Source organism: Catenovulum agarivorans YM01, assembly GCF_000281085.1.
In the GTDB taxonomy this organism is placed as follows: domain Bacteria; phylum Pseudomonadota; class Gammaproteobacteria; order Enterobacterales; family Alteromonadaceae; genus Catenovulum; species Catenovulum agarivorans.
In genome coordinates, this window is record NZ_JH767523.1 from 210,771 (window position 1) to 268,441 (window position 57,671).

The 57,671-nt window shown below is 39.7% G+C and carries 50 protein-coding genes (1 of these 50 only partly in view); 36 read left to right on the top strand and 14 right to left on the bottom strand.

The annotated features are described in order from the left end of the window. Positions 1-122: 122 nt before the first annotated feature. Together WSC_RS0105585 and gltA are read right to left on the bottom strand one after the other, a co-directional pair. A complete protein-coding gene (locus tag WSC_RS0105585) occupies positions 123-1,472 on the bottom strand; it encodes an MATE family efflux transporter (RefSeq protein WP_157447200.1) in 1,350 nt (449 codons plus the stop codon). Positions 1,473-1,554: 82 nt separating this feature from the next. After that, entirely contained in the window at positions 1,555-2,838 is a 1,284-nt protein-coding gene (gene gltA, locus WSC_RS0105590) for a citrate synthase (RefSeq protein ID WP_016954930.1), read from the bottom strand. Positions 2,839-3,362: 524 nt separating this feature from the next. On the opposite strand from gltA, the gene sdhC reads away from it, so the two are divergent. The 8 genes from sdhC (at position 3,363) to sucD (ending at position 13,162) form a co-directional block, all read left to right on the top strand. Continuing rightward, the gene (gene sdhC, locus WSC_RS0105595) at positions 3,363-3,737 is read left to right on the top strand and encodes a succinate dehydrogenase, cytochrome b556 subunit (RefSeq protein ID WP_026016691.1); all 375 of its coding nucleotides are present in this window, start codon (positions 3,363-3,365) and stop codon (positions 3,735-3,737) included. After that, the gene (gene sdhD, locus WSC_RS0105600) at positions 3,731-4,078 is read left to right on the top strand and encodes a succinate dehydrogenase, hydrophobic membrane anchor protein (protein ID WP_016954932.1); all 348 of its coding nucleotides are present in this window, start codon (positions 3,731-3,733) and stop codon (positions 4,076-4,078) included. The genes sdhC and sdhD overlap by 7 nt, the downstream gene beginning before the upstream one ends. Beyond that, positions 4,079-5,842, top strand: a complete 1,764-nt coding sequence (gene sdhA, locus WSC_RS0105605; RefSeq protein ID WP_016954933.1) for a succinate dehydrogenase flavoprotein subunit — start codon at positions 4,079-4,081, stop codon at positions 5,840-5,842. A 15-nt stretch (positions 5,843-5,857) separates the two neighbouring features. Beyond that, complete coding sequence (locus WSC_RS0105610) at positions 5,858-6,565, top strand: succinate dehydrogenase iron-sulfur subunit (protein ID WP_016954934.1); 708 nt, start codon at positions 5,858-5,860, stop codon at positions 6,563-6,565. Positions 6,566-6,685: 120 nt separating this feature from the next. Beyond that, complete coding sequence (locus WSC_RS0105615) at positions 6,686-9,493, top strand: 2-oxoglutarate dehydrogenase E1 component (protein WP_016954935.1); 2,808 nt, start codon at positions 6,686-6,688, stop codon at positions 9,491-9,493. An 18-nt stretch (positions 9,494-9,511) separates the two neighbouring features. After that, entirely contained in the window at positions 9,512-11,020 is a 1,509-nt protein-coding gene (gene odhB, locus WSC_RS0105620) for a 2-oxoglutarate dehydrogenase complex dihydrolipoyllysine-residue succinyltransferase (RefSeq protein WP_016954936.1), read from the top strand. Between the two features lie 100 nt (positions 11,021-11,120). Next, entirely contained in the window at positions 11,121-12,287 is a 1,167-nt protein-coding gene (sucC, locus tag WSC_RS0105625; protein ID WP_016954937.1) for an ADP-forming succinate--CoA ligase subunit beta, read from the top strand. Between the two features lie 2 nt (positions 12,288-12,289). Continuing rightward, a complete protein-coding gene (sucD, locus tag WSC_RS0105630) occupies positions 12,290-13,162 on the top strand; it encodes a succinate--CoA ligase subunit alpha (protein WP_016954938.1) in 873 nt (290 codons plus the stop codon). 170 nt (positions 13,163-13,332) lie between these two features. Here sucD and pyk read toward each other — a convergent pair whose 3' ends face one another. Together pyk and WSC_RS0105640 are read right to left on the bottom strand one after the other, a co-directional pair. Then, on the bottom strand, positions 13,333-14,769 hold the full coding sequence (gene pyk / locus WSC_RS0105635) for a pyruvate kinase (RefSeq protein ID WP_016954939.1): 1,437 nt from the start codon (positions 14,767-14,769) through the stop codon (positions 13,333-13,335). A gap of 103 nt (positions 14,770-14,872) precedes the next feature. Further along, a complete protein-coding gene (locus WSC_RS0105640; protein WP_016954940.1) occupies positions 14,873-15,730 on the bottom strand; it encodes a MurR/RpiR family transcriptional regulator in 858 nt (285 codons plus the stop codon). A gap of 275 nt (positions 15,731-16,005) precedes the next feature. On the opposite strand from WSC_RS0105640, the gene zwf reads away from it, so the two are divergent. The 5 genes from zwf to WSC_RS0105665 are packed head-to-tail and all read left to right on the top strand — an operon-like array spanning position 16,006 to position 21,613. Next, positions 16,006-17,469: a glucose-6-phosphate dehydrogenase gene (zwf, locus tag WSC_RS0105645; RefSeq protein ID WP_016954941.1), complete on the top strand. Its 1,464-nt coding sequence runs from the start codon at positions 16,006-16,008 to the stop codon at positions 17,467-17,469. Positions 17,470-17,481: 12 nt separating this feature from the next. Further along, positions 17,482-18,171 (top strand): 6-phosphogluconolactonase, encoded by a 690-nt coding sequence (pgl, locus tag WSC_RS0105650; protein ID WP_016954942.1) that lies wholly within the window; start codon positions 17,482-17,484, stop codon positions 18,169-18,171. Between the two features lie 19 nt (positions 18,172-18,190). After that, the gene (gene edd, locus WSC_RS0105655) at positions 18,191-20,011 is read left to right on the top strand and encodes a phosphogluconate dehydratase (RefSeq protein WP_016954943.1); all 1,821 of its coding nucleotides are present in this window, start codon (positions 18,191-18,193) and stop codon (positions 20,009-20,011) included. 4 nt (positions 20,012-20,015) lie between these two features. After that, a complete protein-coding gene (locus WSC_RS0105660; protein WP_016954944.1) occupies positions 20,016-20,963 on the top strand; it encodes a glucokinase in 948 nt (315 codons plus the stop codon). Between the two features lie 11 nt (positions 20,964-20,974). Continuing rightward, positions 20,975-21,613, top strand: a complete 639-nt coding sequence (locus WSC_RS0105665) for a bifunctional 4-hydroxy-2-oxoglutarate aldolase/2-dehydro-3-deoxy-phosphogluconate aldolase (protein ID WP_016954945.1) — start codon at positions 20,975-20,977, stop codon at positions 21,611-21,613. A 97-nt stretch (positions 21,614-21,710) separates the two neighbouring features. Here WSC_RS0105665 and gap read toward each other — a convergent pair whose 3' ends face one another. Continuing rightward, a complete protein-coding gene (gene gap, locus WSC_RS0105670) occupies positions 21,711-22,709 on the bottom strand; it encodes a type I glyceraldehyde-3-phosphate dehydrogenase (protein WP_016954946.1) in 999 nt (332 codons plus the stop codon). 271 nt (positions 22,710-22,980) lie between these two features. Between gap and malQ the strand changes: the two genes are divergently transcribed. The 5 genes from malQ to msrB all read left to right on the top strand — a co-directional run bounded on the left by malQ (position 22,981) and on the right by msrB (position 31,930). Beyond that, positions 22,981-25,161, top strand: coding sequence for a 4-alpha-glucanotransferase (gene malQ / locus WSC_RS0105675; RefSeq protein ID WP_016954947.1), 2,181 nt, complete (start codon positions 22,981-22,983; stop codon positions 25,159-25,161). A 310-nt stretch (positions 25,162-25,471) separates the two neighbouring features. Beyond that, complete coding sequence (gene glgB / locus WSC_RS0105680) at positions 25,472-27,661, top strand: 1,4-alpha-glucan branching protein GlgB (protein ID WP_016954948.1); 2,190 nt, start codon at positions 25,472-25,474, stop codon at positions 27,659-27,661. 21 nt (positions 27,662-27,682) lie between these two features. After that, complete coding sequence (gene glgX, locus WSC_RS0105685) at positions 27,683-29,788, top strand: glycogen debranching protein GlgX (protein ID WP_016954949.1); 2,106 nt, start codon at positions 27,683-27,685, stop codon at positions 29,786-29,788. A 211-nt stretch (positions 29,789-29,999) separates the two neighbouring features. Further along, complete coding sequence (gene gndA, locus WSC_RS0105690) at positions 30,000-31,526, top strand: NADP-dependent phosphogluconate dehydrogenase (RefSeq protein ID WP_016954950.1); 1,527 nt, start codon at positions 30,000-30,002, stop codon at positions 31,524-31,526. Beyond that, complete coding sequence (msrB, locus tag WSC_RS0105695; RefSeq protein WP_016954951.1) at positions 31,526-31,930, top strand: peptide-methionine (R)-S-oxide reductase MsrB; 405 nt, start codon at positions 31,526-31,528, stop codon at positions 31,928-31,930. The genes gndA and msrB overlap by 1 nt, the downstream gene beginning before the upstream one ends. A 9-nt stretch (positions 31,931-31,939) precedes the next feature. Here msrB and WSC_RS0105700 read toward each other — a convergent pair whose 3' ends face one another. Beyond that, on the bottom strand, positions 31,940-32,908 hold the full coding sequence (locus tag WSC_RS0105700) for an HPP family protein (protein ID WP_016954952.1): 969 nt from the start codon (positions 32,906-32,908) through the stop codon (positions 31,940-31,942). Between the two features lie 354 nt (positions 32,909-33,262). Between WSC_RS0105700 and WSC_RS25475 the strand changes: the two genes are divergently transcribed. Then, positions 33,263-34,102, top strand: coding sequence for a LysR family transcriptional regulator (locus tag WSC_RS25475; protein ID WP_016954954.1), 840 nt, complete (start codon positions 33,263-33,265; stop codon positions 34,100-34,102). Here WSC_RS25475 and WSC_RS21940 read toward each other — a convergent pair. From WSC_RS21940 to WSC_RS0105745, 7 genes are all read right to left on the bottom strand, one after another. Further along, a complete protein-coding gene (locus WSC_RS21940) occupies positions 34,099-34,950 on the bottom strand; it encodes a hypothetical protein (RefSeq protein ID WP_157447196.1) in 852 nt (283 codons plus the stop codon). The two genes, WSC_RS25475 and WSC_RS21940, sit on opposite strands and share 4 nt — an antisense overlap. Before the next feature lie 69 nt (positions 34,951-35,019). Next, on the bottom strand, positions 35,020-35,379 hold the full coding sequence (locus tag WSC_RS21945; protein ID WP_016954956.1) for an energy transducer TonB: 360 nt from the start codon (positions 35,377-35,379) through the stop codon (positions 35,020-35,022). Positions 35,380-35,542: 163 nt separating this feature from the next. Continuing rightward, positions 35,543-36,187, bottom strand: coding sequence for a glycine-rich domain-containing protein (locus tag WSC_RS0105725; RefSeq protein ID WP_016954957.1), 645 nt, complete (start codon positions 36,185-36,187; stop codon positions 35,543-35,545). A gap of 250 nt (positions 36,188-36,437) precedes the next feature. Beyond that, on the bottom strand, positions 36,438-37,286 hold the full coding sequence (locus WSC_RS0105730) for a VOC family protein (RefSeq protein WP_016954958.1): 849 nt from the start codon (positions 37,284-37,286) through the stop codon (positions 36,438-36,440). A gap of 234 nt (positions 37,287-37,520) precedes the next feature. Then, on the bottom strand, positions 37,521-37,934 hold the full coding sequence (locus tag WSC_RS0105735; RefSeq protein WP_016954959.1) for a hypothetical protein: 414 nt from the start codon (positions 37,932-37,934) through the stop codon (positions 37,521-37,523). A gap of 11 nt (positions 37,935-37,945) precedes the next feature. Then, on the bottom strand, positions 37,946-38,257 hold the full coding sequence (locus WSC_RS0105740) for a DUF3301 domain-containing protein (protein ID WP_016954960.1): 312 nt from the start codon (positions 38,255-38,257) through the stop codon (positions 37,946-37,948). After that, positions 38,241-39,278: a DUF3549 family protein gene (locus WSC_RS0105745; RefSeq protein ID WP_016954961.1), complete on the bottom strand. Its 1,038-nt coding sequence runs from the start codon at positions 39,276-39,278 to the stop codon at positions 38,241-38,243. The genes WSC_RS0105740 and WSC_RS0105745 overlap by 17 nt, the downstream gene beginning before the upstream one ends. A 64-nt stretch (positions 39,279-39,342) precedes the next feature. Between WSC_RS0105745 and WSC_RS0105750 the strand changes: the two genes are divergently transcribed. From WSC_RS0105750 to WSC_RS0105775, 6 genes are all read left to right on the top strand, one after another. Then, complete coding sequence (locus WSC_RS0105750) at positions 39,343-39,663, top strand: YqcC family protein (RefSeq protein WP_016954962.1); 321 nt, start codon at positions 39,343-39,345, stop codon at positions 39,661-39,663. 9 nt (positions 39,664-39,672) lie between these two features. Next, the gene (gene truC, locus WSC_RS0105755) at positions 39,673-40,407 is read left to right on the top strand and encodes a tRNA pseudouridine(65) synthase TruC (protein ID WP_016954963.1); all 735 of its coding nucleotides are present in this window, start codon (positions 39,673-39,675) and stop codon (positions 40,405-40,407) included. Beyond that, positions 40,404-40,859 carry a flavodoxin domain-containing protein gene (locus WSC_RS0105760; protein ID WP_016954964.1) on the top strand — a complete coding sequence of 152 codons (456 nt, stop codon included), beginning with the start codon at positions 40,404-40,406 and terminating at the stop codon, positions 40,857-40,859. The genes truC and WSC_RS0105760 overlap by 4 nt, the downstream gene beginning before the upstream one ends. Before the next feature lie 98 nt (positions 40,860-40,957). Continuing rightward, entirely contained in the window at positions 40,958-41,374 is a 417-nt protein-coding gene (locus WSC_RS0105765) for a CBS domain-containing protein (RefSeq protein WP_016954965.1), read from the top strand. Positions 41,375-41,449: 75 nt separating this feature from the next. Next, on the top strand, positions 41,450-45,352 hold the full coding sequence (gene hrpA / locus WSC_RS21950; RefSeq protein ID WP_016954966.1) for an ATP-dependent RNA helicase HrpA: 3,903 nt from the start codon (positions 41,450-41,452) through the stop codon (positions 45,350-45,352). A 105-nt stretch (positions 45,353-45,457) separates the two neighbouring features. Next, positions 45,458-45,757, top strand: a complete 300-nt coding sequence (locus tag WSC_RS0105775; protein ID WP_026016693.1) for a PilZ domain-containing protein — start codon at positions 45,458-45,460, stop codon at positions 45,755-45,757. Between the two features lie 89 nt (positions 45,758-45,846). On the opposite strand, the gene WSC_RS0105780 is transcribed toward WSC_RS0105775, so the two are convergent. Then, on the bottom strand, positions 45,847-47,568 hold the full coding sequence (locus WSC_RS0105780) for an alpha-amylase family glycosyl hydrolase (protein ID WP_016954968.1): 1,722 nt from the start codon (positions 47,566-47,568) through the stop codon (positions 45,847-45,849). A 190-nt stretch (positions 47,569-47,758) separates the two neighbouring features. Here WSC_RS0105780 and WSC_RS0105785 point away from each other — a divergent pair, with 190 nt between their 5' ends. The 11 genes from WSC_RS0105785 to rlmN form a co-directional block, all read left to right on the top strand. Beyond that, on the top strand, positions 47,759-49,411 hold the full coding sequence (locus tag WSC_RS0105785) for an alpha-amylase family glycosyl hydrolase (protein ID WP_016954969.1): 1,653 nt from the start codon (positions 47,759-47,761) through the stop codon (positions 49,409-49,411). Positions 49,412-49,572: 161 nt separating this feature from the next. Next, positions 49,573-50,550 carry a GGDEF domain-containing protein gene (locus WSC_RS23960; RefSeq protein ID WP_016954970.1) on the top strand — a complete coding sequence of 326 codons (978 nt, stop codon included), beginning with the start codon at positions 49,573-49,575 and terminating at the stop codon, positions 50,548-50,550. 219 nt (positions 50,551-50,769) lie between these two features. Further along, positions 50,770-51,276 (top strand): Fe-S cluster assembly transcriptional regulator IscR, encoded by a 507-nt coding sequence (gene iscR, locus WSC_RS0105795; RefSeq protein WP_016954971.1) that lies wholly within the window; start codon positions 50,770-50,772, stop codon positions 51,274-51,276. Between the two features lie 32 nt (positions 51,277-51,308). Further along, on the top strand, positions 51,309-52,523 hold the full coding sequence (locus tag WSC_RS0105800; RefSeq protein WP_016954972.1) for an IscS subfamily cysteine desulfurase: 1,215 nt from the start codon (positions 51,309-51,311) through the stop codon (positions 52,521-52,523). Between the two features lie 17 nt (positions 52,524-52,540). Then, the gene (iscU, locus tag WSC_RS0105805; protein WP_016954973.1) at positions 52,541-52,924 is read left to right on the top strand and encodes a Fe-S cluster assembly scaffold IscU; all 384 of its coding nucleotides are present in this window, start codon (positions 52,541-52,543) and stop codon (positions 52,922-52,924) included. 21 nt (positions 52,925-52,945) lie between these two features. Next, positions 52,946-53,269 (top strand): iron-sulfur cluster assembly protein IscA, encoded by a 324-nt coding sequence (gene iscA, locus WSC_RS0105810; RefSeq protein ID WP_016954974.1) that lies wholly within the window; start codon positions 52,946-52,948, stop codon positions 53,267-53,269. A gap of 18 nt (positions 53,270-53,287) precedes the next feature. Beyond that, complete coding sequence (hscB, locus tag WSC_RS0105815; RefSeq protein WP_016954975.1) at positions 53,288-53,806, top strand: co-chaperone HscB; 519 nt, start codon at positions 53,288-53,290, stop codon at positions 53,804-53,806. A gap of 25 nt (positions 53,807-53,831) precedes the next feature. Further along, on the top strand, positions 53,832-55,697 hold the full coding sequence (gene hscA, locus WSC_RS0105820) for a Fe-S protein assembly chaperone HscA (protein ID WP_016954976.1): 1,866 nt from the start codon (positions 53,832-53,834) through the stop codon (positions 55,695-55,697). A gap of 2 nt (positions 55,698-55,699) precedes the next feature. Further along, entirely contained in the window at positions 55,700-56,038 is a 339-nt protein-coding gene (gene fdx / locus WSC_RS0105825; RefSeq protein WP_016954977.1) for an ISC system 2Fe-2S type ferredoxin, read from the top strand. A gap of 109 nt (positions 56,039-56,147) precedes the next feature. Next, a complete protein-coding gene (gene ndk, locus WSC_RS0105830) occupies positions 56,148-56,576 on the top strand; it encodes a nucleoside-diphosphate kinase (protein ID WP_016954978.1) in 429 nt (142 codons plus the stop codon). A 107-nt stretch (positions 56,577-56,683) separates the two neighbouring features. Then, on the top strand, positions 56,684-57,671 hold the 5' portion of the coding sequence (gene rlmN / locus WSC_RS0105835; RefSeq protein WP_016954979.1) for a dual-specificity RNA methyltransferase RlmN. Its footprint extends 137 nt past the window's final position; 988 of the gene's 1,125 nt are visible here — the first part of the coding sequence; its start codon is at positions 56,684-56,686; its stop codon lies off the right edge, out of view.

Here is a 57,671-nt window from a genome sequence, read left to right on the forward strand (position 1 = left end):
CTAGTAATTTTTCAGCCAGTGTCGCAATACGTTGAGGATATTTTTCCCATTCGTTTACCACTGGATGTTGCTGGCAAGCACTGACGCTAAATAAAATGAGCGCCAGCGCTGCTAGTCTTGTTTTACCAAACACGTTTAAGCCTAATGAATAACAATAAACTGGTACAGCTTAGGCCAATTAATAAACCTTGCCAATATCCCTCTGGTCCTTGGCTTGCTGTTATCCAGTCAGTTTCACTTAGTATTAACCCCAATGGAAAACCGATTAACCAATAGGAGATAAGCACTAATACAAAAGGTACTTGAGTGTCAGCATAACCGCGTAAACAAGATGCAAAAGTGGTTTGTATAACATCTGGAAGTTGGAAGATCCCAGCCCATATTAATAAAGCTGTCGCTAGGTGGAATACCTGTGCGGATGGTTGAAATATGCTAGCTAGTATATCCCTACTTAAAATAATAGTGCTGGTAGAAAAAGCAGCAAAGGCAATAGATACAATTAAGGTACATTTCACCCAAGCTTTGGCTGCGGCTACATTATTTTGCCCTATGCTTTGACCAATCAATACTGTAGCTGCCATACCAATGCTTAAAGGTATCATATAAAAGTTAGTTACTACGTTTAGTGCTATTTGATGTGCTGCTGCTGCTTGTGTTCCATGGGTGGCAATTGCGAGCGCAACAGCGGCAAATAGCGCTATTTCTAAAAATAAAGTCAGGCCAATGGGGCCGCCAAGTTTAATCAATTTTATTTGTGTGGGAATTTCAATTTTTTCAAAGCGTAAGTTGCGTATAAGTGTGCGAGTGTAACCCGACATTTTACTGTAAACGTACAAGGCTGAAAGAATAAACGCGTTGACCAAAGTTGTCGCAATACCACAGCCGGCGCCGCCCATTTGTGGCGTTATGGCTGAACCATAAATAAATAGGTAGTTAAGAGGAATATTGCACAATAAACCAATAATGCTGACATACATCAAAGGTTTAGTTTGTCCAAGTGATTCATTGAGGTAACGAAATACCCCGATAAAACAAATAAATGGGATGCCAATGCCTAAATACGTTAGATAGTTTTGCCCTATACTAACTAGTGGCGTGTCTAATTTTAGCAGTGGTAACAAAGGCATTGATATAAACAAGGCGACAGTAAACAAAGCTGCTACCAAAATTGCAAACCAGAGAGATTGATTTAAATCATGCTGAAACGCTTGAGTATTTCCTGAACCATAACTGCGTGACAACAATGGCGCTAATACCATCATACATCCTGTGGCAAAAAAGCTAATTGGGTGCCAGATTGCTAACGCTGTGCCGACCGCGGCCATGTCCGCATCACTGACTTGCGCCGACATAATTAAGTCGATAGTGACCATTAAAGTTTGAATAGCTTGGGTGATCCAAATAGGCCAAGCGAGTTTTAACAGGCGAGAATATGGGTTTTGCAAAATGATCCGAGTTCTTGGGCTGAAAATTTCGCGTAAGGGTAGTGGAAATGCTAGAAAAAGAAAAGCTCGCCGTAGCGAGCTTTTATAAACTTAAGCTAAATTGGTTAACTTAGTCTTTGGTAATTGGGCTAAATTCGCGTGGTAATTCGCCTGTGTATAATTGACGTGGACGGCCAATTTTAGCACCTGGTTGGCTAAGCATTTCATGCCAGTGAGAAATCCAACCAATTGTACGAGACAAGGCAAAAATAACTGTAAACATGTTAGTTGGAATACCTATAGCTTTTAAGATGATACCTGAGTAGAAATCTACATTCGGGTATAATTTTTTGCTAATGAAGTACTCGTCTTCTAATGCAATTTGCTCTAAACGCATTGCAACTTGTAACAATGGATCGTCTATGCCTAAAGCTTCTAAAACTTCGTGGCAAGTTTCGCGCATTACTTTTGCACGAGGGTCGAAGTTTTTGTAAACACGGTGACCGAAGCCCATTAAACGGAATGGATCTGATTTGTCTTTCGCTTTAGCAACATATTCGTCGATACGGTCAACAGAACCAATTTCTTCTAACATGTTTAAACAAGCTTCGTTAGCACCACCGTGCGCAGGGCCCCAAAGTGATGCGATACCAGCAGCGATACACGCATACGGGTTAGCACCTGAAGAACCGGCTAAACGAACAGTTGAAGTCGAAGCGTTTTGTTCGTGGTCAGCGTGAAGGGTGAAAATTCTGTCCATAGCTTTTGCTACTGCAGGGTGAATTTCATAGTCTTCAGCTGGAACAGAGAACATCATGTTTAGGAAGTTTTCTGAATAGCTTAATTCGTTTTTAGGACATACGAATTTTTGACCTATGCTGTATTTGTAACACATAGCAGCAATGGTTGGTAATTTTGCAACTAAGCGCGTAGCACAACGTACACGTTGTTCTGCATCAGTAATATCTAAATCTCTATGATAGAAAGAAGATAACGCGCCAACAATACCACACAACATCGCCATTGGATGAGCGTCACGGCGATAACCTCTAAAGAAGAACTCGATGCCTTCGTGAACCATAGTGTGTTTGTTAATGATGCCAACAAACTCTTTGTACTCTTCAGAAGTAGGTGCTTTACCGTGTAACAACAAATAACATACTTCTAAATAGTCAGCTTTAGTTGCTAACTCAGCAATTGGATAACCACGGTGTAATAACACACCTTTTTCACCGTCGATGAAAGTGATTGCAGATTCACAAGAACCGGTTGCTAAGAAACCCGGGTCGAACGTAAAGTGGCCAAATTTACCTAAAGAGCGCACATCGATAACATCGTGACCCATGGTGCCTGATAGAATCGGTAGCTCTACCGAATTACCGTCAATCGTGAGGATGGCTTTCTTGTCAGCCATAGAATATCTCCTTTCGAGCAAGTCATGTGACAGGTTTAGTTATTTATTAATACTTGAAACTGACGTATAAAGTCAATTTATACTGCGAAATAAAAGCAGCAAAGTAATTAAATTTTCTATTAAAACGCTTCACTAACATCAGAAAGCTAAATAAAGCTTACTACAATACAATTTTAGTAAAATTAAACTCAATAACAGAAGTTAATTATTAGGCTAAAATCTATTAGCAAACCATTGACAAAATGGTAGCCTAAATCGGCCTGCAGCCCAATCTAAATCGCATTCATTCGACAAATGCGTCTAATTCATTAAAAAAATGAACTTGAATAAAAAAAATCCTGTATAAAATCGCAAACTATTATTTTTTAAGCTAATGTTGTTACAATCATATTTGTAGCGAAATAGCCTACATAACTAGATTAAATGAGCAATAGATATCTTGTTGGTAGTAAGTTTTGTTACGATACGATCAAAGACATTTAATAATTTTAATAAAGTTATCAACTTAAGTGGGTAGAAAACTCGTGAACAAGCAAAGACCTATCAATCTGGAACTAAATACCATTAGTTTTCCAGCTTCTGCAATTGCTTCAATCCTTCACCGCGTTACGGGTGTCATCATGTTTTTCGCGATGGGCATTCTAATGTATTTGTTGGCTGTATCATTGGGTTCAGAGTCAGGTTTTGACTGTGTGCAACAATGGTCATCTTCATTCTTCGCTAAATTCATATACTGGGGCATTTTAACTGCTTTAGCGTATCACTTGTTAGGTGGTTTACGTCATTTAGTTATGGACTTAGGTTTTTGGGAAGAAATTCAATCAGGTAACTCAAGTGCGCAAATTACTATCGCCTTGACCCTTGTATTATCAGTATTAGCAGGAGTTTGGTTATGGTAACAAATGCCGGAACATTAGGCCGAAGCGGAGTTCACGACTTTGTATTAATTCGTGCAAGTGCATTGGTGTTAACCGCATATGCAATTTTCATGGTTTGCTTTTTTGTTTGTACGCCACAAGTAACTTACGCAGAGTGGACTGGGTTGTTCAGCCAAACTTGGGTTAAGGTATTTACCCTTATTACCCTAATTAGTTTGTTAGTTCACGCTTGGATTGGCTTATGGCAGGTTTTAACTGATTATGTTAAGCCTGTTGCCGTAAGAATTTTTCTGCAGTTTGTTTTAAATATTGCCGCGCTTGCTTATTTAGTAACTGGCATCGTAGTTTTGTGGGGTGTGTAAGTGAATATTCCAGTAAGAGAATTTGATGCCGTAGTAATCGGCGCTGGTGGTGCAGGCATGCGTGCTGCATTACAAATTTCGCAATCAGGTAAAACCTGTGCTTTGTTATCAAAAGTATTTCCAACTCGTTCGCATACAGTATCTGCTCAAGGTGGTATTACAGTTGCACTCGGTAATGCACACGAAGATAACTGGGAATGGCACATGTACGATACTGTTAAGGGCTCTGATTATATCGGTGACCAAGACGCTATCGAATATATGTGTAAAACAGGCCCTGAAGCTATTATCGAATTAGAGAACATGGGTTTACCTTTTTCTCGTTTTGAAAATGGTCGTGTTTACCAACGTCCATTCGGTGGTCAGTCGAAAAACTTTGGTGGTGAGCAAGCAGCTCGTACTGCTGCAGCAGCTGACCGTACCGGCCATGCTTTATTACACTTGTTGTACCAACAAAATGTTAAAAACAAAACAACAGTGTTCAGTGAATGGTATGCGTTAGATTTAGTTAAAAACCAAAACGGCGACGTTGTAGGTTGTACAGCAATCGACATTGAAACAGGTGAGGTTGTTTATTTTAAAGCTAAAGCAACTGTTTTAGCTACTGGTGGTGCAGGTCGTATATTTGCATCAACGACTAATGCACATATTAATACTGGTGATGGTGTTGGTATGGCATTACGCGCTGGTGTACCTTTACAAGATATGGAAATGTGGCAATTCCACCCAACTGGTATCGCAGGTGCAGGTGTACTAGTAACTGAAGGTTGTCGTGGTGAAGGTGGTTACCTACTGAATAAAGATGGTGAGCGCTTTATGGAGCGTTATGCGCCAAATGCTAAAGATTTAGCTGGCCGTGACGTAGTTGCACGTTCAATGATGACGGAAATCCGTGAAGGTCGTGGTTGTGACGGCCCTTGGGGTACACACATTAAACTAAAACTTGACCACTTAGGTGCTGAAGTTTTAGAAAGCCGTTTACCAGGTATTTGTGAATTATCTCGTACTTTCGCGCATGTTGATCCAGTTAAAGAGCCAATTCCAGTTATACCTACATGTCACTACATGATGGGTGGTATTCCAACTAACGTAAATGGCCAAGCTATCACAGTTGATAATAGTGGTAACGAGCAAGTGATTAATGGTTTATACGCTTGTGGTGAAATTGCTTGTGTAAGTGTACATGGTGCAAATCGCTTGGGTGGTAACTCATTATTAGATTTAGTTGTATTTGGTCGTGCAACTGGTTTGTACTTAGGTGATGCATTAAATAACTATGAAGTTCAAGATGCGTCGGGCTCTGATGTTGAAGCTGCATTAGCGCGTTTCAACCGTTGGGAAAATACTCAGCAAGGTGAAGACCCAGTACAAATTAAGAAAGATTTACAAAAATGCATGCAATTAAACTTCTCTGTATTTAGAGAAGGTGATGCAATGGCGCAAGGTTTGAAAGAATTAGGTGAAATTCGTGAGCGCTTAAAAACAGCGCGCTTAGATGACACAAGTTCAGATTTCAATACGCAGCGCATCGAATGTTTAGAATTAGATAACTTAATGGAAACTGCTTATGCAACTGCGGTTGCGGCAAACTTCCGTACAGAAAGCCGTGGTGCACATAGCCGCTTCGACTTCCCTGAACGTGATGATGAAAATTGGTTATGCCACAGTATTTACAAGCCAGACACTGAAAGTATGTCTAAGCGCCAAGTAAATATGCAGCCAAATACACGCGAAGCATTTCCACCAAAAGTTCGTACTTACTAAAAGGATGGTTATCTAATGAAACAAGTATTTTCGATTTATCGTTACAATCCTGATAAAGATAACAAACCTTTTATGCAGGAATATGAGCTAGATACCGAAGGCCAAGATGTTATGGTGCTTGATGCACTATTAATGTTGAAAGAACAAGACCCAAGTTTATCTTTCAGACGTTCATGTCGTGAAGGTGTTTGTGGTTCTGATGGCTTAAACATGAATGGTAAAAATGGCTTAGCATGTATTACACCTTTATCAGCGTTAAAAGGTCGTAAAATTGTTATTCGCCCTTTACCTGGTTTACCAGTTGTTCGCGACTTAATTGTGGATATGAGTCAATTTTATACTCAGTATGAAAAAGTTAAGCCATACTTAATACCAGATCCGAAAAACGTGCCAGCACGTGAGTTTTTGCAATCGCCAGAAGAGCGTGAAAAATTAGACGGTTTATATGAGTGTATTTTGTGTGCTTGTTGCTCAACCTCTTGTCCGTCATTCTGGTGGAATCCAGATAAATTTATCGGACCTGCAGGTTTGTTGCACGCTTATCGCTTTTTAGCTGATTCGCGTGACGGCGCAACTGATGAGCGTTTAGCTAATTTAGATGATGCATTTAGCGTTTTCCGTTGCCACGGTATTATGAACTGTGTAAACGTATGTCCAAAAGGATTAAACCCAACCAAGGCCATCGGTAAAATAAAATCGATGCTCTTGAATAAGGCTGTTTAGAAACTAAGCTTAATCTTTATCAAGATTAAAAATAATCTGAATAGCCATTCTTTTGTTGCAAAGAATGGCTATTTTTTTAACAATCAATAACACAAGCAAAGAGCGGAATAGGACAATAATATGCACGAAGGGTCCATGAAAGCCTGGCTCGAATCTTCCCAGTTCGCCGGCGGCAATGCCACTTATATCGAAGAGTTATACGAACAATATCTCGATAATCCGCAAAGCGTTAGCGAAGAATGGCGCGCTTTATTCGACCAATTACCTTCAGTAGAAGGGGTAGAGGTTGAATCCAAACACTCAGATATCCGTGAAGACTTCAAAGAAGCTGCGAAAAAACCTCATCGCGGTCAAATTATAGTCCCTCAAGTTACTTCTGATACTAAACAAGTAAAAGTTTTACAGCTTATTAATGCTTATAGATTCAGAGGTCATCAACACGCGAATCTAGATCCGTTAGGTTTGTGGAAGCAAGAGCGTGTGCGTGATTTGGAGCTTAGTTATCACGAACTTGAGCAAGATGACTTAGACAAGCCTTACAACGTTGGTTCGTTAGCTGTTAGTGAAGAACACTTAAAGCTAAAAGATATTCAAAGCCTATTAGTCAAAACTTATTGTGGTTCAATTGGCGCTGAATATATGTATATTACTTCCACTGAAGAAAAGCGTTGGTTACAGCAACGTTTAGAGTCAGTGCAATGTAAACCAAGCTTAACTCAGCAAGACAAAGTAAAACTATATAAAGAACTTGTTGCAGCTGACGGTTTAGAAAAATATTTAGCCAGCAAATTCCCTGGTGCAAAACGCTTCTCGTTGGAAGGTGGTGATGCGCTTATCCCGATGTTAAAAACTTTAATTAGCCGTGCAGGTGAGCAGGGTGCTAAAGAAGTTGTTATCGGTATGGCACACCGCGGTCGTTTAAATGTATTGGTTAATGTGTTAGGTAAAAACCCATCTGTACTATTTGACGAGTTCTCTGGTAAACATGATGAAACTTTGGGCGCAGGTGATGTTAAATACCACATGGGTTATTCATCCGATTTTGCAACACCAGGTGGTAATGTTCACTTAGCATTAGCATTTAACCCGTCTCACTTAGAAATTGTTAATCCTGTGGTAATGGGGTCGGTTCGTGCTCGTATGGACCGTCGTAATTGTCCAGATGGTTCGCTAGCTTTACCTATTACTATTCATGGTGACTCGGCAATCGCTGGGCAGGGTGTAGTACAAGAAACTTTCAACTTATCACAAACTCGCGCATATTCGGTTGGTGGTACAGTTCGTATCGTTGTTAATAACCAAGTCGGCTTTACCACGCATAACCCTAAAGATACACGTTCTACTCAATACTGTACTGATATTGCAAAAATGGTGCAGGCACCAATTTTCCATGTGAATTCAGATGATCCTGAAGCTGTGGTTTTTGCGACTCAAGTGGCGTTAGATTTTAGAAATAAATTTAAACGCGATGTGGTTATTGATTTAGTTTGTTACCGTCGCCATGGTCATAACGAAGCTGACGAGCCAAATGCAACTCAGCCTTTGATGTACCAAAAAATCAAAAAACATCCAGTTCCTCGTCAAATTTACGCTCAGCAGTTAATCGGTGAACAAGCGATAACTGACCAAGATGCGGAAAGAGCTGTTGATGAATATCGCGCTGCTTTAGATCACGGTGCTTGTGTGGTTGAAGAATGGCGTCCAATGATGGAGCACTCGGTTGATTGGCGCCCTTACTTAAATCATGACTGGGATATAGCTTATGATGCCGCGTTATCGTTAGATAGATTAAAGATGTTAGCGCAAAAAGTTAGCTCTTACCCTGAAGATGTTAAACCTCAGTCTCGAGTTAAAAAGATCTATCAAGACCGTGCCGCTATGGCTTTAGGTGAAAAACCACTAGATTGGGGTTTTGCTGAAACCTTGGCTTATGCTGATTTAGTTGAAAGTGGTAATAGAATTCGTATCACAGGTCAGGATTGTGGTCGTGGTACATTCTTCCATCGTCATGCTGTGATCCATAATCAAAAAGACGCTTCAACTTATATGCCTTTGCAAAATGTAAGTGAAGAACAAGCGGTTATCGAAATTTATGATTCAGTGTTGTCAGAAGAAGCTGTACTCGCTTTTGAATATGGTTATGCAACAGCTGAGCCGAAGACGTTAACTATTTGGGAAGCGCAATTTGGTGATTTCGCCAATGGTGCACAAGTGGTTATTGACCAATTCTTAAGCTCAGGTGAAGTTAAGTGGGGTCGCTTGTGTGGTTTAACTATGTTGTTACCGCATGGTTATGAAGGCCAAGGCCCAGAGCATTCGTCGGCTCGCTTAGAGCGTTTCTTGCAATTATGTGCAGATCACAACATTCAAGTGTGTGTACCGACAACACCGGCGCAAGTATTTAATATGATCCGTCGTCAACAAATCCGTCCAATGCGTCGACCTTTGGTTGTTATGTCGCCAAAATCTTTGTTACGTCACCCAATGGCGGTATCAACGCTTGAAGAATTATCAGATGGTATCTACCACAATGTAATAGATGAAACAGATGACTTGCCAGCAGAAAAAATTGAACGTGTAGTTATGTGTAGCGGTAAGGTTTATTACGACTTGTACGATGCACGTAATAAAGGTGAAATTACCAATGTTGCAATTATCCGTTTAGAGCAGTTATATCCATTCCCACAAAAAGAAATGGAAGCTGTAATGGCTAAATATGCGCACGTTAAAGATTTTGTATGGTGTCAAGAAGAGCCGCAAAATCAAGGCGCTTGGTATTGTAGCCAACATCATTTTTGGGACGTTATCCCAACAGGTGCTAAATTAAAATACGTTGGTCGTACAGCGTCTGCTTCACCAGCCGTTGGTTATTTAGCGGTTCATAACAAACAGCAAAAAGACTTAGTGCAGCAAGCACTAACCGTATAACAACGAGAGAACTAATATATGGCAATTGAAATTAAAGTACCTGTATTACCAGAATCAGTCGCAGACGCCTCTATTGCAACTTGGCATGTTAAGGCTGGCGACAAGGTAACGCGTGATCAAAACTTAGTTGATATTGAAACGGACAAGGTTGTTTTAGAAGTTGTTGCACCACAAGATGGTGAAATTCTTGAAATTATTCACGCTGAAGGTGACACAGTTCTAGGCGAACAAATTATCGCAAAATTAGGTGAAGCGGGTGAAGTGGCTGCTGCGCCAACTGTATCAAACGAACAAAGCTCAGCGCCAGTAGCTGACAAGCAAGCAAAAGGTGAAAAAGTGCAAATAAAAGTTCCAGTTCTTCCAGAATCAGTAGCAGATGCAACAATTGCTACTTGGCATGTTCAACCAGGTGACGCGGTAAAACGTGACCAGAATCTTGTTGATATTGAAACTGATAAAGTTGTTTTAGAAGTTGTAGCACCAGAAGACGGTGTTCTGTCTGAAATTTTAGAACAAGAAGGTGCTACTGTATTAGGCGAGCAAGTTATTGGTGTATTGGCTAAAGGCGAAGGTGCGGCAGCTCCTGCACCAGCTGCAAGTGAAGACGCTGAGACAGAAGAAACTTCTGATGCATTAACGCCATCTGTACGTCGTGCATTGGCTGAAAACGGCATTAGCACTGAAGAAGCGAACAAGATTAAAGGTACTGGTGAAAAAGGTCGTTTAACCAAAGAAGACGTTGCAGCTTATGTTAAAGCTAAAGCACAGCGCCAAGCGACTTCAGAAGCGGTTAAACAAGAAACTTCATCTGCTGCAGCTGTTGGTGAGCGTTCACAAAAACGCGTACCTATGACTCGTTTACGTAAGCGTGTGGCTGAGCGTTTGTTAGATGCGAAAAATTCAACTGCAATGTTAACGACATTTAACGAAGTTAACATGAAACCTATTATGGATATTCGCAAGGTTTATCAAGAATCGTTTGAGAAGAAACACGGTATTCGTATAGGATTTATGTCGTTCTTCGTTAAAGCGGTAACCGAAGCATTAAAACGTTTCCCGGAAGTAAATGCTTCAATTGATGGCGACGATATTGTTTACCACAACTTCTTTGACGTAAGTATTGCTGTTTCTACACCACGTGGTTTAGTTACACCAGTATTAAGAGACACAGATCAACTTTCTCTAGCTGAAATGGAGAAGGGTATTCGCGATTTAGCGATTAAAGGTCGTGACGGTAAGTTGACGATTGATGAAATGACTGGCGGTAACTTCACCATTACTAATGGTGGTGTGTTCGGTTCATTGATTTCTACACCAATCATTAACCCACCGCAAACAGCGATTTTAGGTATGCATAAGATCCAAGAACGTCCAATGGCTGTTAACGGTAAAGTAGAAATTTTACCTATGATGTACTTGGCACTTTCTTACGATCATAGATTGGTAGACGGTAAAGAATCAGTTGGTTTCTTAGTAACAATTAAAGAGTTATTAGAAGACCCTACACGCCTGCTATTAGATCTGTAATAAGACTTAAGCCGGCAATATAAATCTGTATTGTCGGCATATAATCGATAGGTTATCTAGATATAACCTGCTTAACCCCAAAGAAAATGGAAAAACTGTCATGAATTTGCATGAATATCAAGGCAAGCAGTTGTTCGCTCAATACGGACTACCTGTTTCAAAAGGTATCGCAGCTGAAACACCAGCTGAAGCGGTTGCTGCTGCTGACCAATTAGGTTACGACAAGTTTGTTGTTAAAGCTCAAGTACACGCTGGTGGCCGTGGTAAAGCTGGTGGTGTTAAAGTTGTTTCATCGAAAGAAGAAATTAAAGCGTTTGCAGAAAAATGGTTAGGTAACAACTTAGTTACTTATCAAACAGATGCAAATGGTCAGCCAGTAAGCCGCATTTTGGTTGAAGACGTTGCTGATATTGATCGCGAATTATATTTAGGCGCAGTTGTTGACCGTTCAACTCGTCGTATCGTTTTCATGGCATCTACTGAAGGTGGTGTGGAAATTGAGAAAGTTGCAGAAGAAACGCCTGAGAAAATCTTAAAAGCGACAATTTGCCCATTAGCTGGTGCACAGCCTTACCAAGGTCGTGAGTTAGCGTTCAAATTAGGTTTAGAAGGCAAACAAGTATCTCAATTCGTTAAAATTTTCTTAGGCTTAGCTAAGTTATTCAAAGAAAAAGACGTTGAGTTAATTGAAATCAACCCATTAATTACCACTGGTGCAGGTGATTTACACTGTCTTGACGCTAAAGTTGCTATCGACAGTAATGCTGTTGGTCGTCATCCAGATATCAAAGAAATGCACGATCCAACCCAAGAAGACGCGCGTGAAGCAAATGCGGCTAAATGGGAATTAAACTACGTTGCATTAGACGGTAACGTTGGTTGTATGGTTAATGGTGCTGGCCTTGCAATGGGTACTATGGATATCGTTAACTTAAATGGTGGCCGTCCAGCTAACTTCTTAGACGTTGGTGGTGGCGCGACTAAAGAGCGTGTTGCTGAAGCTTTCAAAATCATCTTATCTGATAGCAATGTAAAAGCTGTTTTAGTTAATATTTTTGGTGGTATCGTACGTTGTGACATGATAGCTGAAGGTATTATCGGTGCAGTGAAAGAAGTTGGTGTAAACGTACCTGTTGTTGTTCGTTTAGAAGGTACTAACGCAGATAAAGGACGTGAAGTTCTTGCAAATTCTGGTGTTGATATCATTGCAGCTGAAAGTTTACAAAACGCTGCTGAATTAGTTGTTAAAGCTGCAGCGGAGGCCTAATAATGTCTGTTTTAATTAATAAAGATACTAAAGTTATTTGCCAAGGTTTCACTGGTTCACAAGGTACTTTCCATTCTGAGCAAGCAATTGCCTATGGTACGCAAATGGTTGGTGGTGTTACACCTGGTAAAGGCGGCCAAGTACATTTAGGTTTACCTGTATTTAACACAGTTAAAGAAGCTGTTGCTGAAACGGGTGCGGATGCATCTGTAATTTACGTACCAGCTGCATTTGTTAAAGATTCAATTTTAGAAGCTGCAAATGCGGGTATTAAATTAATCGTATGTATCACTGAAGGTGTTCCTACGCTTGATATGCTTGACTGTAAAGTTAAGTGTGACGAGTTGGGTGTACGTTTAATTGGTCCTAACTGCCCGGGTGTTATCACGCCAGGTGAATGTAAAATTGGTATCATGCCTGGTCATATTCATATGCCTGGTAAAGTTGGTATTGTTTCACGCTCTGGTACTTTAACGTATGAAGCTGTTAAACAAACAACAGACGCTGGTTTTGGTCAATCTACTTGTGTTGGTATTGGTGGTGATCCAATCCCAGGCACTAACTTCATTGACGTGTTAGAAATGTTCCAAAATGACCCTCAAACTGAAGCAATCGTAATGATTGGTGAAATTGGTGGTACAGCCGAAGAAGAAGCTGCTGCTTACATTAAAGCAAATGTAACTAAGCCTGTCGTATCTTACATTGCAGGTGTGACTGCACCTCCAGGTAAACGTATGGGCCATGCTGGCGCTATCATCTCTGGTGGTAAAGGTACAGCTGACGACAAATTTGCAGCATTAGAAGCGGCTGGTGTTAAAACTGTTCGCTCATTAGCTGAAATTGGTAAAGCATTAGCAGAAAAAACTGGCTGGTAAGCTCTGGTTTTATCTGATTAAAAAGCGACTTAGGTCGCTTTTTTTATACCTGAAATTTAAGATTGGGCAGTTATTGTCAGTGTAGGCTTAGCAGCTTAGTGGTGACAAGTTTTATTAGAGACAAAAAAAGCGGCCTAAGCCGCTTTTTGTAAATTCATTGGCAATGAAAATTAGTTAACTTTAACTAATTTTAATGTGTTGGTTGCACCAACAGTTTCCATTGCATCACCGTGAGTCACTAAAATTAAGTCGCCTTTTTCTAAGTGACCAGCTTCTTTTAATGTTGCTAAAACATCATTGCTTAAAGATGCAGGGTTAGACTTAGTTGAGTCGAAGAAATAAGGTTGAACACCACGATATAAAGCACAAGTTGTTAATGTTTTCTCATGACGAGATAAAGCAAAAATACGAATACCTGAGCTAATGCGTGACATTAATTTAGCTGTGCTACCAGTTTCTGTTAAACAAACAATCGCTTTAACATCACCTGTGTGATTTGCAGCGTACATTGCTGAAAGTGCGACAGTTTCAGAGATTGAAGTGAATTTTTCATCTAATCTGTGTTTTGAAGCTAATACACTTGGGTGTTTTTCAGCACCAATACAAACACCAGCCATAGACTGTACAGTTTCTAATGGGTATTTACCTGATGCAGTTTCACCTGACAACATTACCGCGTCAGTACCATCTAATACAGCGTTCGCAACGTCCATCACTTCTGCTCGAGTTGGCATTGGGTTTTCAATCATTGACTCCATCATTTGAGTCGCAGTGATAACCGCACGGTTTAATTGACGTGAACGAGAAATTAATTTCTTTTGTTTGCTAACAAGTGCAGCGTCACCAATTTCAACACCTAAGTCACCACGAGCAACCATAACTACATCACAGTTTGTGATAATGTCGTCAATGGCTTCGTCAGTTTCAACTGTTTCAGCACGCTCAACTTTAGCGACGATTTGTGCGTCTAGGCCAGCTTCTTGAGCTAGTTGACGAGCATAACGTAAATCAGCACCTGATTGTGGGAAAGAAACAGCTAAGAAATCAACGCCGATTTTTGCAGCTAATTTGATATCTTCTTTATCTTTATCAGTTAAAGCTGGTGCAGATAAACCACCACCTAATTTGTTGATGCCTTTCTTGTCTGATAATTTGCCACCAATTTTAACTGTGGTTAAAATTTTATTGCCTTCAACACCATCAACAGTTAGTTGTACACGGCCATCATCCAATAATAAAGTGTCACCAGAAACAACATCTTCAACCAAAGCTTTGTAATCAAGACCTACTGATTCTTGAGTACCTTCGCCACGACCTAAATCAGCATCAAGAATAAACTTGTCACCGATGTTTAAGAAAATTGGGCCATCTTTAAAGGTTGAAACACGGATTTTAGGACCTTGTAAGTCACCTAAAATACCAACATGGCGACCTAAAGACTTAGCAATTTCACGAACATCTTCTGCGCGCTTTACATGATCTTCTGGCACGCCGTGAGAAAAGTTCATGCGAACTACGTTAGCACCTGCTTCAATAATTTTACGTAAATTTCCATCACGGTCAGTAGCTGGACCTAATGTAGTTACAATCTTGGTTCTTCTAAACATTCGCTTGGCTCCCAATTATGCGATTTGTGTGTGGGATTAAATTATAAGGTGTTAATTATACTCAAAAGTAACACTTTATTGAATTAAAAATAAGTTACAGAAATTAATGATCTCTCATTCCTTTACTGTATCTGGATTCTTTGAGCCCATCTTTGACTCGTTTTAAATTTTCTCTAAATTTACTGCCGCGTCGCAGGGTAAAACCAGTTGCTAATATGTCTATTAATACCAATGCTGCAATACGTGACGACATTGGCATATATAAATCTGTATCTTCACTGATCTCTAGAGATAAAACCAAATTACATTCTGCAGCTAATGGGCTAGTAGCGTCAGTGATACCTATAACTGTTGCATCGTTATTTCTTGCGAGCGCAGCACTTTCCACATGACTTTTAGTTCGTCCTGTATGCGATATAAATACAACCACTTCACCTTCAGTGCTATTGATACAGCTCATACGTTGCATTAATACGTCATCAAAACAAATAACCGGAATATTAAATCGGAAAAATTTGTTTTGTGCGTCGTGAGCAACTGCCGCACTCGCGCCCAAACCGAAAAAAGATATCTTTTTCGCTTGGGTAAGTATATCAACGGCTTTATTGATGCTGTGGGTATCTAAATGATGGCGAGCGTGTTCAAGTGCTGCCATAGTAGAGTCGAATATTTTTTCGCAATAGGCGTCAGGGCCGTCTTCTTCATCGACATGTCGATTTAAATAAGGTGTGCCACTTGCTAAACATTGCGCAAGATGAAGTTTAAAATCTGGGAAACCTTTAGTGTCCATTCGCCTACAGAATCGATTTACTGTGGGTTCCGATACATCGGCCGCTTTGGCTAAATTAGCAATACTGCTGTGCATTGCACTTTGCGGTGATGCCATAATAACTTCGGCAACTTTGCGTTCAGATTTGCTAAACGTATGTTGAGATTGCGCAATCTTTTCAAGAATATTCATAACCAAATGGCCAAACTTGTTAATATTTAGCCTATTATGCATTAACTTCAGTCGTAATTTAACTACAAAATAACACGAAACTGATATTTTTATGTAATTCAACTACATTTTTGGTTACAATACAGAATATAACAAGTTTGAATACGTATTCGGCTAGGGCAAAATCATTGCATAAGTTGTAATGTAACTGTTTTTAGTGTTCAATACCGCGCTTAAATTGCGCTTAGGCGCACTGGCTAATTCTTATCTTATTTCACTTTAAACGGGGAGTTATCATGGTCTCGCAAACTCATAAGCCATGTGATCTTGTATTATTCGGTACCAAAGGGGATTTGGCACGCCGTAAACTTTTACCTTCTTTATATCAGTTGGAAAAAGCAAACTTATTAGACGAACAAACTCGCATTGTTGGTGTAGCACGTAATGAAATGTCTCAAGCAGAATACGTAGACATGGTACGTGAAGCGTTGCAAACTTTCATGAAAGAAGAAGTTTGTGAAGAAACTTGGGGTCGTTTTTCAGCTAAATTAGACTATTGCAAAGTTGATATGACCAATGAAGAAGAGTACAACACATTAGCGCAGCATGTAGACCAAGCTAAGCGCGTAATGGTTAACTACTTCTCTACGCCACCATCTATTTTTGGTGCTATCTGTCGTGGTTTAAAAGCAGCAGGTTTAATCAACGATGAAACTCGTGTTGTATTAGAAAAACCAATCGGACACGATTTAGCATCATCAAAAGTTATTAATGACCAAGTAGCGGCTTTCTTCAAAGAAGAACAAACATACCGTATTGACCACTACTTAGGTAAAGAAACAACACTTAACTTATTGGCGCTACGTTTTGCAAACTCTTTATTTGCAAATAACTGGGATCACAACTGTATCGACCACGTACAAATTACTGTTGCTGAAGAAGTAGGTATTGAAGGTCGTTGGGGTTACTTTGACGATGCTGGTCAAATGCGTGATATGGTGCAAAATCACTTATTGCAAGTACTAAGCTTAGTTGCAATGAATCCACCAGTAAGCCTAGATGCAAGCAGCGTACGTGATGAAAAAGTACGTGTAATGAAATGTTTGCGTCCAATCACCAAAGAAAATGTTAAAGAAAAAACTGTTCGAGGCCAATATTCTGCTGGTGTAATCCGTGGTAAATCCGTACCTGGTTACTTAGAAGAAGATGGTGCAAATACTGAAAGTAACACTGAATCATTCGTTGCTTTACGTGTAGATATCGACAACTGGCGTTGGTCAGGTGTACCTTTCTATCTACGTACTGGTAAACGTATGCCTGAAAAGTTAACTGAAATTGTTATCCATTTCAAAAACATGCCGCATAACATCTTTAAAGAAAGTTATGGCACTTTACCTGCAAACGTATTAACAATTCGCATGCAACCACGTGAAGGTGTTGAAGTTAAGATGTTAAACAAGGTTCCAGGTCTTGACGATCACATGGTATTGCAAGAAACTAAGCTAGACTTAAGTTTCTCTGAAGCATTTAAAGACCAACGCATTGCTGATGCATATGAGCGTTTGTTATTAGAAGCGTTATTAGGTAATCAATCATTGTTCGTACGTCGTGATGAAGTTGAAGCAGCATGGTCATGGGTTGATGGTATCTTTAAAGCTTGGGATCAAACTTTAGACAAACCTAAAGCATACCCAGCGGGTACTTGGGGTCCTGAAGGCGCTGCATTGTTATTGGCCAAAGATGGTCGTGAGTGGGATTAATAGGGAAAACTTATGCAATTTTCAGAATTTCAAAGTACTGAACAATTAAACACAGCATTTGCTGATCGTGTTGCAAGCTTGCTTGCTAACGCGATCAACAATAAAGGTAAAGCTAGCTTGGTAGTTTCAGGCGGTCGCACACCTTTACCTTTTTTCAAACAACTTTCACAAGCTGATATTGACTGGTCAAAAGTTTCAATTACATTAGCTGATGAACGTTGGGTTGATAAATCGCACGAAGCAAGTAATACTGCATTAGTATTAAATAATTTAATTCAAAACAAGGCAGCAGACGCGACTTTTGTTGAACTTAAAACATCTGAAGAAAGTGCATTTGGTGCAGAAGCTTCTGTTAAACAGAGCCTGCAAAATTTGTCTTTGCCGATTGATGTTTTAATTTTAGGCATGGGTGAAGACGGGCACACAGCTTCATTGTTCCCATGTTCTGAGCAAATTCAACAAGGTTTAACTTCAGAAGATATCGTTTTGGCAGTACAGCCAACAACTGCGCCACATGAGCGTATGTCGTTTACGTTGAAGACATTGCTTGAAAGCCAACAGATTTTCGTGCATCTAGTTGGTGACAGCAAAAAGGCTGTATTAGACAAAGCGTTAGCAGGTGATAAAGTTGAAGAAATGCCAATTCGTGCAATTCTAAAACAAGATAATACACCTGTAGAAGTAGTCTGGGCTGCTAAATAAGCCAGGAGACTAACTGTCTATGAACTCAATTGTGCAGGAAGTAACAGAACGCGTAATCGAACGAAGTAAAGAAACGCGCCAAGCGTATCTTAACAAGGTAGAAAGGGCCAGAGTTAAAGGTCCTCATCGAGAAGTTTTATCCTGCGGCAATTTGGCACATGGCTATGCAGCCTGTGCCAAACACGATAAAAATACATTAAAACAATTTACTAAAGCCAATATTGGCATTATCACATCATACAACGACATGCTATCTGCTCATCAACCATATGAGCACTATCCAAAAATAATAAAAGACGCAATTGCTGAAACCGGTAGCGTTGCACAGGTTGCTGGCGGCGTTCCAGCTATGTGTGACGGTGTAACTCAAGGCCAACCAGGAATGGATTTGAGTTTATTAAGCCGTGACGTAATTGCAATGGCATCATGCATAGGCCTATCTCACAACATGTTTGATGGGGCATTAATGCTAGGTATTTGTGACAAAATCGTACCCGGTTTAGTAATGGCTTCATTGTCATTTGGTCACTTACCTTTCGTATTTATACCTGCTGGACCTATGTCTTCTGGCATTCCAAACTCGGAAAAAACACGAGTACGAATGCTGTATGCTGAAGGCAAAATTGGTCAAGAAGCTTTATTAGAATCTGAGTCGGCTTCTTATCATTCAGCTGGTACATGTACATTTTATGGTACTGCAAACAGTAACCAACTTGTTGTTGAGATGATGGGGTTACACTTACCGGGATCTTCATTTGTTGAAACCGATAGTGTACTTCGCCATGCTTTAACCCGTGCTGCCGCAAAACAAGTGACTAGAATCACACATTTAGGTAACGACTACACACCAATCTCGAAAATAGTTGATGAAAAATCCGTGATCAACGGCATTATTTCTTTGTTAGCCACAGGTGGTTCGACCAACCACACCATGCATTTAGTTGCTATGGCGCGTGCTGCTGGAATTATTGTTGATTGGAATGATTTTTCTGATTTATCCAATGCGACGCCACTAATGACGCGCATTTATCCTAATGGAACAGCCGATATCAACCACTTCCATCAAGCTGGTGGCATGGCGGTATTATTCAAAGAATTATTGGATGCAGATATTTTACACAATGATGTAAATACTGTTTGTGGTAAGGGTCTTGAAAAATATACCAAAACGCCTGTATTGCAAGATGGTGAGTTAGTTTGGGTTGACGAGCCAACACGTTCAAAAGACTTAACCGTTATTGCCACTGCGAAAAAACCTTTTAAACCAAATGGTGGTTTACAGGTTTTAACTGGTAACTTAGGTCGAAGTGTTATGAAAACTTCTTCTTTACCACAAGGTGATGTCAGTTTTACTGCGCCAGCCAAAGTGTTTGAAAGCCAGCATGAGCTAGAAAAAGCTTTTAAAGACGGTAAATTGGAAGGTGATTTTGTAGCCGTTGTTCGTTTCCAAGGCCCTAAAGCCATAGGTATGCCTGAATTGCATAAACTGACACCACCTTTAGGTGTATTACAAGACAGAGGGCAGAAAGTTGCATTAGTAACTGATGGTCGTATGTCTGGTGCATCAGGTAAAGTGCCAGCTGCTATTCATATGACACCTGAAGCTATCGATGGTGGATTAATCGCTAAAGTTGAAGAAGGCGATTTAATCTTAGTTGATTCAGCGAATGGCAAGGTTGAATTATTAGTTGAACAGGCAGAACTCGACAAACGTCAAGCAGCCATACCACATTTAGTAACACAAGAACGTGAAGGTATGGGACGTGAATTTTTCGGTTCAATGCGTTCAAGAATGACAGGTGCTGAAGAAGGCGCATGTTGTTTGTTTTATCAGGATTAAATAAATGACAAAAATAGTAGCGGATATCGGCGGTACCAATATGCGTATCGCGCAAACGGATGGTATTAATAGCATTCGTGATATTAAAAAGTATAAGGTGACAGATTTCGCGTCACCTGTGGATACGATCAAAGCTTATATCCAAGACAGTGGATGTGCCCAGCCTACACATGTGTGTATGGCAATTGCGTGTCCGGTTGCGGGTGATCAAATTACCATGACAAATCACTCATGGTCGTTTTCGATCGAACAGAGTCAGAAAGAGTTGGGTGTACAAGCACTTTATGTGATCAATGATTTCACTGCGGTTGCTTTGTCTGTGCCATTTCTTGCTGATGAACAAAAAATTCAAGTTGGCGGTGAACAACCTCAATTGGATAAACCGATTGCAGTTTACGGTGCCGGCACTGGCCTTGGTGTTGCTCATGTTGTTCCTTTGGCGGACAAGTGGGTACCATTACCAGGTGAGGGTGGCCACGTAGATTTTGCAACAAACACAGAAGTTGAAGCTAAAATTTTAGCATTTTTAGCAGACGAACTGGGTCATGTTTCGGCAGAAAGAATAATATCAGGACAAGGTATAGCGAACATTTACCGCGCCCTAGCTCATATTAACGACGCAGACATAAAATCATTAGAGCCAGCAGAAGTGACTGAAAAGGCACTTGCTGGAGAATGTGACTTGTGTAAACAAGCGCTTGATGTATTTTGTGACACGCTCGGTAGCTTTGGTGGTAACTTGGCGCTGAATTTATTAACTCAAGGTGGTGTTTACATAGCAGGGGGAATTGTTCCGCGCTTTATCGACTACGTTGTGCAAAGTGGTTTTAGAAACCGTTTTGATGCAAAAGGCCGCTTTGAGAAGTTAAATAAATCTATACCTGTATACATAGTCACGGAAGAGCAACCCGGGTTATTAGGCGCAGCAGCTTACATTGCGCAGAACACATAAGGTTTAAGTAAATGGCAACAAGAAATTGGGCTATGCAGCCCCTTGACGTGATGAATGCAGGAAAAGTAGTACCTGTATTAGTATTTAAAAAACTTGAGCATGCAGTTCCAGTAGCTGAAGCTTTGATGGAAGGTGGTGTTAACGTTTTAGAAATCACCTTACGTACAGAGTGTGCAGTGGACGCAATCGAGTTAATTTCTCAGAAATTACCAGAAGCTATCACAGGCGCAGGTACGGTAATTAATGCGCAGCAACTACAAGCAGTTGAAAATGCAGGTGCTAAATTTGCAATCAGCCCGGGTTTAACACCTGGCTTGTTAGAAGCAGCAAACAAAAGCAAAACCGCATTAATTCCAGGTATTGCAACTATCTCTGAACTGATGCTTGGTATTGAACACGGTTACGACTGTTTCAAATTTTTCCCAGCAGAAGCAAACGGTGGGGTGAATGCACTTAAATCTATTGGTGGTCCATTCCCGCATATCAATTTCTGTCCAACTGGTGGTATTAGCCCAAGTAATTTAAAAGATTATTTGGCACTTCCAAACGTTCGTTGTGCGGGCGGTTCTTGGTTAGTACCACAAGATGCTGTTGAAGCTGGTGATTGGAAACGAATCACTGAATTAGCAAAAGCTGCTTCACAAGCATAATCTTATGTCGCTAGGGGAATGGCTTAGTTGCTAATTCCCTTTAAGATACAAAAAAGCCGTCTAATCAGACGGCTTTTTTATTGGAATCAAACCAATTTTAGTTTTTAGCAATATGAGCTACTAAATCTAAAACTTTGTTTGAATAACCGATTTCGTTGTCGTACCAAGATACAACTTTAACGAAAGTATCAGTTAATGCGATACCTGCTTTAGCATCGAATACTGAAGTACATTTTTCACCGATAAAGTCGTTAGAAACAACTTCGTCTTCTGTGTAACCTAAAATACCTTTTAATGCACCGTTAGAAGCATCTTTCATTGCTTGACAGATTTCTTCGTAAGTTGCAGGCTTTTCTAAGTTAACTGTTAAGTCAACAACAGAAACATCTGGAGTAGGTACACGGAAAGCCATACCAGTTAATTTACCATTTAACTGAGGAATTACTTTACCTACAGCTTTAGCTGCACCAGTTGAAGATGGAATGATGTTTTGGCTAGCACCACGACCACCGCGCCAATCTTTAACAGAAGGGCCATCAACAGTTTTTTGCGTTGCTGTTGTTGCATGAACAGTTGTCATTAAACCGTCTTTAATACCCCAAGTATCATTTAATACTTTAGCAAGAGGTGCTAAACAGTTAGTTGTACAAGATGCATTTGAAACTATGTCTTGGCCTTCGTAAGCGTCTAAGTTAACGCCACATACGAACATAGGTGTCGCATCTTTAGAAGGTGCAGACATTACAACTTTTTTCGCGCCAGCTTCAATGTGCTTACGTGCAGTTTCGTCAGTTAAGAATAAACCAGTTGATTCAACAACGATTTCTGCGCCAATCGCATCCCATTTCAAATCTGTAGGGTTACGCTCAGCAGTAACGCGTACAGTTTTACCATTTACAACTAAGTTGCCGTCTTTAACTTCTACTTCACCTTGGAAACGACCGTGAGTTGAATCGTACTTCAACATGTACGCCATGTATTCAACATCGATAAGGTCGTTAATACCAACAACTTCGATATCGTCACGCTCTACAGAAGCGCGGAAAACGAAACGACCGATACGGCCAAAACCATTGATACCTACTTTAATAGTCATAGTGGTTCCTAATTATTTAATTTGAATCATTATGTGTTACCCAACTTTCAACCCGCTTGTTGCAAGCTAGAGTGACATGGATTTTGTTATAGCGTAAAAAACTGCGCGCATTATACAAAAAATAGTGAATAAAAACCCGAAATTTTTTGCTACAAATACATATATATTCACTATTTAGCTAGTTTTTGAATTCGTATGCGAAAACCGAATAAATCGTGAAAAATCTGTATTTTCGTTTATGCTAAACACAAACAGCTAACTAGGATTCATGATGAACAACGAACTTATTGAGCATATAGCTAAGGCTAGGGGCATTGAAACCAAATATATAAATGCTTGGGGCAAGGAAGAAAGTGTTGATGAAAGCAGTAAAGCTAAAATATTACGCGCTATGGGATATGCAGTAGACGACCAAGCTGAACTACAAAAGCAGTTAGAAAAAGAAAAACGCGATTATTGGCTTGGTTATGTTAACCCTGTGAAAATTGTTCGCGAGCACGAAGATATTGAAATTGAAGTTAGAGTTGCAATTGTTCAAGCAAACAGTCAGTTTAAATTTAAATTACTATTAGAAAATGGCGAAACAATTGAGCACGTATTCACGCCCGTTGCTGGTGAAATGTTAGATGTTGCGCTGATACAAGACATAGAATATCAAGAATACCTTATATCCATTCCGCAAACCCTACCTTGGGGTTACCATGAACTTGAGCTTATTGATGATGAAAACAATCTGTTATCAGCTCAGTCGTTAATTGTTGCGCCAACTCGCTGTTACGATGCAAACGCCATAGCAGAAGGAAAAAAGATTTGGGGTACCAGTATTCAGTTATATTGTGTTCGCTCCAAACGCAATTGGGGTATAGGCGATTTTACGGATTTAACTTTTTTAATTGAAAAAATGGCTTTGCGTGGTGCCGATTTTGTTGGTTTAAACCCTATTCATGCTTTGTATCCATCTAATCCAGATAGTTGCAGCCCATATAGTCCATCGTCACGCCGTTGGTTGAACTTGTGGTATATAGACCCAGAAATGGTTGATGGTTTTACTCAATCAAATCAAGTACAAACCCTCATCGCGAGCGAGAATTTTCAGCAAACTAAACAGCATGCGCGTGAAGTTGAATACGTTGATTATAGTGCAGTTGCACACATTAAACTGCCTGTACTAAAAGCCTTATTTGAATACTTTAAACAGAATTGTCCGCAGCAAGAGTTTAACCATTTTGTTGAACAAGGTGGTGAATCTTTACAGCAACAAGCTATTTTTGATGCGGTACAAGATAACTTGCAACAACAAGGTATTTTTGCTTGGGGTTGGCCAAGTTGGCCTGAAAACTTAAATGAATATTCAAAACCAGATGTCGCAAAGTTTGCTGAGCAACATCCAGACTTAGTCAATTTTTATGCTTGGTGTCAGTGGATTGCAGCACAACAACTAGAAGCTTGCCAACAAAAAGCTAAAGAACTTGGCATGACACTGGGTATTTATCGTGATTTAGCTGTGGGTGTAAGTTCGGGCAGTGCTGAAGTTTGGGCTAACCGAGACTTATACTGTGCCGATATTAGTGTTGGTGCGCCACCTGATCCGCTTGGACCACAAGGGCAAAGTTGGGGTTTACCTCCTATGGAGCCTAACAAGTTATACGATCAGGGTTATCAACCTATTATCGATTTGTATCGAACCAATATGCAGTCATGTGGAGCATTGCGTATTGATCACGTAATGGCCTTGTTGCGTTTGTGGTGGGTGCCGGGAGGCGGGCATGCAACACAAGGTGCCTATGTATATTATCCATTAGATGATTTGTTGGCCTTGCTGTGTTTAGAAAGTCATAGAAATCAATGCATGATAGTAGGTGAAGATTTAGGCACTGTGCCTGCTGGTATTCGCGATATTTTTGCTGAAAACAACGTATTGTCATATCGGGTATTTTTCTTTGAAACAGCACCAGACGGCGGCTTTTATTCGCCGTCACATTACCCAGAACAAGCTATGGCAACGTTAACCACGCATGATATGGCAACGCTCAAAGGTTTTTGGCACTGTGATGATCTAAAATTGGGGAAAGAACTTGGTATCTATAAAGATGAAATAGAGCTAGAAGGTTTATTTCATGCTCGACATGTTTCAAAACAACGAATTTTAGATAGTTTGCATGGGCATGGCTCAATTCCACATTATATATCGCATGATGCTCATCAAGTTGGCATGACCCAAGAGCTTAACTACGCAATGCAGGTTCACATGGCCAAAGCTAAATCTTCGTTGTTAGCTTTGCAGTTAGAAGATTGGTTAGAAATGGATAAACCGGTAAACGTGCCAGGCACTTGTGATGAATACCCAAATTGGCGCAGAAAATTGACTATGGATGTTGAAGATATTTTCTCTCTACCGGAAGTAAATCATTTAGCTCAAGCGTTAAAAGAAGCGAGAGCAAATACAATTTAACTATACCCGAGCTATTTACAGATGTAATAGCTCTTAAACATGTGTTTTATGTTGCTTGGGTTCAAGAGTTTGAAACCACGTGAATCAGCTGTTTAAAAAATGTTCGCGTGGTTTTAAATATTTATACATTAAGCAAAAATTAGACGATTAACTGAAATTTAAGCGCTATAGGGGATTGAAAGCTAAAGCATTATCACGCAAACTCAAATGGTCAGTTTCTAAATTCGATTTAGGGCAACTACACGACATACGCATTTGCGCAGCAGGAAAAAATTCAAATTTACTAGAAACAGTACAATAGGAACTTTGTATGCTTGTAAACAAACTCGAACAAGTCAATTTACACAACCCTTTCCACTATTTAGGTTTAACAGAAAATAACAAACAAGGCGGCTTTAACCTCAACGCTTGGGTACCAGGTGCGGTTAAAGTAGAAGTAGTCGAACTGGGTACAGAAAAGCCACTCGGCTTTTTGAATCAAGTTGAAGACAGTGGTTTGTTCGAAGGCGTATTTGACGTCAGCGAAGCATTTAACTACAAGTTACGCATTTCAAATCCAGAACACACATATGAAGTAATAGACCCATACCAATTTAAAGATGAAGCGTTTCATGCGGTCCATTATGTCACCATGAAACCACAAAACCTTTATGAGCAATTGGGTGCTCAATTACTTGATGTTAAATTGTTGAATGGCAGCACAATTCAAGCAACACGCTTTGCTGTGTATGCACCAAATGCCACTGCAGTGAGTTTAATTGGCGATTTTAATTATTGGGATGGACGCATGCACCCAATGGAAAAAACCAATTGTGGCCACTGGGTATTGATTGTCCCGGGCATTCAAACGGGCACTAAGTATAAGTATGAAATTAAAGATCCTATGGGTAACCGCTTACCACATAAAGCAGACCCAGTTGGTTTTTGCGCTGAGCAATATCCGTCGCATGCGTCAGTTGTTTTTGACCATAGTAAATATAAATGGAATGACCAAGCTTGGTTAGAGTCACAAGCTAAAGTTGACCGTTACAAAACACCTATGTCAATTTATGAATTGCATGCCGGCAGTTGGAAAGCTAAATACGATAATAATGGTCGTACGCCATTAAGTTATCGCGAAATGGTCGACGAGTTAATTCCTTACGTTAAAGATATGGGCTATACACATATCGAGTTTTTACCTGTATCTGAGTTTCCGTATGATGGCTCTTGGGGTTACCAACCCGTTGGTATGTTTGCACCGACTAGCCGTTTTGGTACGCCGGATGATTTCAAATATTTTGTTGATCAATGCCACCAAAATGAGATCGGGGTTATCGTTGACTGGGTACCAGCTCACTTCCCTGAAGATGGTCACGGTTTAGCCCGTTTTGACGGTACTTTTGTATACGAATATGAAGATCCGCGTCGTGGGTGGCATCCTGATTGGAACTCATGTATTTACGACTTTGGTAAAGACAATGTTCGCCAGTTTTTAGTCGCAAGTGCGTTATTCTGGTTAGATAAGTTCCATGTTGATGCCCTGCGTGTAGACGCTGTTGCCAGTATGTTGTATTGGGACTACTCACGTAATGAAGGCGAGTGGGTACCAAACGTCGATGGCGGTAATGAAAACTACGAAGCTGTTAGTTTATTACGTTGGTTTAACGAAGAAGTTTATAATAATTTCCCGCATGCATTTACCATAGCTGAAGAGTCAACGGCGTTTGCTAAAGTGTCGCGTCCAGTATTTGAAGGTGGTTTAGGCTTCGGCTTTAAATGGAATATGGGCTGGATGCACGATAGTTTACATTTTATCGCTAAAGATCCTGCGTACCGTAAATTCCATCACAATGAAATTACCTTCTCTATGGTGTATGCCTATAACGAGAATTTCATTTTGCCAATTTCGCATGATGAAGTGGTGCATGGCAAAGGTTCAATGATGAACAAAATGCCAGGTGATGAATGGCAACAAGCTGCGAACTTACGCAGTTATGCTGCATTTATGTTCGGTCACCCAGGTAAAAAACTTAACTTTATGGGCAATGACATTGGTCAAGGTCATGAGTGGAATCATGAATCATCAGTTGAATGGCATTTACTTGAATATCCCAAACATAAAGGTGTGCAAGAATTATATCGTGATTTAAATACGCTATATAAAACTTATGCTCCTTTATACCAAAAAGACCATGAACCAGGTGGTTTTGAATGGATAGAACATCAAGACGCAGGTCAAAGTATTTTATCTTTTGTACGTAAAGCAGATGGTACTAACCAAAAAGTTTATGTGGTTAGTAACTTTACCCCAGTCCCGCGAGATGGCTATAGATTAGGCGTCAAAGACAAAGGTAATTATAAGTTGTTATTATCAACTGATGATAAATCTTATTGGGGCAGTGGTTATGGCAATAACAGTGAGTTCCAAGCAGAAGATAAAGCATGGCAAAATCAATCACATTCAATATTGGTAGATTTGCCACCATTGGCTACGCTGTACATAGTTTTTGAAGACTAATGGAGTAATAGACGCGTGAATATGCCTGCTCAAGATATTTTATTTGAAGTAAAAGGATATAAAGTTTCGCTTGGCTCAGCAAAAGTGCTAGGGCCAACTTATTTTACCGGTAAGGGGACTAACTTCGCAGTTTATTCTCCTTACGCTGATAAAGTAGAACTTTGTCTCTTTGACAAAAATGAAGAAGAAATTTGCCGCATAGATATGCCGGGCAAAAAAGGGCGGGTATGGCACGCGTTTGTTGAAGGTGTAGAGCCTGGTCAGTTTTATGGATATCGTGTTGTTGGCTCTTGTGTACCTGAGCAAGGCTTATTTCAAGATAATCATAAATTGTTGATTGACCCTTATGCCAAGGGGTTAAATCGGCCTGTAGAATGGAACGAAAGGCTTTATCAAGGTGATTCACAATACATGATCCCTAAATGTATTGTGCAAGACGCTTGTGAGTTTGATTGGCAAGGTGCTGAAAAACCATATATTCCAGATTCAGATACTGTTTTATATGAGCTGCACGTAAAAGGTTTCACCCAAATTCATCCGCAGGTCAAAGATGAATTTAAAGGGAAGTATTTAGGTTTAGCTCAGCCTAAAGTTATCAAGTACCTAAAAGAGCTCGGCGTGACTAGTTTGCAGCTTATGCCTGTTATGGCGTTTATGAGTGAACCACGGCTTGCCAAACTAGGATTGTGCAATTATTGGGGTTATAACCCAATTAACTTTTTTACCCCAGATCCTCGTTATGCGAGTACTGATTCTACCACTGAATTTAAAACCATGGTGCGTGAGCTACATAAAGCTGGCATAGAAGTGATATTAGATGTGGTGTTTAATCACAGTGCTGAAGGTGGTTTTGACGGTCCTATTCTTTCTTTTAAAGGTTTTGATAACCGCAACTTTTATATGTTTGAACAGTTTGACGGCCATAAAGATTATAGCCGTTATGTCAACAATACAGGTTGTGGTAATAGTATTAACCTAGATAACCCTTATGTATTGCAGTTAGTTACTCAATCATTGCGTTATTGGGTTGAAGAGATGCAAGTTGATGGTTTTAGATTTGATTTGGCAGTCAGCTTAGCGCGTGAAGGCAATGACTTTGATAATTACTCAGCGTTTTTTAAAGTTTTATTCCAAGATCCTGTCTTAAGCCAAGTTAAATTAATTGCCGAGCCTTGGGATATAGGCTGGGGTGGTTATCGCCTTGGACAATTTCCAGAAAACTGGCATGAGTGTAACGACAAATTCCGAGACACTGTGCGTGGCTTTTGGGCTGGCCAAGAAGGTTTGTTGCCAGATTTTGCTACACGTTTAATGGGATCGCGAGATGTATTTTTAAAAGGTTTACGGACGATAAATACCAGCGTCAATTATATTGCGTACCATGATGGATTTACTCTGCATGATTTGGTCAGTTACAACCATAAACACAATGATGCTAATGGTGAACAAAACCGCGATGGCCACGGGCATAATTTATCCAATAATTATGGGGTAGAGGGGCCGACCGAAGATAAAAAAATTAATAAACTGAGGCAAAAACAAAAACGCAATATGTTAGCTACGCTATTTTTGTCGCAAGGTACACCACACTTTTTAGCCGGTGACGAAATAGGTCGTACTCAGCTAGGGAATAATAACGCTTATTGCCAAGACAACGCCATTAGTTGGTTAAGCTGGCAATTAAAACCTGAAGATAAAAAATTACTCGAATTTGTTAAAAGACTGATTAGTTTGCGTCACGGATGTTCATTGTTGCATTCGTTAAACTTACAAGATGACGACTATTACGGCAGTAAAAACAGTCACAAAGTATGCTGGTTTAACGATGCTGGCGAACTAATGCACGATGGCGATTGGCACAATCCACATAACAGTGCAATCGCTGTTGAGTTGTCTTGGGTGGACAATGAGCATGAGCAAGACACAGACAGGGTGTTGATTATTATTAATGCGAGCCATACAGATGTGCATTTTAAACTGCCACAGTTACCACAAAATCATAAATGGAGTTTAATTTTTGATACAGCTGTAGAGGATGGTTTGCAAAAAAATGCCACTCAACTCGAAGCGGGCTATTGGCAAGAAGCACACAGTATGAGTTTTGTTGTGCGCCGCAAAATTGTTTAATCTTTTCTTACTTGTAAAGTAACGGTGGTGGCAAGGTAATTAAACTGTTAAATACCTTGCCATTATTAACCGCATTTATCGAACTTATTATCTTTATAATTCTACTTTATCCATTCTTGCTTGTTTTCAGGCCAATCTCTATGGTCGCTAAAGCCCTTTTTAGCTAGAATACTTCGCAGTTTTCAAAGCAGGCAAACAAATAGGAAAGAATATGTCGAGCACGACTCAACAATGTCAGATCGGTCTGATTGGTTTAGGCGTAATGGGTAAAAACCTAGGTCTTAACCTTGCAGACAATGGCTACTCAGTAGCAGCTTTTGACTTAGATGCAGAAAAAGTTCAAGGCATCTTATCTCAAGACGAAGTAGAGCGTGGTGATCAACCAGCTCGTATTACTGGCTGTACTTCATTCGAAGACATGCTAAGCAAGTTAGAAAAGCCTTATTTAATTATCTTATCTATTCCAGCTGGTAAACCAGTTGATATCGTATGTGGTAAGTTAATGGAATGTGGTTTATCACAAGACGACATCGTAGTTGATACAGGTAACAGCTTATGGACTGACACTGTAGAGCGTGAAGCGCAATACAATGGCAAGTTCATCTTCTTCAGCTGTGCAGTATCTGGTGGTGAAGTTGGCGCACGTTTCGGACCTTCATTAATGCCTTCTGGCGACCAAGCAGGCTGGGCACGTTTAGAGCCAGTATTAGAGGCTATCTCAGCAAAAGTTGACCCAAATACAGGTCTTCCATTAGTAAACAATGAGCCAGGCAACCCGGTTAAAGAAGGTGAGCCGTGTGCAGCATATATTGGTCCAACAGGTGCTGGTCACTATGTAAAAATGGTTCACAATGGTATCGAATATGCTGACATGCAATTAATCTGTGAAGCTTATGATAGTTTACGCAGTGCGTTAGGTTTAACTCCTAAAGAAATCGCGGCAATTTTCCGTGAGTGGAACAAAGGTCCGTTAAACAGCTACTTAATTGAAATCTCTGCTGAAGTATTAGATCAAGACGATCCGGTAACTGGCGAGCCTTTAGTTGATAAAATTTTAGACGTTGCTGGTCAAAAAGGTACTGGTTTATGGACTGCTATTGGCAGTTTAGAAGTTGGTTCTCCGGCTATGGCTGTAACTGCTTCAGTATATGCACGTGCATTATCTGGTTTAAAAGACAACCGTGTTAAAGCTTCTGGTATTTTAAAAGGCCCAGAGGTTACTCAAGTTGCTGATAGTGAGAAAGAAGCTTATATCCAACGTGTACACGATGCTTTATATTGTTCAAAAATCTGTGCTTACGCACAAGGTTTTGAATTAATGAAAACTGCCGGTAAACAACAAGGTTGGGACTTGGATTTTGCAGCGATCGCTAAAATTTGGCGTGCAGGCTGTATCATCCGCGCAGTATTCTTACAATCAATCACAGATGCATTCAACAAAGATAAAGAATTACCAAACTTGTTGATGGATGATTTCTTCGCTGGTCAAATCGAGAAATTCCAGTCTAGCTGGCGTGAGTCAATTGTTGATGGTGTGCGTTTAGGTGTTGCTATGCCTTGTTTCACTTCATCATTGGCGTATTACGATTCTTATCGTAGTGAGACGACAGCTGCAAACTTATTGCAAGGTCAACGTGATTTCTTTGGTGCTCACACGTTCGAACGTGTTGACCAACCACGTGGTCAGTTCTATCATTTGAACTGGTCAAGTGACAGAGAAATCGTACGCATTAAATAATGAAAGATGATAAATATTGGTTAGAAACACTCGATGCTGAAACGTATCGAGTGACACGACAAGGTGGTACTGAGTACCCTTTTACTGGCAAGTTATTAAATAACAAGAAAACCGGTATTTATCATTGTATATGCTGTAAAACGCCGCTATTCACATCTGAACAAAAATATGACTCAGGGTGTGGCTGGCCGGCGTTTTTTGATGCACTAGATAAAAATAAAATAAAATTTTTAATGGATGACAGCCATGGCATGCACCGTACCGAAGTACGTTGTGCAGAGTGTGATGCCCACTTAGGCCATGTATTTGACGATGGACCAGATCCGACAGGCATTCGTTACTGCATCAACTCGGTTTGTTTAGACTTTAATCAAGCTGATAATGTCAAGCCGATTAAAGGTTGAGCTTGTTTATTAGTCGTTTGCTAGTTTTTGCCAAAGTCCTGCAACGTTTTTTCGCACTTCAAATTTTGCCCAAATGATAAAGTTTGCTTTAGTGCAAACACCGCGCTCATTTTTACCCATACCTTCTATGACTTTGTAGTGAACTTTGCCAAGCTTACTGACATACAGCACTTTTCTGATTTGCCAATTTATACCGAGCTTACCATTACTATAAAAGCGTTGGACTTGTATTTTTTCCGGGTGGTGACTATCCACCTCAGCATGATTGGCCGCTTTGTCGAAAATATCCATCCAAGCGTCAGCGGATAGGTCAATATATGAATCGTGATCTTGCAGCGCTTTAAAAAAATCTTCATTGGTAATTTCATTTTTCCTGTCCGCAGGACTCACTATTGTTTTACGTGAATTACGGAAAAATAAATGTGCTGGGTATCGGCGCCAATTGAATAGGTAATTAACTGCAAATGCGACTAAGACAATGGTTACGCAACTAACGAGTGTAGGGTAGATAACATAGCCATAACCAATAGTTGAAACAACATCTTCACTAAATACGGCGCCTAGCGCTGTTGCACCGCCAGGAGGGTGGATACAACGTAACTGTTGCATCAGCAATATTGCAAGTGATACAGCAACGATTGCTGCCAACAAGTTATTTTCGATATACGTAGCACTGGTTACACCTAATATTGCACTGATTAAGTGCCCACCAATGACCGGCCAAGGTTGAGAAAAAGTGCCATGTGGAACTGCAAATACTAAAACTGCAGTTGCGGCTATCGAGGTAACAACATAGGAATTTTGCTCAACTAAAGCTGTTGAGCCAATTTCACTACCAATTAATTTTGCAAAATATAAAACACAAGTAATCCCCACGACAGATGTGAGTGCCGTTGCAACTACTTCAGACTTTGAAGCGCGTAACTCGGTTGCTCCAAAATATAAATAAATATGCTTAAATAGATTTTTATTAATCATTTAAATTTAGCGCTCTAAGGCAAGTTAACCTAACAACATAAGATACTTTGAATATTGCAGGTAATATCATAATTGAAATATGACCAACAATTTGTTGAGTTAATGAGAGGTATCGTTCATATCCATAGACTAAAGTTATTAGCGCCAGTGTCATCACTGTGCAGAAAAGCATCACTCTATTGGCGATTTTTAATCGCTGCAAATTAATTGAATTTTTACCCATAAATCGCATGCACCTTGGTGGTGATTATTGCACTGAATTGGTGTTTTTTTATTGTATGGATTTATATGGTTTAGGTATAATGAATATATTTGCGAATTAATAACAAAAATAATGATATTAAAGAGGCGTGTATGGACTATGTAAATGCCAAAACATTCTTAACTATTTGCCAGGTGCACAGTTTTAGTGCTGCGGCGCAAATGTTACACGTCACTCAAACCACAGTAACAGCTAGAATCAAAAATCTTGAACAGCAATTAGGCTGTAAGTTGTTTGTACGAAATAAGGGCGGCGCTAAGCTCACGGCCAATGGGCTGCATTTAGAGCCATACGCTCGGCAAATCGTTGAAACTTCATTGGCGATCAAACGTAATATTCCATTGACCTATAATTTGGATAATCGGTTGGCGATCGGGTGTGACTTAACATTATGGAATCCAATAGCTGCAAAATGGTTGACAGCTATTCAAACATATTGGCCAGACTTAGTTGTTACCATGGATGTGAATGACTCAAAACACTTGTATGAAAAAATGCAAGATGGTTTGATTGATATCATTATTTCACATCAAACTTTTTATAGTAAAAATACTCAAATAGACCACCTACTTGACGAAAAGTTAGTTCAAGTCCAGTCGTGTGATAGTCCGCTGCCGTACATATTTATTGACTGGGGAGAAACTTTTAAAAAACTTCATGATCAAGCGTTACCTGAGCTTGCTATCAAAAAGCTGTCGATTTCTTTAGGCCCAGTAGCATTACAAATGATTTTAGATAGTGGAGGAAGTGGCTATTTTAGAACGCGTGTAATTCAGCGCTACCTGCGCTCTGGACAGCTAAAATTAACACCGCAAGCGCCTGAGATCTCATATCCTGTATATTTCGTGCACAATAGGCGCAACGATATACTGTTTGAACAGCTAAAGGTGCATTTACTTGAGGTGTTTGAGCAAATGGATAATTGGTTTTAATCTTGCCAAATTATTTGTGCTTGAGCATTGGCGGCTGCTTTTAAAATTAAAAGTGGCTGTGGGTTATTGCCATCAAAGCTAATGCTAGATGCCATCATTAAATATGAATCGGCAAAATGATTGACCCAATGTGCCGTATAAGGTGCGTCTAATTGCTGTATGTTTGTGCGACTCGCTTTTGTGTGTATATCAAAACTTCTGTTTCCCCAGTTTGCCACGAGTAAGGTGTTGTTGTGGTAATCAATATCGAAAATCTGATTGCGATTGAGTGGGGCATTTTCGACTGTTTGACTAAGTAAGTTTGCCCATTGTTTTTGCACTTTGCCTCGCTGGTTAACTAACCAAGCTTGGTTTTCTCCCAACAATAACAAACCTTGTGCTACTTTTCTCAGCCGCTTGACTGGATGCGGGAATTCAAACGCTTTATCGACTGAGCCATCAGCTCTGTGTATCAACACATCTGGATACTTTACAAATATGATCTGTTGCTCTGATTGAAGATGAAATCCACCTTCACCTAATCGCCATTTGTCTTCAAACCATGGCCAAATGGTGTTTGTGCTATTGTCAGTATTTAACTTTAATAACTTAACATAATTTTTGCTGCTACTTTGTTCATACCTGCGCTCAATAATATATAGGCTATTATTTTGTGCAGACAACATAAAATCACTGGCGTTATGTTTTGAAGTTAAAATCACATTGACTTGCCTGCCAGCTTGCCAACTTAGTACTGATGATTTGTGGCCTGTATGGTCTATTGGAAATACATAAGGAAAGTAGGCTGTGTCGCCAATAGAAACAAGATTACCGGTTGGGTGGGCTCTCGCTGTACTAACTGCAGCCAAAGATAGCAGCAAGCAAGTTATCGAAAAAATACTATGTATTAGTTTAGCTGAAGGTTTCATTCGCAGAATTTATTGGCTTAAACGGAAATCAAGCTGGGTTTCTTGCCAAACTTTAACCGCTTTGCCATCAACAATACTTGGTTTGTATTTCCACTTTTGTACTGCTTTAATTGCTTGTCGGTCGAAAATAACTTCTGGGACAGATTCTATCACTTCAACATCATTTACTGAGCCGTACTCGTTGACGATAAATTTAAGTTTTACATAACCTGTTATGCCATCGCGAGCCGCTTGGGCTGGATACCTTGGCTCAATTCTCACAATTGGCTGCACTTCAGCTGCAAGCTCTGACGCTAGATAAACTTTGGCGCTGGCTGTTAGGCTAGTAAAAGATAAGGTTGAAATGAGTAATAGAACAAACATTTTCATAGCTTGATTCCTTGCTAGTTAGTGTGCACAAATAATGCACTTATTTGTATTAATCAGTCAAAGGTTTATTTTATTGTGCTTAAAACTGCAATTTATATCCGGCAGTATAAACAGATTGAATCAGCTCTTTATCGGCAGAGACTAAATTTGGTTTTCTGCACAATTAATCACCACCACAGCCGCCACCACAACTACTACCGCCACCATCTGAACTGCCACCGCAGCCAGATCCTGAACCACAGCCAATATGCGAAGCACAATATTGATTACTACCTTTGATACTGCAATTAACTGAATATTTAAAGCCGTCTTCAATTTTTAATAGTGTATCTAGCGCGAATAGGGTTGGTAATGCAGTTGGTGTTTTTGGATTAATCCGCTCTCTTTTGCAGGCTATTTTCCACGTATTTTTTATACCATCTTGCGCCAAGGTTGGTTTTTCCATGGCTTCTGCTGGTGTGTGGTGTAAAAAACGGCCAAAGGCTTTTTTACAAAAATGATTATATTCTTTAGTAAATAAAATAAACTCATGCCAAGCAACATCAACAACTTGTGAGGGCATAGCGACAAATTTTTTATTGGCATCTAAACAAATGTGAAAATATTCACGCAAGCCTTTAATGACACTTTGTATTTGCTGCTCGTCTAAATGTGGATATTTATTGGCAACTTCATCACTGAGCTTTTTCGGAAAAGTGTATGTGTTGATAAGTCGTTGTCTGTATTTGTACAACCTAGCTTGATTTAACAAATATACTGCGAGTAGGCAGATAACTGCACTCAGCGTTATAAAGATTATTTTTAACATTTGTTCTTCCCGAGAGCACAGAATGGTTGAAATTCATCCAATCAGTGCACTAATGTATTTTAAATTGTCCTTCAATGACAACTGAGTTTAGTGCAAATCATGTATTTTGTTCAAGCGTTGCGCAAATGCATGTTTCAACAAGTTGTATTTAGTTATTGACGTTAAGTTGAGCTCTGATTTGGAATGTTTCACCTCAATCGCATTAATGATTTAGGCTCATGAGGTGAAAAATATGCTATTTGCTCAATGATTATTGCGTTTGTTCATCAGGTAACATCAACATCCAAGATATGCCAAACTTGTCTTTTACTTGGCCAAAAAGAGGTGACCAGAATGTTTTTTCAAGTGGCATTATTATGTTGCCGTCTTGAGCTAATGCGTTGAATATGCGTTCAACTTCTTCAGACTCTGTTAAGGTTAATGCTATGCTAAACCCTTGTGGTTGTTCGTCTGGAGCACAACCGTCAGAGATAAATAACTCGTGATCCGCTACTTTAATTTGTGCATGCATGATTTTTTGTTCGTAACCCTTAGGCAACATACCTTCAGGTATAGGATCAGGTGATTCATTAAAACGCATCATTAGAGTTAGTTCAGCACTCAAGTGTTGCTGGTAATAAGCAATTGCAGCTTCAGCTTGCCCGTTAAAAAACAGATAAGTGTTTAAGTTGGCTTGGTGCATTTTAATGGTTTGATTTAATTTTTGTTCGCGTTGCGCGACTGCTTGGTCAGGATCATTGTCGGCAAAATCAGCCATTTCGTAAAACGAGCGTATTTCAATGTCAGAAGTTTCTTTCATTGGATTAGGGCATTTTTTCACCCACTCTATCGCTTCTTCCATACTTTGTACTTGCCATATCCAATAGCCAGCTATAAGTTGGTTGGTTTCGCTAAACGGGCCTTGAATAACAGTTCGGTCGTCACCTTCAAAACGAATTCGATAGCCTTCACTGCTTGGTTTTAATCCGTCACCACTCATCATAATACCAGCTTTAACTAATGCTTCATTATAACTGGCCATGGCTGTTAGTAACTCTTGACTAGGCAACTCACCAGCTTCTGAACTACTTGATGCTTTAATAATCACCATTACTTTCATCTTCTTCTTCCTTTTAATTTTTAGCTAATAACCCAATTGTAAAGGGCGTGTTTTTAATCGAGTGAAATCAATTTTCCATAAAACCATTTTGTTTTGATTCAGCCATAGTACTCCACAACATTTTTCGACATATAGTAAACGGATAAACTCAATCTTTTTTCAAGTTTATCTGCTGGTATAGATTAGTCTAATTATGCTGAAAAAACGTCAGCTTATGTAAAAAACGCAAAAATGTTAAAAAGGATGATTTAGTGCAGAGGTCAGTGTGCCTGCGGAATTTTGTTCAAGCGCTTGCTGGCGCTCTTCTTCTGTCAGTATGCCTGTGAATGGGGTATTTCTGCGCCAGCGGCGAAGCTGTGGGGTGTATTCAGTAAAACCTAAAATGAATGTATCAGTCAGTTCAAAATTGTCTAAGGTACTGAGCCAATGCAAATATTCGCTATAACTCAGCCGGCCTTGTTTAAATTTAGCTTCTATTTTGTCGCGTGCTAACTGTCTAAGTTCCGCTGAATTTAATAGCTTCTGTGCTATGGCTGCATGAATAACCTGAATTTGCCTATCTATGTTTTCATCTAACAAGCTCAGTTTTTTACTGCGCGGCTTAGTTTGGCGGCTGTGTTGTGAGCTTTTGTTGCGAGATGAAAACATAAAAATTTGCTCTAGTTAATTCGATACGCTTCAGCGTTTACGTTAATTAATCTTTGGTCTATTAATGATAGTTGACCTTGGCATAAATCTTCGCCGTTGCCGCTAAATTCAAAAGCAAATTGGCTATGCCATTCAATTAAATTGCGTTTAAACAGCTTAATACGAGTTTGCTTGCGGCTAACAGATACAAATTGCAAACCGTTACGCTCGCAATAATCTTGTGCATATGCAAGCGCTGCTTCGCTTTGTTTACGTAGTAGCCAAAACTGCAAAATAACGGCAACAAGTAGTGCAATTACTAAAATATCAATGAGTTGTACCATAACTTGCCTTTATCATATTACTAACGGCTACACGGGTTTTTGGTAATGCACTGGGGTTTTGCATTAAAGCTAAAATAGGTCTGCGCAAACTGGGTAGCGCAATTGCATCTCTAAATAATGCCTCAAAATTATTGGCTGGCAGCTCTGCTATTTTTTCTAAATACACAGTCAGCAATAATGGATCTTTTAATGCAGTCCAGCAGCGCGCGCCTAAAATCATCAATAGGTCTAACATTTCAGTGGCAGGTTTACTTTCAGCAATTTGGCTTGTTAGCCAAGTTTGCACCTTGGTTTGTTCACTGTGACCAGCCAATAAACGCAAAATTGCCAGCTGTTGAGCTGGGTTTTGCTCTTTTTCTAATTGGCGAATTGAGATATTAACTAAAGCCCTTGGTAACTCACAGTGCTCTAAAATTGGAATGAGTTGGTTTTGTAACTCGATTGGCAATAGCCAAAATTCATTTTGGATTAAATTTTGAATTTTAGGATCTGCCAATTGTACCAATACATCTGCCCAACCTTGCACTGTTAAGTTTTGCCAGTTGTTTTTATCCTCTTGCTGTAAAAAGTCTAAACAGGCGAGCGCAAGTGATGAAAATTCGCGTTTAAATTTATCTTTAATGCGGGCGTTTACTAAAGCAACTTTGTTTTGTTCAGGTAACTTTATATATGGGTTATCCGGTAATTGTTGTTGCTCGTCACTTTGTTGTGCGAAATCGCTGCCCAAAGGTTCTTGAATGATAGCGACAAAATGATTGCGCGAGCCAGGGACAATTTGACTTTCTTCATCTAGTGGTAGGTTTAAAAACCAAATGTATGGGTTATCTGTTTGCCCCATAGGCCAATAAACCAATGCAAATTTTGCATGACTTTGAATTGGGTAAGGATAAGCTAATTGACCATTTTCAAATTGTTCAAAGGTGGTTTTGTCTATTTCAACCACGCGTCTACCCACATCAAAAATACAATAGTCACAACCAGCAAATTGTACTAGTTGGTATAAGCATGAAATGTTTTGCATTAATCAGCCCAATAAATAGTTCAAAGGCGTTATAATACCGTTTTTTTATTGGGAGCGCATTGCTTTGACTAAACATCAGCAAGTTGCAGATTTATTGCTTGAATTAACTGACGGATTAAAAGCTGCTGATTTATGGCAAGACAGCCGCCCACCAGAACAAGCTTTGCAAAGCCAACAGCCATTCGCGTTAGATACTTTAGACTTTCATCAGTGGCTACAATTTATTTTTATCGAAAAAATGCAAATTATTGTGCAGCAGCAACTTTCTATGCCAAGCCTGTTGTGTTTAACGCCAATTGCAGAAGAAGCTTTTAGTGGGCAAACAAGTGACAAGATAACTGCAATTCTCCAAGTTATTAAACGTATAGACCAGTTGTTTGAATAAGGAATAAGTGTGTTAGAAATTTTGTATCAAGACGAGCATTTAGTTGCGGTGAACAAACCTTCGGGTTTGTTGGTGCACAGATCTTTAATCGACAAACACGAAACTCAATTTGCCATGCAAATGGTGCGCGACCAAATAGGTCAATATGTTTACCCTGTGCATAGGTTAGATAGACCAACCTCTGGTGTATTGTTAATGGCACTCAGCTCAGAAACCGCTAAATTAGTTTGTGCAGTTATTGAAGCGCGTAAAATGAGTAAAACCTATTATGCAATTAGCCGTGGGCATACACCAGAACAAGGTATAATTGACAAAGCTTTAATTGAGCAGCCGGATAAAATATCCGATAAAAAAATGCAGCTGAATCCGCCTGCAAAAGAAGCTGTCACTCAATTTGAAACTTTAGCTAAGTCGACGCTTGATATTGAAATTAATCGCTATCCACAATCAAGATTTAGCTTAGTTAAATTAATGCCAATCCATGGGCGAAAACACCAAATTCGTCGACATTTAGCCCATTTACGTCATCCAATTTTGGGCGATGTGAATTATGGCGACAATAAATATAATCGTTATTTACGCGACCAGCTAAATCAATTTAGACTGGCATTACATGCAGCTAAGGTTGAAATTCCACACCCAATTACTGGCGAGATGCTGACGATAACAGCTGGGTTTGATCAAAGCTTTCAACAAATATTACAATTAACTCAATTACCTATGATTAACGAGGAAAATTTATGACAGATATCGCAATTTTATACGGCTCAGTATATGGCGGTGCTGAAGAGTTAGCTGAAACTTCAGCTACTCGCTTAGAAAATGCAGGTTTTGCAGTAAAACTTTTTTCAGACTGCGATTTAGATGATGTACTCGCCGCGAACGCTGCGAACTGGTTAATTATCAGCAGTACAACTGGCTCTGGTGATATTCCACAAAATATTGAGGATGTGTATTTAGGGTTGCGTGACAATGCACCTAACTTATCAAAAACCGGATATGCGGTTATTTGCATGGGCGATTCATCTTATGGCGAAACCTTTTGTGAAGCGGGTAAACAGTTTGATGAAGTGATGAGTGAAACTATGGCTAAACGTATGCTAGATAGGTTAGAAATTGACGCGTGCGAAACTATGGATACAGCGGCCGCATCCGAAGCTTGGATTAGCCAACTAGTCGACAAAATTAAACAATAAAAGTAGAAATAAAATAATTTCTATCAAAAACATAGCTATCTTTTTTCTTTCTACTACTATTTAAAGAAACAGCGGTTGTTTTCAAGTGGGGAATGCATATGAAATCACTAAAAGTAGAAGATTACATGAATAAAAGACCGGTGACATTTTCTGTAGATATGAATATCGCCGAAGCTGTGGAACGTATTTTAGATATAGACCAATCAGGTGGGCCGGTATTAGATAGCCGTGGTAAAGTGGTTGGCTTTTTATCTGAGCAAGACTGTATTACGCAGATGATAGAGTCGACTTATTATCGAGAGCAGGTTGCTAAGGTCGGTGACATTATGGCTACCGAAATTAAATCGGTGAAACCTTATACTTCAGTGTTAGAAGTAGCGCAAAAAATGGCGTTGTCACGACCGCGTATTTACCCTGTTATTGATGATGATGGACATTTACTTGGTACTATTACCCGTCATCAAATAATGAAAGCGATTGATACGCATCTACACGAAGCCTACAACATGGCTTAATCAGTCACCGCATATATTTATAAATTGACTCGATTTTGGTAGCATACCCGCGATTTTTATTCGGGGGTATGTTTCTTGTCAGAGTTGGTTAAAAATTCGCTTAAACTTTTAAAAAAGGTTTATCCGGCTGATTTCTTTCGGCTAAAAAATAAGCTTTATCGTATCGACAAAATCAAACAAGATGATAAAAAGCAAAAGGCTTTTGATACTTGGATGGCGTCGGTAGAAAGCTCTTGGCAGTTTTATCAAAACCGCATCAATAACAAACCAACTCCAACGTATCCTGATTTACCTGTTAGCCAAAAGCGTGATGATATAGTTGCGGCCATTCGTGATAATCAAGTGGTGATTATTGCAGGTGAAACTGGCTCTGGTAAAACCACACAGTTACCAAAAATGTGTTTAGAAGCTGGCTGTGGTGAGCGTGGCTTAATCGGCCATACTCAACCACGACGACTCGCTGCTAGAAGTGTTGCGACTCGTATCGCTGAAGAAATGCAATCACCACTTGGTGATGTTGTTGGTTATAAGGTTAGGTTTAACGAACAAGTTAAAAACACCTCATATATTAAGTTGATGACAGACGGTATTTTGCTTGCGGAAATTCAACAAGATAAGTTTTTAAATCAGTACGATACCATCATTATCGATGAAGCACATGAGCGCAGCTTAAATATCGATTTTATCTTGGGTTACCTGAAACAATTATTACCACGTCGCCCTGATTTAAAACTAATCATAACTTCAGCAACCATAGACGTTGATAGATTTGCCCAGCATTTTAATGATGCGCCTGTCTTTGAAGTTTCAGGTAGAACTTATCCGGTAGATATTCGTTATCGACCCATTGAAGATTTAGACAACGAAGATGCTGAAGACAACGAACAGTTAGAAGCGATTTATGCAGCTGTGCGTGAACTAACTAAAGAAGGTTTAGGTGACATACTCATCTTTTTAAATGGTGAGCGTGAAATTCGCGACACAGCGGATGGTTTAAACAAACTGAAACTGCGCAGCACAGAAATTTTACCCTTGTATGCAAGGTTATCTGCTGCGGAGCAAAATAGAATATTTCAGCCACATGCAGGCCGCCGCATTGTATTATCGACCAATGTCGCAGAAACCTCGTTAACAGTGCCAGGTATAAAATACGTTATTGATCCTGGTACTGCGCGTATTTCCCGCTATAGCACCAAAACTAAAGTACAGCGTTTGCCAATAGAGCCTATTTCTCAAGCGAGTGCTAATCAAAGATCAGGTCGTTGTGGTCGTGTATCTGCTGGTATTTGTATTCGTTTGTACAGCGAAGATGATTTTAATAATAGGCCTGAGTTTACCGATCCTGAAATACTGCGAACTAACTTAGCTTCGGTTATTTTACAAATGCATGCGCTCGGTTTAGGTGATATAGAATCCTTTCCATTTATTCAGCCACCAGATAATCGTGCCATAAACGATGGTATTTTATTACTACAAGAAATTGGTGCGCTGGAGCAGCATAAAAATAAACAGCAAGCGGGTTTAACTCAGTTGGGTAGGGCAGTTTCACGTATTCCAGTTGATCCGCGTTTAGCCAAAATGGTGGTAACTGCTAACGACAATAGCTGTTTGCGCGAAGCCATTATTATAATTGCAGCACTCAGCATTCAAGATCCACGTGAACGTCCAAATGAGAAAAAACAAGCGGCTGACGAACAACACAAAAGATTTGAAGACAAAGATTCGGACTTTTTAAGCTATCTAAATTTATGGTTTTACATTGAAGAGCAACAAAATGAATTGAGCCAAAATCAATTTAGGAAACTGTGTAAAAAAGAATTTTTAAACTATTTACGTGTACGGGAATGGCAAGACATAGCTTACCAACTAACAGAATCAACTAAAGAGCTAGGTTGGAAACTAAATTCACAAGACGCTGAATATCCGGCTATTCATCAGGCCATACTATCTGGATTATTAAGCCATATAGGTAACAAAGATAACCAGCAAGGTTATTTAGGTGCTCGCAACAGTCGTTTTGTTGTTTTCCCTGGCTCAGGTTTAGCCAAAACTAAAACCAAATGGTTGATGGCGGCAGAATTAGTCGAAACCAGCCGTTTATTTGCGCGTGAAGTTGCAAAAATAGAACCTGAATGGATAGAGCCTTATGCCATGCATTTGGTTAATCGTAACTACACAGAGCCGCATTGGGAGAAAAAACGCGGTTCAGTTGTTGCGTACGAAAATGTGGTGCTGTATGGCTTAACCATAGTGCATAAGCGCAAAGTTCAATATAGCCGTATCGACGCGCCTGCTTGTCGAGCTATTTTTATTCGTGAAGCTTTGGTGAATGGTGAAATTCAGCTAAATGAAACCTTTATACAGCACAATCAAAATTTACTTGATGCAGTACACGATTTAGAAGCCAAGTCGCGCCGCCGCGATATTTTAGTCGACGAAGAAGATTTATTTGAGTTTTACAACAGCCGAATTCCTGATGATGTATTCGATACAGTTAGATTTAAAAAATGGTGGAGTAAAGCGAAAAAAGCAGATGCTGAGCAACTTAACTTTAACCTAGATGACTTGATGAAGCATGATGCCGCGTCAATCACCAAAGATGCCTTTCCCGATACTTGGAATCAAGATGGTTTAGTATTAAAACTCGAATATGTGTTTGAGCCTAGCCAAGATGCTGATGGAGTAAACCTGCTTGTGCCACTTGCTTTGCTGAATCAATTAAAAGATACAGGTTTTGATTGGGGTATAGCAGGCTACCGACACGAACTGGCGGTAGCTTTGATAAAATCTTTACCAAAAAATGTCCGCAAGAACTTTGTTCCAGCGCCTGATTTTGCCACAGCGAGTTTGCAAGCGATTCAACTGAGTGATGAGCCTTTTGTAAATGTATTGGCTAAACAGTTGTTGCGCATGACAGGTACTAGAATAGATCCTGAACAATGGGATTATAGCCAAGTGCCAAGCCATTTACGCATTAACTTTAAAGTGGTTAATGAAAAAGGTGCGGTATTAGGTTTAAGTAAAGATTTAGCCGAACTTAAACGCAAATTACAAGGCAAAGTGGCAGACACCTTAACTCAGGTCGCCGAAGAAGGTATAGAGCAGCAAGGTCTACGTGAATGGTCATTTGGTGAATTAACCGCTGAATATACTAAAAAACAAGCACATTACGAAATTAAAGCTTATCCAGCATTGGTAGATGATAGCCAAGAAGTATCAATTAAACTGTTTGATAATCAAACCGATGCTGACTGGAATATGCTGCAAGGCGTTACACGTTTATTGTATTTAAACTTACCGTCTCCACGCAGTTATTTGCAGGAGAAATTACCGAATAAAGCTAAGTTAGGTTTGTACTTTAACCCATTTGGAAAAATAGACGACTTATTGCAAGATTGCATTTTCGCAGCCATCCAGCAATTTTTAGCAGCCAAAGATTCAATTCCGCGTGATGAACAAAGTTATAATCAAGCTCGTGAAGATATTCGTGGAGAAGTTGCCGAACGTGTATTGGAAATCACTAAACAAGTTGAAGCTATTTTAGTTAAAGTTAATGCGATTAATAAATTACTAAAAGGCAAAACCAGCTTTGACTTAGTCCAAGCGCAAGCGGAAATTAAAACACATCTGTCGCAATTGGTCTTTAAAGGTTTTGTCACCCGCTTTGGTGCAAATAAACTAAAAGATATCGACCGTTATGTACAAGGCATTCAACGCCGTTTAGAAAAACTGCCGATAGATCCGGTTCGAGATAGATTAAATCGCGAACAAGTAAACAAACTAGCACAAAATTATTCAGCGAAACTCGAAGCTAATTTGCAAGGACAAGCGGTTAATCATACGCTAGAGCAATTGCGCTGGATGTTAGAGGAATTGAAAATTTCTTTGTTTGCACAAAACTTAGGAACCAGTATGCCAATATCATCTAAACGTGTGCAGCAGTTTATCGATTCCGCGAGTAAAGATGGGTTACTCTAGCTAAAACATACAGGTCTAGCTTGTTAAAAAGTTGTTTACACTCGCAGTTTTAAAAACTAACATGAAGTTGCTTAGGATTTATAAACCATGTTTGAGAGGGTTGGAATGATAGGAATAGATGATCAGCGTTCGTATTATCGCATGATGGTAAATGCCGACTGTATAGTGGTAGTAGATAATCTAGAAACACCTCAAGAATTTTCGGCGATATGCCGTGATTTAAGTGCCAATGGATTAGCAATTGAACTGCAAGAGTCGATTGATGTCGGCCAAGAAATTAGTGTACGTATAAGCTCTGCCAGCGAACAAATACCATCTTTAACTGCAAGAGGTAAAGTTCTGCGCTGTATTCCAGAAACTTCGACTACTTTTATTGTCGGTGTTGAGATTATAGATTTAGCTTAGTCGTTTAAATATAGAGTTTATAAAATTAAAAGGTTCAGCATAAAGCTGAACCTTTTTCGTTTGTGCTTGCCTGCAAAACAAATTTTAAGTTATGCGCTTGGCACAACTGCTTTTAATTTATTTAATTTCGCTTTGATACCAGCATCCGTAATAGGCGTATTGTTGATTAGCACAACCACACCGTTAGCTGGTACAGAGTAGCTTAAGCTACTGCCTACATTTATAACTTCGCCGCTAAAGGCATCTTTGTAGCTGCCTTGGTGTAAAGAATCAGACAAAGTTACTGTTTTAGCAGAATCAGATTTGTTCAATAAAACTAATGCATTTTCTATCACACCATCGTGCTGGTAGATACGATAGAAAGACGCAGTGTCTTGAGCAAATTCTAAATTAAGCTGCAAACCTCGTTGTAAAGCGACAGAGCTTAAACGCAGATTGGCAATTTTTTTCATTGATTGTGCAACAGGGTGATTAGCCGCTTGTTTTACGCGCTCAATGCCATAGTAGTTGCGGTTGCCACCGTGTTCTGCAGTACCAGCCATAAAAGCAGTTTCTGAACCGTAATAAATAACTGGAATACCACGGCTGGTGAAAATCCAGTTATTGGCATTGATAAACCCATTATCATCCGCGTTCATACGTGCCATGTCATGGTTGTCGTAGAAAGTCATTAAGTCGTACGGGTTGTGATATGGGCTTTGCTCTAAATACAAATAACTCAAAATATCAGAGTAGGCTTTTTCACTTTCACCTTCTTTAGGTTTACCAAACACGCCGGTAATTGCTTCTTGGCCAGGGAAATCTAACACACTAACTTTGCCGTTTTCAGGCAGTGTATGTTGGGCGATAAAGTTGGCGTCATATACAAAACTCTCACCAAACATAAAGAAGTCAGGGCGCTCTTCACGAATGCGATCGGCAAATTTCTTCCAGAAGAAGTGCGGCATATGGCGAATGGTGTCTATGCGGAATGCATCAGCACCTTGATCAACCCATTGTAAATAAGCTTCAACAAAATACTCTAGCACAGCTGGGTTATCATAGTTGGTATCAGATAACTGAGCTAAATCAGGTTTTTGTTTATAGAAGTGTTCTAACGGATCGTTGTGATCAAGTTCGGTCGGATGTTTATTTTTATGATCAGCAATTAATTTACCGTTTTTGTCATATAGTTCGCCGTATTTAGGCTGGTCTTCTGGCATGGTATAAGCAGGTGAACCGTGGTTAGCCACTACGTCTAACACGGTTTTAATGCCTTTGTTTTTCATTGCCTTGGTGTAGTCTTTAAACTTAAAGTTGTCAGACACAACATGCTCGTCTTCAACAAAGAAGTTTACCCCCCAATAGCCGTGGTAACCCGTTTTGCCACCGTCTTTAAACATACCGCCAAATTCGATGACTTCACCACCGGTAAAAGCCTCGTCTGGATTATCAACAATTGGCGTGATCCATACTGAAGTAAAGCCTAAATCTTTAATATAATCAGCTTGTTGATAGACGCCTAATAAATCACCGCCCATATAACCCACATTCGCTTCTTTGCCGTCTGGGCCTTTTAGTGGACGATTAAAGGTGTAATTTACTTCACCACCTTGCTCTGGGTAATTGTTGTTTGGATCACCATCAACAAACCTGTCAGTTAAGACAAAATAAACATTCTCTTGAGCAAAGGGTTCTAAAGTCCCGTAGTAACTGTTGTCATTTTTGCTAGAGGTTTGTGTGCTAGAGTCAGTCATTGAACATGAGGTTAATAAAACTGCTGAAGCAGACAAAGCTACTTTAATCGCCTGAGTAATAGCTTTTTTCTTCATAATTGTGAGATACCTAGGAATTGTTAAAAGTGTCAACTAAATAGTAGTAACTCTTTTACAAAAACGAAAATACTTGCATACGTATTCAGCTCACTCAAACTACTCTTTAACAATCAAGAAACATACAATATGTAGCTGTTGTTTTAGAAATTAGACGTGTTGGCACGTTTTTGAATCATGAGGTTGTTTAATGTCAGCTAATCTTGACTGGTGGCGCGGTGCCATTATTTATCAAATTTATCCACGCAGTTTTATGGATAGTAATCACGATGGTATCGGTGATATTCCGGGGATTAACGCTAAGTTAGATTACATTGCTAGTTTAGGGGTAGATGCTATTTGGGTTTCACCTTGTTTTAAATCACCTATGAAAGATTTCGGTTATGACATTAGCGATTATCGTGCAATCGACCCTATATTTGGCGATTTAGGTGACTTTGAACAGCTGATTGAACAAGCTCATGCTCGTGACATTAAAGTCATGATTGACCAAGTGTTAAGTCATACTTCTGATCAACACGCATGGTTTGAACAAAGTCGCCAAAATAAAACTAATGATAAAGCTGACTGGTATGTATGGTCAGATCCTAAACCTTGTGGTGCACCACCAAACAACTGGTTATCTATTTTTGGCGGACCTGCGTGGCAATGGGATTCACGCCGTCGTCAGTATTATTTGCATAACTTTTTAGATAGTCAGCCAGATTTAAATTTCCACAATCCAGAAGTTCAACAAGCTGTTTTGGATAATATAGAATTTTGGTTGAAAAAAGGTGTTGATGGTCTGCGTTTAGATGCGATCACCTTCTGTTTCCACGATCAAGAATTACGTGATAACCCTGCAAAACCTGAAGACGAAAGAGCAGGGCGAGGTTTTAGTGAAGACAACCCTTACGCATATCAATATCATTATTACAACAATGATAGACCTGAAAATATCGGTTTTATCGAACGTTTACGCGCTTTGTTAGATACTTATCCTGGCAGTGTATCTTTAGGTGAAGTTGCTTCAGAAGATTCGTTGGCAACTATGGCGGAATACACTAAAGGTGATAACCGTTTACACATGACTTACAGCTTCGAATTATTAACCAAAGATTATTCAGTTGATTATATTCGCAGCACAGTTGAAACATTAGAAAATGCATTAGGTGATGGCTGGCCATGTTGGGCGGTTGGCAACCATGACGTTGAGCGTGTAGCGACACGTTGGGGTGATATTGCGAATGCAACCGCGACACAAAAAGCACGTTTTGCCAAAATGATCACTGCTACGGTGTGTTCATTACGTGGCAGCGTTTGTTTGTATCAAGGTGAAGAGTTAGGTTTAACTGAAGCTGATGTAGCTTTTGAAGATTTACAAGACCCATACGGCGTTGAGTTCTGGCCGACCTTTAAAGGGCGTGATGGCTGTAGAACGCCTATGCCATGGGAACACAAGGCTATTAATGCAGGTTTCTCTAATGGCAAACCTTGGTTGCCAGTTGATTCAACTCATGCTGATATCAGTGTCGATTTACAAGAATCAGATGAAAACTCAGTGTTAAACACCTATCGTCAATTTATGGCGTGGCGCAAACAGTCGCATGTATTAACCAAGGGTGACATAGAGTTTATCGATTTGCATAAAGATGTTTTGGCATTTTATCGTATTGCTAATACGGCAGACGGTAACCTTGAGAAAGTCTTATGTTGTTTTAACTTAGCTAATAGCGACATTAATTTAGATTTAGGCGAAATTGTTTGTAAGGCAGATATGACGCCACAATGTTTACATACAGCAGACTTAGATAAAAACTCATTGTATTTGCCAAGTTTTGCGTGTTTTTACGCGCTCATCTAGCCAGACGTTCGAAATAAGGTCTGTGTTTGTATATTCACTGACCTTATTTCAATTATACAGGGCGTTCGCTTGTTAGTTCCGAAATAAGACAATATTGAAATTAAAGTGTCATAAAATATTGGCAGACTAAGCGCAGTTTTGTTTCGGTAGCTAAAATTCAAATGGCGAATATTCGCATCTTAATTACTTTTTCGTTAATACTTATCTTTTGGTCATTTCACTTGGTGGCCGTTAGTCAGCCGGTGCTGAGCGCAGAGCAGAATATTTTTGATATTTTTAGTGAGGTGTTTAATCTCATTTTTTTGCTCGGAATGTTAGCTTTTAATATAAGCTTGGCTAAAAAATCTTACGAAACTTCCGAATCAAAGTGGTTTTTTGTCGGTTTGTTATTACTCTTGTGTGGTCATACGCACGACTTGTTAGACGAATTTATATCAATCCAACCTCTCATCATTTCATTTGTCTTTGAAAACGCAGCAAATAATTTAGGTGTGATTGTTTTAACTTATGCTTTGTTTAAATGGTCTATTCGCTACAAAAGCCAAATAAAAACATTACAAGAGCAAAAGGTCATTCTAACTTCTGTGAGTAATAAAGATCCAATGACCCAATTGTATAATCGTAGATTTTTAAATGATGGCTTTAAAAAACAATTAGATGAAGTTGATTTTTCGCAACAAAACTTAACATTAGTCATGATTGATCTAGATAAATTTAAGTCATTTAACGATAGTTATGGGCATTTGCATGGCGACAAGCTCATTCAGCATGCGGCAAAAATAATATCTGAGCAGATCCGAGAGCAAGACTTCGCTTTTCGTTATGGTGGAGAAGAGTTTCTGGTAGTCATCGAAGGAGACCATGGTACAGCGAAAAAAGTAGCGACCCGGATATTAAATACCTACAGAAATAGTCCATTTTCGGTAAATGATGAGCGGATTGAAAAAACATTATCAATTGGTATCAAGCAACTTGGGTGCAAACTCTCATTCGAAGAATCACTTAACGACGCTGATGAAGCATTATATGCCGCAAAACAAACTGGACGTAATTGTGTAATTGTTGCACATCATGAAAGTGAGCTCAAAAACCACTCATCTAATGTCAATCCTCTGCGGGCCGAAGTATTACCATCTTAAATAATACCTATATAGTTTAATTAGATAATTAAACTTGCACTGATCTGATACCGAGTTATACTGCGCGCCTAATTTGCGTTAGCAAAGCTATTTTACCTTCCTTACTATCAATTTCTAATTAGGGTTAATACTTGAGTGTTTTACTAGGGTAAATACTTGACTAAAATACTCGGAAAAGCGATAATAGCAGCTATCAACTTAGAGAAATGGAAAATTAATATGCGATTAACATCTAAAGGTCGATATGCTGTGACCGCCATGTTAGATGTGGCTTTACATGCTAAAAATGGTCCAGTTCCTTTGGCAGATATTTCTGAACGCCAAGATATTTCTCTAAGTTATCTTGAACAATTATTTGCCCGTTTGCGTAAACAAGGTGTTGTGTCTAGCGTTAGAGGTCCAGGTGGTGGGTATCTATTAGGACGTGAGCTAGATGACATTTCAATTGGCCAAATTATCGTTGCAGTTGATGAATCAGTTGATGCAACCCGTTGCCAAGGCAAAGAAGGCTGTCAGGGCGGCGTTCAATGTTTAACTCACAGCTTATGGCGTGAGTTAAGTGATCGTATCGCCAACTTTTTAAACGAAATTACCTTGCAGGAACTTGTTGATAAACAAGAGGTTAAGCAAGTTGCTGAGCGCCAAAATAAAAAACAGCGCACACATTCAGCGTTTGCGCTCGGTCAAATTTCGTTAGACGAATTAGATGTAGACCCGCGCGTGTAATCGCGTAAACAAAGTTTTAAGCGGAGATTTTAATGAAGTTACCTATTTATCTAGATTATTCAGCGACTACACCGGTCGATCCACGTGTTGCAGAAAAAATGATGCAATGCCTAACTATGGATGGATATTTTGGTAACCCTGCATCTCGCTCACACAGATTCGGCTGGCAAGCAGAAGAGTTGGTTGATATTGCGCGCGGTCAAGTCGCAGACTTAGTTAATGCTGATCCTCGTGAAATCGTCTTTACTTCTGGTGCAACTGAATCTAACAACCTAGCGATTAAAGGTGCTGCTAATTTTTACAAGAAAAAAGGTAAGCACATAATTACGGTTAAAACCGAGCACAAAGCTGTGTTAGATACTTGCCGTGAATTAGAACGTCAAGGTTATGAAGTTACTTATTTAGAAGTACAAAAAGACGGTTTAATTGATTTAGACTTATTCAAAAAGAGCTTGCGTGAAGACACTGTGTTAGTGAGCGTAATGCATGTGAATAACGAAATTGGTGTGATTCAAGATATTGAAACCATTGGTGAGTTATGCCGCGCAAACAAAACCGTATTTCATGTAGATGCAGCGCAAAGTGCAGGCAAAGTAGACATTGATTTAACTCAATTGAAAGTTGATTTAATGTCTTTCTCTGCGCATAAAATTTATGGCCCTAAAGGCATTGGTGCTTTGTATGTTCGTCGTAAACCACGTATTCGTTTAGAAGCGCAAACACACGGTGGTGGCCATGAGCGTGGTTTCCGTTCAGGTACACTAGCAACTCACCAAATTGTTGGTATGGGTGAAGCGTTTCGTATTGCTAAAGAAGAGATGGCAAGCGAAAACCAACGCTTATTAGCATTACGTGAAAAGTTATTGGCGGGTGTGCGCGATCTTGAAGAAGTTTATGTCAATGGCTCGTTAGAAAAGCGTGTTTCAGGCAACTTAAATGTAAGTTTCAACTTTGTTGAAGGCGAATCCTTGATTATGGCATTAAAAGATATGGCTGTATCTTCAGGCTCTGCTTGTACATCTGCCAGTTTAGAGCCGTCGTATGTATTGCGTGCGTTAGGTCTAAATGATGAGTTAGCACATAGCTCAATTCGTTTCAGCATTGGTCGTTTTACGACCGAAGAAGAAATTGATTACGTGGTGAGTGTAATCAAAGATGCAATAGACAAATTAAGAGAAATGTCTCCGTTATGGGAGATGTTTAAAGATGGTGTCGACTTAAATAGTGTTGAGTGGGTCCACCACTAAGAAGTGAGGATAGTATTATGGCTTATAGTGATAAAGTAATAGATCATTATGAAAATCCACGTAACGTGGGTGGTTTCGATAAAAATGATCCAAATGTTGCAACTGGTATGGTGGGTGCACCAGCTTGTGGTGACGTAATGAAGTTACAACTTAAAATCTCTGATGCAGGTATTATCGAAGACGCTAAGTTTAAAACTTACGGTTGTGGTTCAGCGATCGCTTCTAGCTCATTGGTAACAGAATGGGTTAAAGGTAAGTCTTTAGATGAAGCTTCGCAAATTAAGAATACTGACATAGCGCAAGAGTTAGCTTTACCGCCAGTTAAAATTCACTGTTCAATTTTAGCTGAAGACGCTATTAAAGCGGCAATTGACGACTATAAAACAAAACACAGTTCGTAAGCGGAATATAGGAGTATACATATGGCCGTAACCATTACAGAAACAGCAGCAGCTCGTGTCAAACACTTTCTCGATAATAGAGGGAAAGGTGTAGGTTTACGTTTAGGCGTAAAAACTTCTGGTTGTTCTGGTATGGCTTATGTACTCGAATTTGTTGACGAGGTGAACGAAGATGACCAAGTGTTCGACCAATATGGTGTAAAGGTTATTGTTGATGCCAAATCTCTATTATACATAGATGGCACAGAGTTAGACTTTACCAAAGAAGGTTTGAACGAAGGTTTTAAGTTCAACAATCCAAATGTATCAGACGAATGTGGTTGCGGAGAAAGTTTCCACGTTTAAAGGCGAATAAGTGAGCTTATGAACTTTTTCGAAATTTTTAACTTCGAGCCAGACTTTAACTTAGACGTCAATTCTCTGTCAGCCCGTTACAAAGATTTGCAACGGGCTTTCCATCCTGATCAGTATGCGAGTGCGAATGAATCGCAGAAGTTGTTAGCGTTGCAAAAAGCAACCGAAATAAATGACGCGTACGCCACTCTTAAATCAACAGTTAGTCGTGCTGAATACTTGCTTAAATTAGTTGGGTTAGATATTAGCCATGAAACAACCACGGTAAAAGACCCTAGCTTTTTAATGCAGCAAATGGAATATCGTGAAAAGCTTGAAGACATTAGTGCGCTATCCGATCCGTATGATGCCATCATCGAATTTGAACAAGAGCTAGAGCAAGAGCAAGCAGAGTTAGAGGCTACTATCGGACGCGAATTGAAGTCTGCCCATTATGAGCAAGCGGCAAATGCAGTGCGTAAACTAAAGTTTATTAAAAAACTGCAAGTTGAGTTAGAGCGTTTAGAAGACGAAGTTAGCGATATTTAACCCACAAAATAAATTTTCTATCACTATGGCATTATTACAAATTTCTGAGCCGGGGCAGTCAGAAGCTCCGCATCAACGAAGATTGGCTGTTGGTATTGATTTGGGTACAACCAATTCATTGGTAGCGACAGTTCGAAGTGGCGAAGCAACAACACTTGCTGACCAACAGGGTAACACCATTCTACCTTCTGTCGTACGATATAGTGCAGAGCAGGTACAGGTAGGCATTGAAGCTTTAGCAAATGCTGAAGCAGATCCTGAAAACACCATTATATCTGCCAAGCGTTTTATGGGGCGTTCGGTTGAAGATGTGGTGAAAACCTATCCTGAATTACCTTACCAATTTGTTGGAGAAGCCAAAGAGCTTGCTCGCATCGCAACAGCAGCCGGTAAAAAATCACCAGTCGAAGTTTCAGCGGATATTTTAGCTGTGCTTAAAACACGTGCAGAGAACAGTCTTGGCGATGAAATTCAAGGTGCTGTGATTACAGTTCCCGCTTATTTTGATGATGCGCAGCGTCAATGTACTAAGGATGCAGCTCGTTTAGCTGGGTTAAAAGTTCTACGTTTACTCAACGAGCCGACTGCTGCAGCAATTGCTTATGGTTTAGATTCTAAACAAGAAGGGCAAATTGCTGTTTATGATTTAGGCGGTGGTACCTTTGATATCTCAATTTTAAAACTTGAAAAAGGCGTGTTTGAGGTTTTATCGACAGGTGGTGATTCCGCACTTGGTGGTGATGATTTTGACCAAGTGATTGTTGATTGGATCAAAGCCTCTGGAAAATTACCAGCACAGCTTTCTTCGAGAATGCGTCGAGTAGTTAAAGAGACAGCTAAAAAAGTTAAAGAGCAGTTGTCTGATGCGAGTTCGGTCGATTATTCTATAAAACTAGATGATCAATCACAAATCCAATTAAGCCTAACTAAAGCAGAGTTTGAATCTTTAGTTGAACCTTTAGTTAAACGCACATTGATTGCATGTCGCCGGGCGTTAAAAGATGCAGGTTTAAAAGCGGAAGATATTAAAGACGTTATACTTGTTGGTGGTTCAACACGTGTGCCATTGGTTCGTAGCCGTGTGGCAGATTATTTTGCTAAAGAGCCATTAAGTTCAATTGACCCAGATCAAGTGGTGGCAATTGGTGCAAGTTTACAAGCGGATATTTTAGTTGGTAATAAACCAGACTCAGATATGGTGTTGCTGGATGTTATTCCGTTATCGCTCGGTTTAGAAACTATGGGCGGTTTATGTGAAAAAATAATTCCGCGTAATACTACAATTCCTGTTGCTAAAGCCCAAGAATTTACTACGTTTAAAGACGGTCAGACGGCTATGGCTGTGCATGTAGTCCAAGGTGAACGTGAACTGGTAAAAGATTGCCGTTCACTGGCTAAATTTGAATTACACGGCATTCCTCCTATGGCGGCAGGTGCTGCTCATATACGTGTGAGCTTTCAAGTTGATGCTGATGGTCTGCTTTCTGTTACTGCGATGGAAAAATCAACTGGTGTGCAATCAAGCATTCAGGTCAAACCAAGTTATGGCTTGGAAGAGAATGAAATATTACAAATGTTGCAAGCATCGGTTGCAAACGCCAAAGATGATGTAAAAGCACGCCAATTAGCTGAACAAGTTGTTGAAGCTCAGCGAATGCTTGAATCTTTAGGTAATGCGATTACTCAAGACAAACATTTATTGAGCGAAGAAGAGTACAACAGCTTAACAGGCGATTTAGCTAAGCTAGCTGAGTTGTGCCAAGGCTCAGATGTTGATGCGATAAAACAACAAATTGAATTAATAGACAATAACAGCCAAGATTTTGCTGCAGCACGAATGGACCAGTCAATTCGTAAAGCACTACAAGGCCATAAAGTAGACGAGATTTAATCATGCCACAAATTATATTTTTACCCCACGACGAGTTATGTCCAGATGGTGCGGTTGTTGAAAGCGAAAACGGCGAATCAGTGTTAGATGCGGCTTTAAGATCTGGCATTGATATCGAGCATGCTTGTGAAAAATCATGTGCTTGCACAACTTGCCATGTAATAGTTCGTGAGGGGTTTGATTCGTTAGCAGAAAGTGATGAACTAGAAGATGATATGTTAGACAAAGCTTGGGGCTTAGAGCCTGAATCTCGCTTAGGATGTCAAGCTTGTGTTAACAATGAGGATCTAGTGATCGAAATTCCTAAATATACCATTAACATGGTCAGCGAAAATCATTGATTTGGCGCAAACTAGGATAAAATTGCTAAAAAATACAGTTATATAACTGTTCTTTCCCATCACAATGTTGTTATGATGAGGGTGTGTTAAACAATATCAGGACGTATACATGGCTATTGAACGCACCCTTTCTATAATCAAACCAAATGCTGTTGTTGATCATAACATTGGCGCAATAATCCACAGACTAGAACAAGCAGGTTTAAAAGTTGTTGCTATGCGTATGGTTAAATTAACCTTAGAGCAAGCACAGGGCTTTTATGCTGAACATGACGGCAAGCCGTTTTTTGAAAAACTGATTAATTTTATGACGTCTGCACCTGTAGTTACACTGGTGTTAGAAGGTGAATCAGCCATCAGCGCATACCGTGAAATTGCCGGCGCAACCGATCCAGCTCAAGCGTTACGAGGGACATTGCGTGCAGATTTTGGCGGCGACAATGTGACCTTTAATGCTGTTCATGGCTCAGATAGTCCAGAAAGTGCTTCTCGAGAGATAGCCTACTTTTTTGCGGATAGTGAAGTTAATAGTTATTAACTGTATGAAGGCCAACTAACTTGGCCATATTCAGTCGCTAGAACACTTTGCAATCGCAAGGGAATGCCGTAAAATTGCCAACCAAATTGAAGTATAGGTAATTTTAGATGTCAGCATCCCCCTCAAAAATAAATCTATTAGACTTATCGCGTCAGCAAATGCGTGAGTTTTTTGCGTCGTTGGGCGAAAAGTCGTTTCGTGCAGATCAGGCAATGAAATGGATTTACCACTATGGCATGGATAATTTTGAGGAGATGAATAACTTCAGTAAAGCTTTGCGCGCAAAGTTATCTGAGTTATGTGTGGTTGAAGGGCCTGAAATAGCTGTTAAACAACAAAGTAGTGACGGCACCATTAAATACGCAATGAAATTGCGTGGTGGTCAGGAAGTTGAAACCGTTTGGATCCCAGATGGTGAGCGTGCAACTTTATGTGTATCTAGCCAAGTAGGCTGTGCACTTGAATGTACGTTTTGTTCAACTGCGCAGCAAGGTTTTAATCGCAACTTATCTGTTAGTGAAATTATTGGTCAAGTTTGGCGTGTTGCTAAAGATATAGGCCCAGTAAAAGTAACCAACAAAAGACCTATTACTAACATAGTTATGATGGGCATGGGTGAACCATTACTCAATATGACTAACTTAGTGCCAGCACTTGAATTAATGATGGACGATTTAGCATTCGGTTTATCTAAACGTCGAGTAACAGTTAGTACATCTGGTGTTGTCCCTGCGCTGGATAAATTAAAAGAAAAAGTTGATGTGGCTTTGGCTATCTCATTACATGCGCCTAATGACCAACTGAGAGATGAAATTGTACCTATCAATAAAAAGTACAATATCGAAACCTTTTTAGCTGCATCACGTCGTTATATCGATGGCTCTAAAGCCAACGAAAAAGTAACGGTTGAATACGTGATGTTAGATCACATCAATGACAGTATGGATCAAGCGCACGAGTTGGCCAAAACCTTAAAAGGTACACCGTCAAAAATAAACCTAATTCCATTTAACCCTTTCCCTGGTAGCCCGTATGGACGCTCTAGTAACTCTCGTATTGACAGATTTGCAAAAGTACTAACAGAATATGGTTTTA

Bases quoted from the DNA above. Each gene is read 5' to 3' on its own strand.
- gltA (WP_016954930.1), bottom strand. From the start codon at position 2,838: ATGGCTGACAAGAAAGCCATCCTCACGATTGACGGTAATTCGGTAGAG.
- sdhD (WP_016954932.1), top strand. From the start codon at position 3,731: ATGGTAACAAATGCCGGAACATTAGGCCGAAGCGGAGTTCACGACTTT.
- WSC_RS0105610 (WP_016954934.1), top strand. From the start codon at position 5,858: ATGAAACAAGTATTTTCGATTTATCGTTACAATCCTGATAAAGATAAC.
- WSC_RS0105615 (WP_016954935.1), top strand. From the start codon at position 6,686: ATGCACGAAGGGTCCATGAAAGCCTGGCTCGAATCTTCCCAGTTCGCC.
- odhB (WP_016954936.1), top strand. From the start codon at position 9,512: ATGGCAATTGAAATTAAAGTACCTGTATTACCAGAATCAGTCGCAGAC.
- sucC (WP_016954937.1), top strand. From the start codon at position 11,121: ATGAATTTGCATGAATATCAAGGCAAGCAGTTGTTCGCTCAATACGGA.
- sucD (WP_016954938.1), top strand. From the start codon at position 12,290: ATGTCTGTTTTAATTAATAAAGATACTAAAGTTATTTGCCAAGGTTTC.
- pyk (WP_016954939.1), bottom strand. From the start codon at position 14,769: ATGTTTAGAAGAACCAAGATTGTAACTACATTAGGTCCAGCTACTGAC.
- WSC_RS0105640 (WP_016954940.1), bottom strand. From the start codon at position 15,730: ATGAATATTCTTGAAAAGATTGCGCAATCTCAACATACGTTTAGCAAA.
- zwf (WP_016954941.1), top strand. From the start codon at position 16,006: ATGGTCTCGCAAACTCATAAGCCATGTGATCTTGTATTATTCGGTACC.
- pgl (WP_016954942.1), top strand. From the start codon at position 17,482: ATGCAATTTTCAGAATTTCAAAGTACTGAACAATTAAACACAGCATTT.
- edd (WP_016954943.1), top strand. From the start codon at position 18,191: ATGAACTCAATTGTGCAGGAAGTAACAGAACGCGTAATCGAACGAAGT.
- WSC_RS0105660 (WP_016954944.1), top strand. From the start codon at position 20,016: ATGACAAAAATAGTAGCGGATATCGGCGGTACCAATATGCGTATCGCG.
- WSC_RS0105665 (WP_016954945.1), top strand. From the start codon at position 20,975: ATGGCAACAAGAAATTGGGCTATGCAGCCCCTTGACGTGATGAATGCA.
- gap (WP_016954946.1), bottom strand. From the start codon at position 22,709: ATGACTATTAAAGTAGGTATCAATGGTTTTGGCCGTATCGGTCGTTTC.
- malQ (WP_016954947.1), top strand. From the start codon at position 22,981: ATGAACAACGAACTTATTGAGCATATAGCTAAGGCTAGGGGCATTGAA.
- glgB (WP_016954948.1), top strand. From the start codon at position 25,472: ATGCTTGTAAACAAACTCGAACAAGTCAATTTACACAACCCTTTCCAC.
- glgX (WP_016954949.1), top strand. From the start codon at position 27,683: ATGCCTGCTCAAGATATTTTATTTGAAGTAAAAGGATATAAAGTTTCG.
- gndA (WP_016954950.1), top strand. From the start codon at position 30,000: ATGTCGAGCACGACTCAACAATGTCAGATCGGTCTGATTGGTTTAGGC.
- msrB (WP_016954951.1), top strand. From the start codon at position 31,526: ATGAAAGATGATAAATATTGGTTAGAAACACTCGATGCTGAAACGTAT.
- WSC_RS0105700 (WP_016954952.1), bottom strand. From the start codon at position 32,908: ATGATTAATAAAAATCTATTTAAGCATATTTATTTATATTTTGGAGCA.
- WSC_RS25475 (WP_016954954.1), top strand. From the start codon at position 33,263: ATGGACTATGTAAATGCCAAAACATTCTTAACTATTTGCCAGGTGCAC.
- WSC_RS21945 (WP_016954956.1), bottom strand. From the start codon at position 35,379: ATGAAAATGTTTGTTCTATTACTCATTTCAACCTTATCTTTTACTAGC.
- WSC_RS0105725 (WP_016954957.1), bottom strand. From the start codon at position 36,187: ATGTTAAAAATAATCTTTATAACGCTGAGTGCAGTTATCTGCCTACTC.
- WSC_RS0105730 (WP_016954958.1), bottom strand. From the start codon at position 37,286: ATGAAAGTAATGGTGATTATTAAAGCATCAAGTAGTTCAGAAGCTGGT.
- WSC_RS0105735 (WP_016954959.1), bottom strand. From the start codon at position 37,934: ATGTTTTCATCTCGCAACAAAAGCTCACAACACAGCCGCCAAACTAAG.
- WSC_RS0105740 (WP_016954960.1), bottom strand. From the start codon at position 38,257: ATGGTACAACTCATTGATATTTTAGTAATTGCACTACTTGTTGCCGTT.
- WSC_RS0105745 (WP_016954961.1), bottom strand. From the start codon at position 39,278: ATGCAAAACATTTCATGCTTATACCAACTAGTACAATTTGCTGGTTGT.
- WSC_RS0105760 (WP_016954964.1), top strand. From the start codon at position 40,404: ATGACAGATATCGCAATTTTATACGGCTCAGTATATGGCGGTGCTGAA.
- WSC_RS0105765 (WP_016954965.1), top strand. From the start codon at position 40,958: ATGAAATCACTAAAAGTAGAAGATTACATGAATAAAAGACCGGTGACA.
- WSC_RS0105775 (WP_026016693.1), top strand. From the start codon at position 45,458: ATGATAGGAATAGATGATCAGCGTTCGTATTATCGCATGATGGTAAAT.
- WSC_RS0105780 (WP_016954968.1), bottom strand. From the start codon at position 47,568: ATGAAGAAAAAAGCTATTACTCAGGCGATTAAAGTAGCTTTGTCTGCT.
- WSC_RS0105785 (WP_016954969.1), top strand. From the start codon at position 47,759: ATGTCAGCTAATCTTGACTGGTGGCGCGGTGCCATTATTTATCAAATT.
- WSC_RS23960 (WP_016954970.1), top strand. From the start codon at position 49,573: ATGGCGAATATTCGCATCTTAATTACTTTTTCGTTAATACTTATCTTT.
- iscR (WP_016954971.1), top strand. From the start codon at position 50,770: ATGCGATTAACATCTAAAGGTCGATATGCTGTGACCGCCATGTTAGAT.
- WSC_RS0105800 (WP_016954972.1), top strand. From the start codon at position 51,309: ATGAAGTTACCTATTTATCTAGATTATTCAGCGACTACACCGGTCGAT.
- iscU (WP_016954973.1), top strand. From the start codon at position 52,541: ATGGCTTATAGTGATAAAGTAATAGATCATTATGAAAATCCACGTAAC.
- iscA (WP_016954974.1), top strand. From the start codon at position 52,946: ATGGCCGTAACCATTACAGAAACAGCAGCAGCTCGTGTCAAACACTTT.
- hscB (WP_016954975.1), top strand. From the start codon at position 53,288: ATGAACTTTTTCGAAATTTTTAACTTCGAGCCAGACTTTAACTTAGAC.
- hscA (WP_016954976.1), top strand. From the start codon at position 53,832: ATGGCATTATTACAAATTTCTGAGCCGGGGCAGTCAGAAGCTCCGCAT.
- fdx (WP_016954977.1), top strand. From the start codon at position 55,700: ATGCCACAAATTATATTTTTACCCCACGACGAGTTATGTCCAGATGGT.
- ndk (WP_016954978.1), top strand. From the start codon at position 56,148: ATGGCTATTGAACGCACCCTTTCTATAATCAAACCAAATGCTGTTGTT.